The organism is Mesorhizobium sp. P2_C5_2 (genome assembly GCF_056404535.1).
Genome location: NZ_JBFUDV010000005.1, coordinates 792,877 through 847,401, shown reverse-complemented (window position 1 = coordinate 847,401; position 54,525 = coordinate 792,877). Strand labels below are relative to the sequence as shown.

Here is a 54,525-nt window from a genome sequence, read left to right as displayed (position 1 = left end):
GCGCGCTTCGGCACATTCGGCGAAGTGCTTGGCGCGCCGGTGGCGCTGCTGCAGGAGGTGAAGGGCATCGGCCCTGCCGTGGCGGTCGACCTGAAGGTGATTGCAGCGGCTGCGCAGCGCATGGCGCGCGCGGAAGTCCGCGACCGCGAAGTGCTGTCCAACTGGACGCAGCTTCTTGCCTACTGCCGCTCGGCCATGGCGTTCGAGAACCGCGAACAGTTCCGTATCCTGTTCCTCGACAAGAAGAACGTCTTGATCGCCGACGAGGTGCAGCAGGTCGGCACCGTCGACCACACACCGGTCTATCCGCGCGAAGTGATCAAGCGCGCGCTGGAACTCTCGGCCAGCGCCGTCATCCTGGTCCACAACCACCCCTCGGGCGACCCGACGCCGTCGCGCGCCGACATCGAGATGACCAAGCAGATCATCGACAGCGCCAAGCCGCTCGGCATCGCCGTCCATGACCACATCATCATCGGCAAGAAGGGCAATGCCTCGATGAAGGGCTTGCTGCTGATCTGAGCCAAATCCAAAGGTGCGCGGACGGAGCCCTGAGGCGGCTGATTTCCATGCCGCCCCAGATCCGGCCAATCTCTTTAGCTGAGCGACCCGGCTGCTTGCGAGATGAGCCCGGCGATCTCGTGCGGGTGAGAGATCAACGACAGATGGCTTGCCTTCACTTCGATGATCTTTGCGTTCATGCGCTTTGCCATGAAGCGTTCGAGATCCGGATTGATCGTGCGATCCTCGGTCGAGACAGCATACCAGCTTGGCTTCGAGCGCCAAGCCGCTTGCGTTGTCTTTCCGGTGAAAAGCTTGTCCGAGATCGGCCCCTGGACGGCGTAGAGGATGCGTGCCTTCTCGCGAGGAATATCGCCGGCGAAATCGCGCAGGAAAGCCTCCTCGCCGAGCTTGCCATAGCCATCGGACCAGACGAGCCCGGCGGAGGCGGGCGGCGCCGCAAAAGTCTTGGCGAGCGCCGTGTAATCTTCGCCCGCATCCGGCGCGCGCGCCGCGACATAGACGAGCGAGGAAACCTTTGGATCCATTCCTGCCTCGGTGACGATCATCCCGGCAAAAGAGTGTCCGACAAGGACCGTCGGTCCATCCTGGAGTGCGATCGCACGCCGCGTTGCCTCGACACCAGCCTCCAGCGTGGTCAGCGGATGCTGGACGACGGTTGCGTTGAGGCCCGCTTGTTGCAGCAGGCCAACCACCTCTGACCAGCACGAGCCATCGGCGTAGGCGCCATGGACCAGAACGACATTGCGAACCTTGGGGGCGATCTGCGCTCGCGTCTTGTGGGAGCCGGCCAATATGCTCGTCGCCACCCCAGCGACGAGCGCGGTGGAGAAAGTACGCCGATTTATCATGATCGTGAATTCCTTTGAGAGGTTGGCGGATCGCGCCCAAACTTCGGCCGGGACGCGCCGGAAATGCTTCGCCCGGCGCCTATATCCAGCCTTCGCAGCCTGCCGAGCCTTCGTTACGGCCGTCACCACTTCGTGATCGCATGCCTCGGGCTCTCGCCGAGCTCGGAGGCTTTTTGTGGGGCTGAACCCGAGCGCACACGCTTCAGCTGGCATCCCTCTCGAGCACGCCGCCGCCGAGCCTGCCTTCCAGCAGATCGCGCCGCTGCTGCAATTCGCCGGAGACGAATTTGGTGAAGGCGTGGACGCGCGCCGTGCGGCGCAAATCGTCATGCACAAGCACCCACAGCGCCGAGCCGATCTCCTCGATCAGCCCTCCGACCCGCACAAGCCCGGGCAGACCGTCGCCGAGATAGCAGGGCAATGCGGCGATCCCTATCCCTGCGCCGGCGGCGTGAGACATCGTCACCAGGGAATCGGCGCGGAAAGCTATTTCGGCGTCGGGCAGTGACGACCGCATCCAGCGGGCGACGCCGGTGTTGGCCAGGCTGTCGTCGGGCGCGATCCAGCGCAGAGCGCCAAATCTCGGCTCTGGCTGCAGCGTCTCGGCATAAGAGCGCGCCGCGTAGGCGGCGAAGGCAACGCCCGAAATGCGCCTGCCGACCAGAATTTCCTGCGGCTGCGACACCGGCCTGATCGCCACGTCGGCATCCCTGTGCGTCAGATTGGCGATCGAATTCTGCGTCATCGCCTCGACCCGTATGCCGGGATGCAGCCCATGAAACGCAGCCAGGATCGGCGGCAGCACCGACACCATCAGCGTGTCGGTGGTGGTGACCCGCAACGTGCCTTCGAACCTCAGATCCTGCCCCGACAGTTTGCGCGTCAGTTCATTGACCGTCTCGGCCATTGCGCGCGCAGCACCCAGCAGTTCCTCGCCGCCGGCGGTAAGCGCATAGCCCGTCGGCAGCCTGTCGAAAAGACGGATGCCCAGCCGCGCTTCGAAAGCGTTGACGCGCCTCAGCACAGTGGTGTGGTTCACGCCCAGTATCCGCGCCGCGGCCGCCAGCGAAGCGCCCTCGGCGACGGCCAGCACCATGCGCAAATCTTCCCAGTCGATATGATCGCGTGAGCTGTGCATTCTTGCAGAAGGATAGGGGAAATCTATGCCACTGGCGAGCCAAATGCAGTGCTACCTGTGCATGAATGCAGAGTAAGTAGGCAAATCGGCAGATCGATCTGCACAGGCGCGCAGGCCATATACGCCCAACAGTCGCGCCACCCAAATCTAGGGAATACAATCGTGGAAATCCTCTTCATCCCTCTGGCGCTTGTCGCCGGCGGCCTGCTCGCGGTGCAGGCCGGCGCCAACGCACAACTGTCAAAGGCAGTCGGCTCGCCCTTTGCGGCAACAACGCTTCAGCTCGCGGTCGGCGCGGTCGTGCTGCTGTCGATCACAGCCCTTACAGGAACGACGCCGGCGCTGCTGGCCGTTCGCAAGGCCGAATGGTGGCACGCGATTGGCGGCATGGCCTCGGCCTTCTACGTCGTCTCAACCATTCTTCTGTTCCCTCGCCTTGGAGCCGTCGTGTCCGTCGGCCTGTTCATCGCCGGGCAGATGCTGGCATCCTTCGCCCTCGACACGTTCGGCTGGCTCGGGATTCCAGAAGCCGGACTGCGAGCCGGGCCAGCCTTTGGCATGCTCATCGTGCTTGTCGGTGCTGCCCTCATCGTTCTCGGACAGAAGGGTGCGGCGGATAATCTGTCGCCTTCGAAACTGGGCTGGATCGGGCTGGCGCTGCTGGCAGGCGCGGTGCTGCCAGTGCAAGGCGCGGTGAACGCCTTGCTCCGGCACGACCTTGGCGGCGCACCGTTCGCCGTTGGCACCATCTCGTTCCTGGTGGCGATGCTGGCGATGGCCGCGGTGCTTGTGGCCACGCTTGCCCTGACGAAGGCGCCCCGCCCTCGCCTCGCAGGCCTGTCATCGATGCCCTGGTGGGGCTGGCTCGGCGGCTTCGCGGGCGCCACCTATGTCACGACCGTGTTCACCGCTATCCCCGTGATTGGCGCGGCGGCAGCCGTCAGCCTGACAGTGGCAGGCCAGCAGGTTGCCAGCATCTTCGTCGACACGTTCAGCTGGTTTCGGCTGCCGCAGCGGCTGGTGTCGGGCATGCGGCTCGCCGGCGTCGTCCTGCTTCTGGCCGGCTGCATCGTCATAAAGGCGCTTTGATCCCGCTGGCGCGACACATGTGGCGGGCCCCAGCCGAAATCGATCACCAGTTCCTGTCCCTCCCTGATTTGGGGGTCGAGGTGTCGCTGCGATGTCACCAACGAAGCAAGGTCCGCCGCCGCAAAAGCAATTTTTCGCCCCTTCCACAGCCGGCTCTAGAATTTCGATCGCAAATCACGCATGATGCATTTGGTATTTTCCCGGGACGGCTTCGCGCCCCCTGAAATACCGGGAGGAACGGGACATGCCCATAGTGGTTGTACTCGTTTTGATCGTCTTGGGCTCGGTGTTGTTCCACTTCCTGAGCCCATGGTGGTGGACTCCGATTGCCTCGAACTGGGACTATATCGACAACACCATCATCATCACCTTTTGGATCACCGGCGTCGTCTTCGCCGCCGTGGTCCTGTTCATGGCCTATTGCGTCTTCCGCTTTCGTCATCGCGAAGGCAGCCGGGCTGCCTACGAACCGGAGAACAAGCGGCTCGAATCGTGGCTGACGATCGTCACCGGAGTAGGCGTCACGGCGTTGCTGGTTCCCGGCCTGTTTGTCTGGAGCCAATTCGTCAACGTTCCAAGCGACGCAACCGTGGTCGAAGTCGTCGGCCAGCAATGGCAGTGGAGTTTCCGCTTGCCGGGCAAGGACGGCAAGCTCGGCACATCCGACACCCGCGACGTCACGGCCGACAACCCGCTGGGCGTCATCGCCAAGGATCCCAACGGCCAGGACGATGTCGTGGTCGAAGCGGCCGACCTGCATCTGCCGGTCGGCAAGCCGGTCAAAATGCTGCTCCGCTCGATCGATGTGCTGCATGATTTCTATGTCCCGGAATTCCGCGCCAAGATGGACATGATCCCGGGCTCGGTCACTTATTTCTGGTTTACCCCGACCAAGATCGGAACCTTCCAGGTTCTGTGCGCCGAGCTTTGCGGCCAGGGCCATCCGATGATGCATGGCATCGTCATGGTCGACACCGAGCAGGACTATGTGGCCTGGCTCGGCCAGCAGCAGACGTTCGCGCAATTGTCGACGCCCCAGCAGACGGGCTCGGCGGAACAGGCGCCGAACAACGCGACGGCGTCAGCTTTGAAAGTTGCGGTAAAACTCGAAACTGTCGGGTCCCGCTGAAAAGGGCACGGAGGTGCTCCGCCTATGGTCGATGTCACGCCTGCAGATGCCGTCCCGCCCGCCGAAGTCGCGGAAATGGAACTCTACCATCCGCACAGCTGGTGGACGAAGTATGTCTTCTCGCAGGACGCCAAGGTCATCGCGATCCAGTATGCGGGGACCGCAACGGCCATCGGCCTGGTCGCCCTGGTCTTGTCCTGGCTGATGCGCCTGCAACTCGGCTTCCCCGGCACGTTCGACTTCATCACCCCGGAAGCCTACTACCAGTTCATCACCATGCACGGCATGATCATGGTGATCTACCTGCTCACGGCACTCTTCCTCGGCGGCTTCGGCAACTACCTAATCCCGCTGATGGTCGGTGCCCGCGACATGGTCTTTCCCTATGTCAACATGCTGAGCTACTGGATCTACCTGCTTGCCGTGCTGGTTCTGGTGTCGAGTTTCTTTGCGCCCGGCGGACCGACGGGCGCCGGCTGGACGCTCTACCCGCCACAAGCCATCACCAGCGGCACGCCAGGCGGCCAGGACTGGGGCATCATCCTGATGCTCGTCTCGCTGATCCTGTTCATCATCGGCTTCACCATGGGCGGCCTGAACTATGTCGTGACGGTGCTGCAGGCCCGCACGCGCGGCATGACAATGATGCGCCTGCCGTTGACCGTCTGGGGCATTTTCACCGCGACCGTCATGGCGCTGCTCGCCTTTCCGGCGCTGTTCGTCGCCTGCGTAATGATGCTGCTTGACCGGGTGCTCGGCACCTCCTTCTTCATGCCGGCAATCGCCGAGATGGGCGAGCAACTGCCGCACAATGGCGGCAGCCCGATCCTGTTCCAGCACCTGTTCTGGTTCTTCGGCCATCCCGAAGTCTACATCGTGGCGCTACCGGCCTTCGGCATCGTGTCCGACCTGATCAGCACCCATGCGCGCAAGAATATCTTCGGCTATCGGATGATGGTCTGGGCCATCGTTGGCATCGGCGCGCTCAGCTTCGTGGTCTGGGCACATCATATGTATGTCAGCGGCATGGATCCCTATTTCGGCTTCTTCTTCGCCACCACGACATTGATCATCGCCGTTCCGACCGCCATCAAGGTTTATAATTGGGTGCTGACCTTATGGCGTGGCGACATCCATCTCACCATACCGATGCTGTTTGCCCTGGCCTTCATCGTCACCTTCGTCAATGGCGGGCTGACCGGCTTGTTTCTCGGCAACGTCGTCGTCGACGTTCCGCTGTCGGACACGATGTTCGTCGTCGCCCACTTCCATATGGTCATGGGTGTCGCCCCGATCGTCGTTGTTTTCGGCGCGATCTACCATTGGTACCCGAAGGTCACCGGCCGGATGCTCAACGAGACGCTGGGCCGGTTCCATTTCTGGGTCACGTTCCTCGGCGCCTACCTGATCTTCTTCCCCATGCACTACCTCGGTCTGATGGGCGTGCCGCGGCGTTACGCCGAACTGACCGACATGACTGTGATGACGGAGTCGGCCCACCACCTGAACTCGTTTATCAGCATCATGGCGTTCATCGTCGGCTTTGCCCAGATGGTGTTCCTGTTCAATCTGATCTGGAGCATCCGCCACGGCCGCGAGGCCGGTGGCAATCCATGGCGGGCCACCACGCTCGAATGGCAGACGCCGCAGACACCACCGGCGCACGGCAATTTCGGCAAGGACCTGCCGATCGTCTATCGCTGGGCCTATGACTACAGCGTGCCGGGCGCCAAGGAGGACTTCATTCCGCAAAACATGCCGGGCACCTTTGGCCCCTCCAGGGAGCCGGCATGAGCGTCATCCTGGTCTTCCTGCTCGTGATCGCCGGCTTTGCCGGCTGGTGGCTGTCCCATCAGCGGCTGATGGCCAAGCCATGGCTCGAGCAAGGTGCGGCGGGAGATTTTGTTGCCTTCGACCGGTCGGGCCTGCCGACCGCCAAGATCGGCCTCGGTGTCTTCCTCGCCGTCGTCGGCTGCCTGTTCGCGCTGTTCACCAGCGCCTACTTCATGCGTATGGCGCTGTCGGACTGGCAGCCGCTGCCAATGCCCCGCCTGCTCTGGCTCAACACCGGCATGCTGGTGTTGAGCAGCATCGCGCTGCAATGCGCCTCCGTCGCGGCGCGCAAGCGCCAGATGGACACGGTCAGGCTCGGCCTTGCCGCGGCTGGGCTCACCGCGATCGCCTTCCTCATCGGGCAGCTCATGGCATGGCGGGACCTGACCGCCGATGGTTATTTTCTGGCCTCCAATCCGGCCAACAGTTTTTTCTACCTGATAACCGGCATGCACGGCCTGCACATAGTCGGAGGGCTGGTGGGCCTGAGCAGGACAACCGCCGGCGCCTGGAACGGCGCACGGCCGGAACGGCTTCGCCTCGGCGTCGAATTGTGCGCCATGTACTGGCATTTCCTGCTTTTCGTCTGGCTCGCCATCTTCGCCCTTTTGGCTGGCTGGGCCGCGACGTTCATCGATATTTGCCGGCAGTTGCTGACCTAGGAGCTCGAGGAGCATGGCAGAAACGACACTGACGCATACCGGCCAAACGGAGTCGCGGCCCGCAGGCTGGCAAGGCATCGCCGCCGACTGGTCCTCGGATCAGCGCGCGTTCAAGAACGTGTCCTGGGGCAAGGCCATGATGTGGATCTTCCTGCTCAGCGACACCTTCATCTTTGGCTGCTTCCTGCTCTCCTATATGACCGCGCGCGTCTCCACGCGCGTGCCGTGGCCCAATCCGAGCGAGGTCTTTGCGCTTCGCATCGGCGGTTCGGATATTCCACTGATCCTGATCGCCATCATGACCTTCGTGCTAATATCGAGCAGCGGAACGATGGCGATGGCCGTCAATTTCGGCTATCGCCGCGACCGCCGCAAAACGGCAATCCTCATGCTTCTGACGGCAGCGCTAGGCGCCACCTTCGTCGGCATGCAGGCCTTCGAATGGACCAAGCTGATCACCGAAGGGGTACGGCCGTGGGGCAATCCCTGGGGCGCGGCACAATTCGGTTCGACTTTCTTCATGATCACCGGCTTCCACGGCACGCATGTGACGATCGGGGTGATCTTCCTCATCATCGTGGCGCGAAAGGTCTGGCGTGGAGACTACGACGTCGGACGTCCCGGCTTCTTCACCAGCCGCAGGGGTCGCTACGAGAACGTCGAAATCATGGGACTCTACTGGCATTTCGTCGATCTGGTCTGGGTGTTCATTTTCGCATTTTTCTATCTTTGGTGAGAGGCTGACATGGCTGAAGCAACCGCAAACGGGCTTGGGCAACACGCACTTCACGCTGCCCATGCGCATGACGCGCCAGCGACCGGCGTCGCCCAGGCGGAGGTTCATCAGGAACACCCGATCAAGCTCTATATGGTGGTCTGGGCATGGCTGTTCATACTCAGCACCTGCTCCTATCTGGTCGATTACTTCGGCCTCCACGGCTATCTCAGATGGTCGCTGATCCTGATCTTCATGATCCTCAAGGCGGGGCTGATCGTCGCCGTGTTCATGCACATGGCCTGGGAGCGGCTGGCGCTGGCCTATGCGATCATCCTGCCGCCGGTTCTGATACTGGTGTTCGTGGCGATGATGCTGTTCGAAGCGGATTACACGCTTCTCACCCGGATGTCGTTTTTCGGGCCCGGGCCCTGACGCACAGTCCGGATTTGAGGCTTCGCCCGCGGCATTTCCAGTCAGGAACCGCAGGATCCTGACTGCGGTCCGGGTCGAGTTGCTGCTGCCTTGAAACAAGCGGCGGCTGATCCATCTTGCTATTATCGGAAACGATCGGAGGAGAATGATTGCCTTCGTTTCCAATGCGCCGCGAACTCCAGCAGGGAGGCCGAAGATGACGATCGCAAACAGACTGAAGGACTACATTGACGGGAGAGGAATCTCCTACGACACCGTCGCCCATCATCGCACATCGACGAGCAGGCAGTCCGCCATTGCCGCGCATGTGCCCGGCAGCATGATGGCCAAATCGGTGGTCGTTCACCACGAACTCGGTTATGCGCTGGCCGTGGTCCCAAGCACGCACAGAATCGAGCTCGGTACACTGCAGGACGTCATGGACAGGCGTCTTGGACTCGCCTCCGAAGACGAGGTGGTCTCACTCTTCGGCGATTGTGACACCGGCGCCATTCCACCGATCGGCGCGGCCTACGATGTCCCGGTGATCCTCGACGACAGCCTCGGCGAAGCCGCCGACATCTATTTCGAGGGCGGCGACCACAGGACGCTGGTGCATGTGAGCGGCAAGGATTTCCGCAACCTGACCATGGACGCACGTCACGCCCGCTTCAGCCACGCTGCCTACTGAAAAAATCAACCGTCTGCACCGGCACTCTCGCCGGTGCAGCCCAGCCGGATATCGTCAACTCGTCGGCCTGACCGGCGGTTCCACAACCTTGCGGTAGACATGCCAGGTGGCGTGACCGAGGATCGGCAGCACCACCGCCAGCCCGGCAAACACCGGCAGCGAGCCGATGATCAGGGCGACGGCGACAATCAGTCCCCAGACGGCCATGGGGATCGGGTTTGCCAGCACCGCTCGCACCGAGGTGTGGATGGCTTCGTAGGCGCCGACATCGCGGTCGAGCAACAATGGGAAGGCGACGACCGTCGTGCACAACACCACCACGGCGAAGACGAAGCCGATGGCGTGCCCCAGGATAATCAGAGACCAACCGCGTCCGGTGGCAAATATTTCATTGATGAAGCCGGATATCGATTCCGGCGGAGCCGGGCCGAAGAGATATTGGTAGAACACCTGCGCCGTCAAAAGCCAAGCGATGAAGATTGCAACCAGCATGATCCCGACCGCCGCGATGGCTGGCAGGGCCGGAGAGTTCCTGACCTCGAAAGCGTGTCGCCAGGAGGTGTCGAGCCCGGCTTCTCGTCTGCGGCTGATCTCATAAAGGCCGATCGCTGCGAATGGACCGATCAGCGCAAAGCCGGACACCAGCGGAAACAACAACGGCAGCGCATTGGCGCCCGAAGTCCAGGCAGCGAGCACGACGCCGACAAGCGGATAGATCAGGCAGAGAAAAACGATGTGCGACGGTTTGACCATGAAATCGTCAACACCGCCCTTGAGCGCATCGAAAAGATCGGAAACACCGATTTTTCGAATTTTGGTGTGTTCCAGCGTTTCGCTGGCGCCTGCAATCACGTGAAAACTTGTCATGCCGTTCCTCCAGACCAGGTCCGGTAAGGTCGCGGTTTCACGGTGCTGCCGTTCTGCATGACTGGCCACGCAAAACCGCGACCTGCACCGCAATCAACATACTCCATTGCCTGGAACTTGTCGCCCTTTTGTCACAAGGGCTCGGAAGGCCATACGCTGGCTCTTGAGGCCTTTCTTCGATATCCTCTCCAATCGAAGGTGAGGTCATGGACGGAAAAACAATTCTGCTGCTCGGCCTCGGCGTCGTCGCTCTACTGATCCTGGGATTCTGTGCTCTACCATCGTGAGCCGATCCTGGCGTGCAAGGTTTTCGGTGCAGCGATCACCGACCTGCCGTCTCGACCGGCGAGGGTTCCGAGAACAGCGGTAAAGCTGTCAACCTCCGGCTGACATGAACGCGCGCATCGCGATGGTGTCGGCAAGCAGTACGGCAAAGATCGCGAAAAGATAGAAAATCGAATAGGCAAACAGCGCCTTTGCCGGCTTCATCTCCTTGTCGGGGACGACCAGAGCCTTCCAGGCGTGCCAGATGAAGCCCACGCCCAATGCAGCCGAAACGATCCCATAGACCCCGCTCGTGAATCCGAACGCCCAGGGCAGCACGCCGATTGGTGCCAGGAGCAGTGAATAGGCGAAGATCTGCCTTCTGGTCGAGGCCTGGCCGGCCACGTTCGGCATCATCGGGACGCCGGCAGCAGCGTAGTCGCCAGCCTTGAACAGCGCGAGCGCCCAGAAATGCGGCGGCGTCCACAGGAAAATGATCAGGAACAGGATGAGGCTTTCAATGCCGATGGCGCCAGTGGCCGCCGCCCAGCCAATCATCGGAGGAAGGGCACCCGCCGCGCCGCCGATGACGATGTTCTGCGGCGTCGAGCGCTTCAGCCACATCGTATAGATGACGACGTAGAAAAAGATGGTGAAGGCCAGCAGAGACGCAGCAAGCCAGCCCACCAGCACGCCGAGCGTCATGACCGAAAGCGCGGAAAGCACCAGGCCGAAGCCGAGAGCTTCGCCGGGAGCGACGCGGCCTGACGGAACCGGCCGCTTTGACGTGCGCGACATTAGCGCGTCGATGTCCGCGTCGTACCACATGTTGAGCGCTCCGGCCGCTCCCGCTCCAACCGCAATCGCGCCTATTGCGATCACGGCAATGACCGGGTTCATCGCGCCGGGCGCCACCATCAGACCGACGAAAGCGGTAAAGACTGCAAGCGCCATGACCCGCGGTTTCAAGAGCGCAAAGAAATCACCGGTCGTCGCTTCCGAGAGGCGGACGCTGGTATCCTTGAGGCTTTCCTTGACCGACATTTGAGACGACCATCGATGGAAAACGGGTAGCCTAGCCGGCCGAAGAGCCAGGCTACTGGGAAAATTGCTTCAGATAGGCAATGACGTTGGCGACGTCCTCGTCCTTCTTGAGGCCGGGAAACGTCATTTTCGTCCCTTTCACCATGGCCTTGGGATCGTGAAGGTACGTCGTCAGCGTCGGTTCATCCCATTTGACGCCGGATGCGCCGGCGGCGATCATGGCCTCGGAGTATTTGAAATCCGGATGCGTGCCGGCCGTCCGGCCGATAACGCCGTGCAACGAAGGACCGATCTTGTTCGTGTCTACGTCTGCGACGTGGCAGACCTTGCATTTGGTGAAGACCTTCTCGCCCGCCGCAGCATCCTGTGCCCGCGATGGATTGGCGATGAAGGTTGCAACAGACACGACGGCGAAAAACGCAACCAAGCGCATGGCATTTCCTCCCTGATCGTCAAATTTGCCTGAGACGATTTGCGCATGCCGATACCGTCAGCATGCGCCTTGCACGGCAGAACAGAGTCTCCGCTTTCTCCCCCAAATTGAATTGCGGCACCTGTCTACCACAGAATCTGGCCGGCAGGTAGAACAGGTCGACCGTACAAAGGTTTAGAGCAATTCCAGGAAAAGTGTGAAGCGGTTTTCCCGGGAAAAGCGCGTAGCGCTTTCCCTTGGGAATTGCGTAAGAACAAATACATAGAGCGGTTCGCCGTTTCCATGAAACGGTGAAACGCTCTAGGTGGTCCGCGGTGGCTCAAGGCACATCCGCCACAACGAAAAAGGCCGCCTCAAGGGTGGCCTTTTCTGATCTTGTCTTCAGGCGCTTATTCGGCGTCCTTGGCGGCCTTCTTCTTCGGCGCGGCCTTCTTCTTGGACTCTTCCGCGTCGTCGGCCTTTTCAGCCTTGTCGGCCTTCTTGGCAGCAGCCTTCTTCGCCGGCTTGGCCTTGGCCGTATCGGCCTCTTCGTCGTCAGCCATCAGCTCTTCCTTGCTGACCTTGACGTCGGTGACCGAGATCTGGCTGAGCAGATGGTCGACGACCTTCTCCTCGAACATCGGCGCGCGCAACGTGTTCAACGCTTCCGGATTGCTGCGGTAGAACTCGAAGGCTTCCTGCTGCTGGTTGGCCGGGTAGCGGCGCACCTGCTCGAACAGGCCGCGCTGCAATTCCTCGTCCGAAACGGTGACGCCGGCCTTCTCGCCGATCTCGGCCAGAACCAGGCCGAGACGCACGCGGCGCTCGGCAAGGCGCAGATATTCGGCGCGTGCCTCTTCTTCCGTCGTCTCTTCATCGGCGAAGGTACGGCCGGCGGCTTCGAGATCGCGGTTGACCTGGGTCCAGATGTTGTTGAACTCGGCGTCTACGAGCTTCGACGGCGCTTCGAACGAATAGGCCGCGTCAAGCTGGTCGAGCAGCTGGCGCTTGACCTTCTGGCGCGTCATCGAACCGAACTGGTTCTCGATCTGGCCACGCACCACGTCGCGCAGGCGCTCCAGCGATTCCAGCCCGAGATTCTTGGCCATCTCGTCATTGATGTCCAGCGCGCCGGGCTTGGACACTTCCTTGACGGTGACGTCGAAGGTGGCTTCCTTGCCGGCCAGATGTGCTGCCTGGTAGTTTTCCGGGAAGGTGACCGTGACCTGCTTTTCGTCGCCGGCCTTGGAGCCGACGAGCTGGTCCTCAAAACCCGGGATGAATTCCTTGGAACCCAGAACCAGCGGCTGGTCGGTGCCGGCGCCGCCAGAGAAGGCCTCGCCGTCGATCTTGCCGAGATAGTCGATCGAAACGCGGTCGCCTTCGGCGGCCTTGCCGGTCTTCGGCTCGAAGCTGCGCGCCGATTCGGCGACGCGCTGGACCTGCTCGTCGATCTCGCTGTCCGGCACTTCGAACACCTGGCGCGTCACCTTGATGTCGGAGAAATCCTTGATCTCGATCGCCGGGATGATCTCGTAGTTGAGGCGGAATTCGAAGTCGGCGCCGCCGGCCAGGATCTTCTCGGCCTCTTTCTCGTCCTCGGTCATGATCACTTCGGGCTGCATGGCGGCTTTTTCGCCGCGGCCGGTGATGATCGAACGGGTCGAATCGTTGAGGATCTCGTTGACCACTTCGGCCATGAACGACTTGCCATAAACCTTGCGGAGGTGCTGGACCGGCACCTTGCCCGGACGGAAGCCGTTGATGCGGACCTTGTCGCGGGCATCGGACAGCCGCGCCATAAGCTTGGCTTCCATATCACCGGCCGGCACGGTGATCTTGATCTCGCGCTTGAGACCGGAGTTGAGCGTTTCGGTGACCTGCATCGTAAAACCTTTATCTTCACCAAAGAGACTGCCACGGCGCTTTGCCGTTCACAGCCTGCCGGTACAATCTTGCCGGGAATGGCTTTTGGTACGGAACCTGGCGATTTGACCGAAATTACGGCCCAAACTCTTCCAAACTGCGTTCCAAGATGTGAATAAGTTCTTGTTTTTCCTACTTCTTATCACATTCTGCAGAAGCGGATCGGCGCGTCCCGTCACATTTGACACGCCTTTTGTCACAGGCGAGGCTAATTTTCAACCATCTTCGCGTTGCAGCGAATTGATGCCATTTTCGCCCCGACATTGACAGAATGATGGCTACATGGGATTGCCGGGCCACGCGGGTATGGCGGAATTGGTAGACGCACCAGATTTAGGTTCTGGCGTGAAAGCGTGGGGGTTCGAGTCCCTCTACCCGCACCACCCTTCGCTCTTTCGAGCTTCGGGTGGCGGGCCACCCTGAAGCTTGAGAGACTGAAGGGTGTCCTCCGAAGCCTTGGCGAAGGAGGACTGGCGCGACGCCCTACACTTCAAACACCTGGCCGGTGAACCACTCGCTCAATTTTGCCAGCTCCGGTCCCAGCACCCGGTCGGCATCGACCGGCGGGACGATCTTCCTGATATCGGCCACGAACGACTGCAGCGCCGGCGGCGCGGCGCGTTCAGTCACGTGCAGCGCCTGCGAGGCGATCATGGCCAGCATCGCCATTGCCGCGTCGAGGCAGCGGCCGGCGGTTGCTTCCTTGGTCCAGGCGAAGAATGCCGTGGTGGCGACATCATCCTGGCCCGCACCAGCCGATTCCGTTCCCGGAATGAAGGTGCGTTGCGCCGCAAGCTTGGCCTGTTCGAGATAGCCGGTGATTGCCATCGGGACATAGCCGACATTGCCGTGGCCGTCGCTGTCGGCCCAATGCCGCCCGGTCATCAACAGGTCCGGCAGCAGCGACACCTTGCCGTTCAGCAGCTTGGACGCATGGCGGTCGCAGAGCAGGCAGAGATCGGCCCAGATCGCCGCCAGATCATCAAGCGCCGGCGTCGCCATGGCATTATGATAGCCGCCGGTGGAGATGCAGCGTCCCAGCGGGTGCGCATCGTCGGGCGGGATATAGACCGGATTGTCGGAGATCGAAGCCAGCGAAACAGTCGCAGCCTGCTCCGCATTCGCCAGCGCGCGATGCGCGTGGCCGAGCACGCGCGGCACGATGCGGTAGCTGACCGGCGCCTGATAGTTGCGCCGCCCGTCGCCTGCGCCGACCAGAAACTGCCGCAACCCGCGCAAGGCCGTCGCTTCGTGTTCGTCGCCCCAGAGCCCGTCGAGCGCGGCATCATAATGTTCGAGCGGCGCACGAAACGCCTCGATCGACAGCGCAAACACCTTGTGCGCCATGTCGACGCGTCGGCGCGCCGCCAGAGCCGCGTCGGCGACCAGGGCTGCCGCACAAGGCGAGCCGTTGATCAGCGAACCCCGCTCCTTCACTTCGAGATCGAAGCCAGCGGTAAGCTCGGCAAACAGCGGATAGAGCGCCAGTATCTCGCCGGCGCCGCCCTGCCCCTGCGACGGCACCACCGGCATCGAGCCGCCGTCGAGCATCGCGGCAACCGCCCGCGCGATACGCGGCGTGGTGGCGGCATTGCCTTCGATGAAATTGGTGAGACGGGCCAGCACGATTGCCCTGACCACGCGCTCGGGCAGCGGCTCGCCGAAGGATGTGGCGGCGGCATATGCCTTGATGCGCGCATGGCGGTCGCGCTCGTCACGTTCGAGCTTTCGGCTCGCCAGCTCGCCCATGGCGGTGGTGACGCCATAGATGACGGGCGGCGGATCGGATTCGATGAGTTTGAGGAATGAAGCGCGGCATTCGGCAATGCGTTGCAAGGCCTTGTCGCCGATTTCGATCGTGTCGTTTTTCCAGGCGACACAAAACACAGAGTCGAGATTGATGTCTTCGCGCGTCGTCAGCGTAATCGTCATGGTTCTTCGCCCGGACCTTGTTGCATGCGGGCGAAGCGATCGATCTTTGCCGAAACCCATGCCCTGAAATGAATTCCAGTCGTCAATTCTAGTAGAGCGGTTCCTCGAACATTGTCTTGTCGCCGTCCATCAGCGCCTTGATCTGCGCCTCGCCATTGGCGGTGAGCGCAATGCGCACCCCGAATGGCCGCACCCGCATGTCGTTCTGGATCGCCATGCCCTGGCCCTCCGGCAGGTAGAAGCGGTCGATGCCGTATTGCGGCGCGATCGTGGATTCGGGGTCAAGCGTCCAGCCCGGCGCGACCTGGCCGACAATATCGGCTTCGTCGGCGGCTGCCGGCGTCGGCGCCTTGCCGAACCAGGCCGTGGTCGCATGCCAGTAGCCGTCGGCGCCCGGCTTCAGCCGAACCACGATCGGCATGTTGTCGCTGGTGGTCTGGCCGGCCGCAATGTTGGCGATCAGTTTCACCGGCAAGCGCGATATCTCGTAGCCGAGGATGATATAATCGCCGCGCAGCAGATCACGCGGGTCGACCGGCTCGATCTTCAGCAAGACTTCCTTGCCGTTTTGCAGGATTGCGGCGCGGCCGGCGATGATCCAGCTCAGGAAGCCGATCTGGACGAGCGCCAGGACCAGCGCCGAGATGACAAGTTTCTTTCCCGATATCATGCTGCCGCTCCTTCCGGGGCCTTCATGCGCTTTTCCACGCGGATGATGACAAGGGCCAGAATGCCGAACAGCACCGCTGCGGCGAGGAAGAAGCCGGCCGTGTCGAGCATCGACTGCAAGGTCACCACGTAGATGATGGCGAGTTCGAAGGCAAAGCCGGCATAGGCGACCCAGCGCAGCCCCCTGCTCTCGCGCCCGCCCAGCATGATAGCCGCGACAATGCCGGCCAGTGCCACGACCGAAGCGATGGCAAAGCCGCCATTGAAGGTGCTATGATCGCCAAGCTCGAGCTGGATCATGGCCAGGCCGGTCAGAAAGCCGATCAAAGCGTGCAAGGGCAGCCGCCCGCCGAGCTGCAAAATCCTGTCGACCGGCTCGGCGGCGAAGATCGCGACCGCAAACAGCAACGCCGACACCACGACCAGCGGGATGGCCAGCAGCAGCGTGTTGTGATCCATGCCGCGCACCGCGATATAGAAAATGACCGAGAGCAGGATCAGGTGGCGGGCCGGCTGGCTACGCGTCCAGAACGAGACGACAAACAGCGCCGGCGCCATGATGACGAAGAAATTCGGGAATTCGGTGCGGTTGTAGAAGTCGAACTCGCGCACGAACAGCCAGGCAATCGATATGCCGACCGCAGCGACGGTCAGCGGGTTCGAGCGCAACGCCACCGCGGCAAGCGCCGTGCCGATGCCCCAGGTGACGATGGCCGAGGCCTCGTCGCCCGTGAGATGGTACATCTGGCCGATCAGGGCGATCGACCCGCCGAAGGCCGCGGCGGCCACGATCCACAGCGCCTCGCCGATCGCCGCCTGGTCGCGCATCTTCAAGAGTGCGCCGCCGACATAGCCAGCAAGAATGACGGCAAACAGCGCCGCGACGCGCACCAGCCGCGGGATGGCGTCCCAGTTGGAAGCGACGAACAACAGGATCGCGGCGCCAAACAGCAGCGCCGCCATCATCGCCAGGATGGTGCCGAAGCTCAGCGATTTACGTTCGTTTGCCTCGATGTCGCGCGTCAGCGCACCGGCCGTCGGCGCATCGATCAGGCCGGCCTGCAGCCACCGCCCGATATCGGCCCTCGCCCGTGACGAATAGCTCGCCATGCCGCGTCTCCCCCAGTTTGGTCTTTCTGACAGCCGATCGGGTCAAATTATTGACGCTACGGCATTTTCCGATTCGGGTTTCTTTATGCCCAAGCCGTGAACGGGCGTTAATGTTGCATTGCACAATTTGCATTGCTGCCATGCGTCAATGGCACTTTTAAATCGATATAGTCCCACCTATTTTCCATTCGTACACAAACGGAATGATCCGAAGAAAGACGAAACGAGTACTACCATGAACCTGATCCGCAACTACCGCAACTGGCGCCGCTACCGGGACACCGTCTCCGAGCTGAGCCGCCTGTCGACCCGTGAACTGACCGACCTCGGCATCAGCCGCAGCGACATCCACTACGTCGCCCGCAAGGCGGTCTAATCCCCTTCGGATCGCAAATGGTCCGAACCTGTTTTGAAAAAGAGAACGACAATGAACCTGATCCGCAACTATCGTAACTGGCGCGTTTATCGCGACACGGTTACCGAGCTGGGTCGCCTTTCAAACCGCCAGCTCCATGATCTCGGTATCGTCCGCGACGAGATCAAGATCATCGCCCGCAAGGCGACGATCTAAGTAAGAATTTCGCCAGGGTCGACCTCCTCCCCGACCCTGGCGGATACGGTCAGCCTTCACCTCCTCCCGAGGGTTGACCACCAAAACGGCGCCCGCCGCACCTCCTCCCGCGGCGGGCGTTGTTTCCGAAGCGAACGTAGTTCGTCTTCCAGGGATTTCGCCTCCCTAGATCCGGCGAAAGGAATTTCGTCAAAGCCGACCTCCTCCCCGGCGATGACGAATACGGCCGATCCCCACCTCCTCCCGAGGATCGGCCCCCAAAACGACACCCGCCGCACCTCCTCCCGCGGCGGGTGTTGTTGTTTCTAGGGCAGGTTTTCAGCTGAGTACGCCGTCGACCAAGGCGCCTAGGCCGCCATGAGAGCATCGTCGCGGACAGACTGGACAAGAAAGTCGAGCACCGTCGTCACGCGCAACGGCATGTTCTTGCGCGACGGGTAGACGACGTTGATCGGCAGCCGCGTCGGCGGAAAATCCGGCATCACCTTGACCAGCCTGCCTTTCTCGATGTCCGGCCCGGCCAGGATATGGGACAGCACCGCAAGCCCTGCTCCCGCCAGCGTTGCCCGATGGACGGCCATTGAATTGTTGGCGACCAGGCGAGGCTCAACCCGCAGAACAACATCATCCGCCCCGTCGGAGAACGACCATGACCGGCCATCGCCGGCACGGCTGTAACAAATGCAGCGATGATCCCTGATGTCTTGCGGTGCTCGCGGTGTATCCCGCCCTTCGAGATAGCATGGCGAGGCCACCAGAAAGGCCGTCGTCCAGCCGATCCGGCGGCACATCAGGCTGCTGTCGCCGACCGGCCCGAGGCGTACCTCGAGATCGATGGCATCAGCGACGAGATCTGACGGTTCCTCCCGCAAGATCAGGTCGACGGCGAGAGATGGATGGCTCTCCAGCAGCCTTGCAAGGCGGTCGCCGATAAACAACCCGAGCGGCGTGGGCAGGCTAAGCCGCACTTTTCCCGACACGGTTGCGCCTTCGGCTCCACTCACTTCGCCCAGCGCGTCCACCGCCTCCACCACGCGCAGCGCCATCGGTAGCATCTGTTCGCCCTCCACCGTCAAGGCAAGCGCGCTCGTCGTGCGATGCAAAAGGCGCGTCTTCAGATGCGCTTCCAGCGCCGAGACCTGCCGGGATACGGCCGGCTGCGTCAGGTTGAGGTCGATCGCGGCCGCGGAGAAGGACCTTGTCTGCGCCACCCGCAGGAACGTTCGCAACGCCGATACGACGTCCATCCTCAACCTCATTACCTTTCGACATATGCCTTATGTCCGCATCCTAGGCGGTAGGCGCTTTACTGTCCAGCTATTATGGATATTAATTGTCCTTAAGGACACAACATATCCTCAAATCCGTCAGAAGGACAAGCCATGACATCGCGCCTGAACGCCGCCCAACAATCGCCCGAGCTGTTCAAGAAGCTTTCCGACCTCAGCATGGCCGAGGCGCACAGCGCTATCGAAGAGAAGATCCGCGATCTCGTCCACATCAGGGCATCGCAGATCAATGGCTGCGCCTTCTGCCTCGACATGCATGTCAAGGAAGCAAAGATCCATGGCGAGAGCGAACTGCGGCTCTACCATGTCGCTGTCTGGCGGGAATCGACCCTGTTCATTCCGCGTGAGCGCGCCGCCCTTGCCTGGACGGAAGCCGTCACCAAACTCCCCGAAGGCGGCATTCCCGACGACCTCTATGAGCGTGTGCGCGGGCAGCTTTCGGAAAAGGAAATCTCCGACCTGACCTTCTCGATCATGGCCATCAACGCCTGGAACCGCGTCAGTGTTGCCTTCAAGGCCGTGCCCGGCTCCGCGGACAAGTTCTACGGCCTCGACAAGGCCGGCCTGAACTAACGCGTTCCCAGAGGCAACCCATCCCGCAAACGGAGAGCATCATGAAAATCGTCATCATCGGTGGCACCGGCCTCATCGGCACCAAAACCACCGAACGCCTGCGCAAGCAAAGCCACGAGGTGATCGCCGCCGCCCCGAATACCGGCGTCAACACCATCACCGGTGAGGGCCTGATAGAGGCGCTGGCCGGCGCCAAGGTCGTGATCGATCTCGCCAACTCACCCTCCTTCGAGGACAAGGCCGCCATGGATTTCTTCACGATTTCCGGCCGCAATCTGCTCGCGGCAGGCAAGGCTGCCGGGGTCAAGCACCATATCGCGCTCTCGGTTGTCGGAACCGAACGCCTGCAGGACTGCGGCTATTTCCGCGCCAAACTCGTCCAGGAACAGCTGATCAAGGCGTCCGGCATTCCCTACACAATCGTTCATTCCACGCAGTTCATGGAATTCCTCGCCGGCATCGCCAAGTCGGGCACAGTCGGCGAAGCCGTGCATCTGTCGCCGGCCTATGTGCAGCCTATCGCATCCGACGACGTCGCCGACTTCATGGCCGGTGTCGCGCTCGCCGCGCCGATCAACGGCATGATCGAGATTTCGGGTCCGGAGCGCGTGCGGATGAGCGAACTCGTCACCCGCTACCTCAAGGCTGTCGGCGATCCCCGCAAGGTCGTGGCCGATCCCGAGGCGCTCTATTTCGGCGCGCGGCTGAACGACAATTCGCTCGTCTCCGACAACAATCCTCGCCTTGGCCACGTCACCTTCGAGCAGTGGTTCGCCACCGCGGCGCGGAAATGACCGTCGCGCTGCGCCTCAGCCCAGGCGCAGCACACTGCTCACCCCCAAAAGGAGTTTCGAAATGATCAAATCAATCGTCGCTGCCCTCATCGTGACGGCCGCTGTGGCTGGCCCGGCCGGAGCCACAGATACCCATCCCGCTGGCGAAAAAGCTGCCAAGGTCACCCTCGTCTATGAGCATGAACTGCCGAATGCGCCGGGCAAGAGCATCAAGGGCATCCTCGTCGAATACGGCCCCGGCGGCTACTCGGAGGCCCACACCCATCCGAGCTCGGCCTTCATCTATGCGACGGTTCTGGAAGGCTCCATCCGCAGCCAGGTCAATGACGATCCGGCCAAGATCTACAAGGCCGGCGAGAGCTTTTCGGAGATGCCGGGCGATCGCCACAGCGTGAGCGAGAACGGCAGCAAGACGAAGCCCGCAAAACTGCTGGCCGTCTTCGTCGTCGATACCGCTCAGAAGGAATTGACCTATCCGGTCACGAAATAGGCCGAAGAGGCCGGGCGCCTCCAGACGCCCGGCCTTGCTCGTGAGCTTGCATCATTTCGGGGACCCATGTTCGGCGATCATCACTCCCTTGCCCTGGTCTTGATCAATCTGCTGGGGCTTGCCGGCATTGTCGTCTGGTGTTTCCAGGGCCGTGGGCGTCCGATGGCACGCCTGATCGTCCAGATCCTGTTCTTCGCCGGCATGACCGCGGTGCTCGGCTTCAGCGGTATCCTGCCGCATTGGGTGGCTGAGACAGATCTCACAGATATCCAAGGCGCGGGCGCGTATCTGGCGAAGTCGGCGCGCGTCCTCTGGTGGATACACCTTGCCTGGACGCTTGTCGGCTTTGTGCGCCTCTACATCGTCGTCGAACACCGGCCGCGAGAAGCGCGCCTGCTCCAGGAACTGGCCGTCGCTGTTATCTATCTCGGCGTGGCGCTGTCGATAACGGGTTTCGTCTTCGGAGTTCCCGTCGCAACGTTGGCGGCGACATCGGGCGTGGTTGCCATCATTGTCGGGCTTGCGCTGCAGAACACGCTTGGTGACGTCTTTTCCGGTATCGCGCTGACGCTGGGCCGGCCCTACACGCTCGGTGACTGGATCATGCTGAGCGACGGTACGGAAGGACGCATCGTCGAAACAACCTGGCGCTCCACCCACCTGCTCACCGGCGCCAACATCATCGTCGTTCTGCCCAACAGCGTGTTGGCGAAAGTCAGCCTGACCAATCTCAGCCGTCCCGATGAGAGGCAGCTGATCAGCGTGAACGTGCGGATTGCGGCGACGCACGCGCCGCACATCATCGAGGAGGCCATGCACGCGGCTCTCCAGAAATGCCAACGGATCGTCAAGGAGCCGGCACCACTCGTCGCGCTCAAGGAGATCGACGCGGTGGCAATCGGGATCGACCTGCTCTTTTGCGTGGCCGGTCCGGGCGACCGGTTGCTCGCCAGGAATGAGGTGATCGACCTTGTCCATCGCCACTGCGAGGCGAATGGTCTGTTCCTTGCGATGTCGCCCCAGAGCTATGCCGTCGTATTGCCGGCGACGGCTGACCAGCCGCCCGCAACGGTCATGCGTTCACGTTCATCCGGCGCGCTCTAGCACCCATTCGAAGCTGTCCTTCCAAAGCTCTGGCGGGATCTCCTGCGCCAGCGCTTCGGTGAGGTCGGAAAGCCTGACGCTGCGCAGTTTTGCCCGCCAGGCCTCGTCGGCTTCCCACATGATGCGCGACACCGCGCAGGGGCCGCTTTCGCAATAGCCCTGCGGACGGCACGGATTGTTTTCGCGGATGTTGGTGCACACAAATGTCCGCGCCTTGCCCTCCACCGCTTCCACGATCTCAAGGAAGGTCAGCTCTGCCGGCGGCCGCGCCAACCGGTATCCGCCCGATGGGCCGAGCGTGGTATCCACCAGACCCGCTTGCGACAGACTTTGCAGCGCCTTGGAGAGATACTCCTTGGGAAGGCCGTGAAACTCGGCGAGCGCTTTTGTGGAGAGATACCGCCCTGCAGGCAGGCCCGCGAGAATGGCGCAGCAGTGCAGCGCCCATTCGACTTGGCTTTTCAGGATCATCAATGGATTCCGGGTCGTACCGATCGAGACTATTAAGGATATGAAATATCCCTATTTTCCTGCTGTGTAAACAGACGGTCTGGCGGAGTGGTTAGGGCGACGGCAACAACACAGGCTCGCAGCCGGCCAATTGCAAACGGCGCGCCAAGCGATTATTCCGGCGCTCATGAGCAAAAATCCAATCCACATCGTCGGTGGCGGCCTCGCCGGCTCCGAAGCCGCATGGCAGGCAGCGCAAGCCGGCGTTCCCGTCATTTTGCATGAGATGCGCCCGGTGCGCGGCACCGATGCCCACAAGACCGACGGTCTGGCCGAGCTCGTCTGCTCCAACTCCTTCCGCTCCGACGATGCCGAGAACAACGCCGTCGGCCTGCTGCATGCCGAAATGCGGCTGGCCGGTTCGCTGATCATGAGCGCCGGCGACGCCAACCAGGTGCCGGCCGGCGGGGCACTGGCCGTCGACCGCGACGGCTTCTCCGACGCCGTGACGAAAAAACTCGAAGCCCACCCGCTGATCACCATCCAGCGCGAGGAAGTGCCGGGCCTGCCGCCGGCGGAGTGGGACCAGGCGATCATCGCCACCGGCCCGCTGACGGCGCCTTCGCTCGCCCAATCGATCGCCGAGGCAACCGGCGCCGACGCGCTTGCCTTCTTCGACGCCATCGCCCCGATCATCCATTTCGACACGATCGACCTGGACACCTGCTGGTTCCAGTCACGTTACGACAAGATCGGCCCCGGCGGCACCGGCAAGGACTACATCAACTGTCCGATGGACAAGGATCAGTATCTCACCTTCGTGCAGGCGCTGGTCGACGGCCAGAAAACCGAATTCAAGCAGTGGGAAGGCACGCCCTATTTCGACGGCTGCCTGCCGATCGAGATCATGGCCGAGCGCGGCGTCGAGACGCTGCGCTACGGGCCGATGAAGCCGATGGGGCTGACCAATGCCCATAATCCGACGGTCAAAGCCTATGCCGTGGTGCAGCTGCGTCAGGACAATGCGCTGGGCACGCTCTACAACATGGTCGGTTTCCAGACCAAGCTGAAGCATGCCGAGCAGGTGCGCGTCTTCCGCACCATTCCGGGTTTGGAAAACGCCGACTTCGCCCGGCTGGGCGGCCTGCATCGCAACACCTACATCAACTCGCCGACCTTGCTCGACGCTTCGCTGCAGCTGAAGTCGCGGCCCGGCCTGCGCTTTGCCGGCCAGATCACCGGTTGCGAGGGCTATGTCGAGAGTGCAGCCATCGGCCTGCTTGCTGGCCGCTTCGCCGCCGCCGAGCGTCTCGGCTATGAGCTGTCGCTGCCGCCGCTCACCACCGCCTTCGGCGCGCTGCTGAACCACATCACCGGCGGCCACATCGTCTCCGACGATGAGCCCGGAAAACGCTCCTTCCAGCCGATGAACGTCAATTTCGGCCTGTTCCCGCCGGTCGAAGCGCCGAAGACCGAAGGCAAACGCCTGCGCGGCAAGGACAAGACGGTGGCCAAGCGCCACGCCATCACCTCGCGCGCCCAGGCCGATTGCCGGCAATGGCTGGGGCTGCCGGCACAAGCGCAAGCTGCCGAGTAACGAGCCTTTCGGATGGACTCACGGCAAGGAGTAGGATACTATCCTACTTTCTGCCCGATGGGAGCCGTTCCATGGAATCCGCCGAGAAACTGTCCGTCACCGTTACCCCCGCAATGGCGCGCATGATCCGCGAAAAGGTCGAGGATGGCTCCTTCGGATCAGCGAGCGAAGTCATTCGCGCAGCCCTTCGCGCCTTCCAGCGCGAGGAAGAAGAGCACGCCGAACGCTTGGCCTCGATACGAGCGCGAGTAAAGGCGTCGATCGAGGATACGCGGCCAAGCCATTCGGGGGAAAAGGTTCGCGACCATCTTCGGGAGCTCGCCGCTCAATATTCGAGCCGTAGCGATGATACAGCGCCTTGATGTTGAATACGGCGAAAGCGCCAGGAACGATCTGGCCGATATTTTCAGACATATCGTCGACGCCGGCGGAAGTCCTGACGCCGCGCTGAAGTTCACCTTGCGCATTGAAGACCGCTGCCAGAGTATCGGCAATGCACCGCGCGGCGGTCGCTCCCGCGACGATATCTCGCCCGGGTTGCGAATGGTCCCTTTCGAGCACTCGGCCGTCATTGTCTATGTCATCGCCGACGATCTCGTCCGCATCGTCAACATCTTCTACGGCGGTCGCGATTATGAGACGCTGATGCGCGACGGCGGCTCGAGCGAACCCTCTTAGCGCTACTCCGCCGGCTCAGCACCCGCCATCGGCAGCCCCGGCTTACCCGCCTCCCCCGGATTGCGCCTGACATACGCCGCCTTCAGCGTCTCCGAAGTCTCGCGCGAACCGTCATGGCTCCAGCCCGGCGGCTTGATCAGGTAGTTGATGCGATCACGCATCGTCAGCCCCGGCGCAAAGGCATCCCTAAACATGCCGATCCATTCGTGAAACGCCACTTTCAGCGGATTGAACGTGCCGAGATTTTTCACGATGCCGTAGCGCGGCCGGTCCTCCTCCAACTCCGCGACAAAGGTGCCGAACATGCGGTCCCAGATGATCAGCGTGCCGGCATAGTTGGCGTCGAGATAGCGCGGATTGGTGGCATGATGGACGCGGTGATGCGAAGGCGTGTTGAAGATGAATTCGAACCAGCCCCACATCTTGCCGATCGCCTCGGTGTGGATCCAGAACTGCCAGACGAGATTGAAGCCGAAGGTGAAGGCGATGACCGCCGGATGGAAGCCGAGCAGCACCAAAGGCGCCTGCAGCACGAACATGAAGGTGAACAGCCCGGTCCAGCTTTGCCGGAGCGCCGTCGAGAGATTGTAGTGCTGGCTGGAATGGTGGTTGACGTGCTCGGCCCACACCCAGCGCACCCGGTGCGCAATGCGGTGATAGACATAGTAGCGCAGATCATCGAGCAGGAAGGCGGCCAGGAACACCCACACCGACAGGCCGAGATTGAAGAAACGAAACTGCCACAGCCACAGCAGTGCCCAATAGGAGACGACGCCGAGCAGCAGGCCAGCAACGACATTGCCGGTGCCCATCATCAGGCTGGTCAGCGTGTCGCGCGTTTCGAACGACCCCTTGGCACGGCCGGTCCGCACCAGCCACAGCTCGATCAGGATGGCGGCGACGAAGAACGGGATGGCAAGCTGGGTCACCTGCGGGAAATTGAAGTCGTCCATCACGCGGCTTCCTTCGCCTGGCTCGGATTGTGCGGCCCAAGCGCCGCCGCGACAGCCCTGGCGTCAGCCTTGTCGGCGAAGGCGAAGCGTCCGCCTTTCCAGGTAAAGTCGGCCAACTTCAGCGAAATCGCGCCGTCTTCATCGAGGTCAATGGCCTTGATGTCATGCGGCGTGACGATGCGGGTCAAAAAGCAGTCGCCGACGCTGTGGACGATGCCGCTGCGGGCTGGACCGAGGTCGAGGAACGCCGTCCGGCCATCAGCCGTCAGGCGCAAGGCAGAAGCCTTCTCGTCAGGAAAATCATCGGCGAAACGGCTAAGCGCCTGATCCGCGCCGGCAAGCGTCGCGATCCTGCTGCCGCCGGTGAAGTGCACGGCCAGGACCGACAGCGCAATGCCGACAGTGACGAGTGCAACCAGCACAGGCAGGTTCATGAACAGAAATCTCCTCCAGACCGGTCGCGTCTTTTGGCGACGATTTCGGGCCGACGGAGTCCTAGCACGATTGACGTTTACGTCAAATGGCTGGCCAGCCCCGCGTCGCGCGCCTGAGCAGCAGCCAATGCCGGCGCAAGGCCGAAAGCCGCACCGCTCCGGCCAGAGGCGACTGGCGACCGTCCTTCATCTTGTCGAGATAGGCGCGGGTCAAGGCGAGCGGCAGAAATGCAAGGCGCAGCGTCCCCGGAAGCGCGGATGCCCCTTGCTCGAACGCGCCGAGATGCTCCTGAGCCAGCGCGACCATTGCAGCCACCGCCCGCGCCGCGCCGAGACCGCCATCGCCGCTGACAAACTCCTCCGGCGACGAGCCCGCCGCCGCCAGGATATCGGCCGGCACGAAGCATTGCCCGCGCCGGCGATGCAGCGGCAACAACAGCAACAAGCCGGTCATCGCTTGGGCGCAGCCGGCCCTGCCCGCCAGTTCCGCAAATCGCGGCGCTGCAATGGGATCGAGAACCATCGCCGCCAGCTGGATCAGCGCCGCCGCCGTCTCGCCGCAATAGCCTTCGAGATCGGTGCGCGACGGCATCGGATCGTCATAGAGGTCGAAGATGCGGGCTTCGAGCATGTTGTCGAAAGCAGCTTTCGGCAGACCGTGGGCGGCAATCGTCGCCTTCAGCGCATCGGCGAGCGGGTTGCCGGTGGCTGCGGCCTCGGCAGCGATGACATCGCGCCACCATTGCAGCCTCACCTCGCCCGGCAATGCCTCATGGATGCGGTCGCGGACAGACGCGATCTCGGCATTGAAGGCGTAAAGCGAAAACAGCGCCTCGCGCTTGTCGGCGGGTGCGTAGAGTGCACTAACATAGCGATCATGGTCGCCGGCGCGCACCGCCTCCATGACGATGTTGGCGGTATCGGTCACGTCAGTCGACGGCGATCAGCGCCGCGGCCACGGCGCGGTCTTCGGCGAGCAGCACATTGTAGGTGCGCACCGCCGCTCCGGTCGACATCGGGTCGGAGGCAATGCCCGCCGCTTTCAGCGCCGCCCGAAGTGCCGCCGGCAAGGGCCGCAAATCCTTGCCCATGCCTACCAGCAGGATCTCGACCTTGCCGGCCTCGGCCAGCAGCAAGCCGAAATCGGCCGCCGTCAGCGCCAGAGGATCGGCCGGCTCCCAGCCATGGATACCGGAGGGCAGGCACAGCAGCGAGCCGCGATGCGACATGTCGGCGAAGCGAAAGCCGCCATTGCCGTAGGCCTCGATCGGCGCGCGCCCGGGGAAATGCGCTTCGCGAATGACGATGCCTTTTGCCACCGGGGTGGCCGTCAGGTCGCCACGGCCTTGCCGCCACCAACCGGCTTCTCCTCGTCGGCCGTCGCCTGCGGCCTGAGCCTGAACAGGATCAGCAAGGGTGCTGCGATAAAGATCGACGAATAGGTGCCAAAGACGACACCGAACAGCATCGCCATGGTGAACGAGCGGATCACCTCGCCGCCGAACAGCACCAGCGCCAGCAGCGCCAGGATGGTCGTCACCGAGGTTAGCGTCGTTCTCGACAGCGTCTCGTTGATGGCATTGTTCAGCAATTGCGGCAGCGGCATCCGCTTGTATTTTCGCAGATCTTCTCGAACGCGGTCATAGACGACGATGGTGTCGTTGAGCGAATAGCCGATAATGGTCAGGATCGCCGCCAGCGACGATTGGTTGAACTCGAGCCCGGTGATGACGAAGAAGCCCAGCGTCATCACCACATCGTGCACCGTCGCCACAATGGCGCCGACCGCGAACTGCCATTCGAACCGGAACCAGACATAGACCAGGATGCCGATCAGCGCGACCAGCATGGCGATGGTGCCTTGCTTCGCCAATTCGCCCGAAACCGTCGGTCCCACCACTTCGACGCGGCGGAAATCATAAGTATCCTGCAGTTCGCCGCGCACCTTGTCGATGACGGTCTGCTCGGCGTTCTCGCCACCATCCTGGGTGCCGACGCGGATCAACACGTCATTCGGCGCGCCGAATTGCTGGACCTGCACTTCACCGATGTTGAGTTCCGACAGCCGGCTTCTGATATCGCCAATATCGGCGTCGCCTTGCTTGGACTGCACCTCGATGATCGAGCCGCCCTTGAAGTCGATGCCGTAATTGATGTCGACCGTAAAGAACAGCACCACCGACAGGATCGACAGCAGGCTGGACAGCGCGAAGGTCCAGCGGCGAATGCCCATGAACGGGATCTTGGTGCCGGGCGGGACGAAGGTCACCGGCGCGCGCGGCAGTTCCTTCGGACGTGCGCGGCGCAGCCAGATCGACACCAGCAGGCGTGTGAAGGTGAAGGCGGTGAACACCGTGGTCAGGATACCGATGGCATAGGTGATGGCGAAGCCCTTGACCGGGCCGGTGCCGAGATAAAACAGCACCACCGTGGCGATCAACGACGTCACGTTGGAATCGACGATGGTCGCCAACGCCTTGGTGAAACCGGTGTCGATCGACTGGATCACCGAACGGCCGGCGCGTCGCTCCTCGCGGATACGCTCGTAAATCAGCACGTTGGAATCGACCGCCATGCCGATGGTCAGCACGATACCGGCAATACCGGGCAAGGTCAGCGTTGCGCCAAGCAGCGACAAAAGCCCGACGATCATCGCCACGTGCACGGCCAGCGCGATGTTGGCGAGGAAGCCGAGAAGGCCGTAGGCGACGAACATGAAGGCGACGACGAGAATGGATCCGATGATGCCGGCGACCTTGCCTGCATGGATCGAATCCTGGCCGAGGCCTGGGCCAACGGTGCGCTCTTCGATCACCGTCAGCTTTGCCGGCAGCGCGCCGGCGCGCAGCAGCACGGCGAGATCATTGGCGCTTTCAGCGGTGAAATTGCCCGAAATCTGGCCGCTGCCGCCAAGGATCGGTTCGCGAATGACCGGCGCCGAGATCACCTGATTGTCGAGGATGATGGCGAACGGCTTGCCGACATTCTGCTGCGTCGCCTGGCCGAACCGGGTCGCGCCGCGCGAATTGAAGGTGAACGAAACCACCGGCTCGTTGTTCTGCGAGTTGTAGGTTGCCGTCGCCTTGGCGAGATCTTCGCCCGAAACAATGACGCGATTCTCGACCAGATAAGGAACCGGCGGATCGTCCTGTGAATAAAGCACCGAGGAGCCCGCCGGCGGGCGGCCATTGAGGGCGTCCTGCACCGACATCGAGGTGTCGACCATCTGGAACGTCATCTTGGCGGTCTGGCCGATGATTTCCTTCAGCCTTTGCGGATCCTGCAGGCCCGGCACCTGGACCAGCACACGATCGTCGCCCTGCCGCTGGACGATCGGCTCTGTGGTGCCGAGTTCATTGACGCGACGCTCGACGACTTCGATCGACTGCGCCAACGCAGCCGAGGTGCGGTATTTGATGCCGGCGTCGGTGACGGTGAATTTCAACAGGCCGGCTTCGGAATCATCCAGCGACATTTCCTGGATGGAGCCGCCGGTGAACAGGCCGGCGGCGACCGGATCGGTCAGTGGCTTCAGCGCCGTCTTGGCCGCATCGATCTGGGTTGGGTCGGTAATGCGCACCTGCACGGTACTGCCGGTGCCGCCAAGGCCGGTATAGGCTATCTTCGCGTCGCGCAGCAGCGTGCGGATTTCGTCGCGCGTCGTCTCCAGCTGCGCCTTGACCAGATCGTTCTGGTCCATCTGCAAGAGGATGTGCGAGCCGCCCTGCAGATCGAGACCGAGCGTCATCTGCCGCTTCGGCACCCAGCTGGGCAACTGCGCCAATGTGCTGGCCGGGAAGAGATTGGGCGCGGCAAGGATGAACGTGGCGGCGACAGCCAGCCAGATCAGGATCATCTTCAGGCGCGAAAAATACAGCATATGGCGTTGTCCGTCAGGGCGTGCTGGCGGATCGTTCCGCCGACAATTCGGTTATTTCTTGGCGTTGTTATTTGCCACCGGCTCGCCCTTACCCCGCACATCGTCGATTGTCGAGCGCGCTAAGGTCAATTTGGCGCCGCCGCCGGGATCGCGCTGGGCGTCGATAGCCTCCGCCGGTCGCTATTCTAATTCTGAACGCCGCCGGGCGCTATCGTGCGTACGTCGACTATTTTCAGTGTTGCCGCCATCGGGCCGGAACGCAGGATCAAGGCAAGATCATCGGCGCTTTCCTTGGTGAAGTTGCCCGATATCTGGCCGGTGCCACCAAGGATCGGCTCGCGGATGACGGGAGCCGAAAGCACCTGGCCGTCCAGAATGATGGCGAAGGGCTTGCCGACATTCTGCGAGGTCGCCTCTCCGAACCGCGCCGCGCCCTTGGCGTCGAACCGGAACGAAACGGCAGGCTCATTCATGGCCATGTTGTATACCGCCTGGGCATCGACGATGTTGTCGCCGGAAACAATGACGCGATCTTCGACCAGATAGGGAACCGGCGGTTCGTCTTGAGAAAATAGCACCGAAGAGCCTCGCGGCGGCCGGTTCTTGAGGGCATCCTCGACCGGCCAGGAGGTATCGATCACCTGAAATGTCAGCCTGCCGGTCCGGCCGAGAATTTCTTTGAGCCTTTGCGGGTCTTGTAGGCCCGGTACCTGAACGAGGATACGGTCATCGCCTTGCTGCCGCACGATCGGTTCGGGAGCGCCTGCGCTTGCCCGGAGCCGGACGGTTTCCATCGAGGGCACCATCGCCATCGACGTCCGCAGCTTCACGCCTTCATCGGTCAGCGCAAGCCTTAGCAGTCCCGGTTCCGGCTCATCGAGCGCGAATTCCTTGACGGGACTATTCCCGGCGATCGGGTCGGTGAATATTTTCAGGGCTGTCTTGGCGGCATCGATCTCAGCCGGATCGGAGATGTGAACCTTGAACTCGCGACCCGATACGAAAAGGCCCCGATAGCCGATCTTGGCATCGCGCAGCGTTGAGCGGACATCATCAAGCACCGCCTGGAGACGGAACTTGATCAAATCGTCCTTGTCCACCTCGAGCAGGAATTGCGAACCGCCCTGCTTCTCGAAACTCGTCTGACGCTTCGGCAGCCAGGCAAGAAGCTTATCGAACGTGCCGTCGGGCTCAACGGAGCGCGCGCCAACGAACACGCCAAACACCACCACGACGGCAACAACCAGCCAGGTCAGGCCCTTCGTGAGGCGCGAAAACCGCATATGGCGTTGCCTGTTGCTGGCGGACCGCGCCGCCCGAAGACCCGTTATCGCCTGTGGAGATTACTTCTTGGCGTTCTGGTTGGCCACCGGCTCGCCCTTGACCCTCACATCGGCGATCGTCGAGCGCAGCGCCGTCACCTTGGTGCCGCCGCCGAGGTCGATCTCGAGCTCATTGTCGTCGATCACCTTGGTCACCTTGCCGACGAAGCCGCCGCCGGTGATGACCGTATCACCGCGACGCACCGCCGAGATCATCTCCTGGCGCTTCTTCAGCTGCGCGCGCTGCGGCCGGATGATGAGAAAATACATAATCACGAAGATCAGCACGAACGGGAGTATCATGCCGATATCCCCGAACGGACCAAGCGGAGTTCCCGTGGCTTGGGCGTATGCCGGTGTGACGAACATCAAGAACTCCTGGTTACGAAGAAGGCCATGAGGCGGCCTCGCCAAATTTGGCCGGAATATAGTGGGTAAAGTTGCCAATGCAACTGCGCGGCCCGGCTTTCGGCTGCTTTTCCGGCCGGTTGACCCGTGTTAGAGCATGCTCCCGGATGGCGAGCGTGATTTTCGCAAAAGATCATGCTCAAACAAAAGCTTGGAACCCGTTTCTATCTCGCCCGGACCAGCACGATTTCCCCCTGCGCACGTTCGTGCAGAAACAAACAAAGACCGAGACATGACCGACAGCACCATCGAGGCCCTGAACCAGAAGCTCGACCGCCTGATCGAGGCGGTCATCCGCCTCGCCCCGCCGCCGGTGCCGCAAACGGATCTTGCCGTGGCTGACTGCTTTGTCTGGCAGGCCGATCCCGGCTATCTCGAGCCGGTCCGCAAGGTCAACCGCGTCGGCATCGACCTGATCCGCGGCGTCGATCGCGTTCGCGACATTCTGGTCGAAAACACCGAGCGCTTCGCCGCCGGCCACGCTGCCAACAATGTGTTGTTGTGGGGCGCGCGCGGCATGGGCAAATCCTCGCTGGTCAAGGCCGTGCATGCCGAGATCAACGCCAAAGCCAAATCCGATCTGCCGCTCAAGCTGATCGAGATCCACCGCGAGGACATCGACACGCTGCCCAGGCTGATGAGCCAGTTGAAGGCAGCGCCCTTTCGCTTCATCCTGTTTTGCGACGACCTGTCTTTCGACCATGACGACACCTCCTACAAGTCGCTGAAGGCAGCCCTTGAAGGCGGCGTCGAGGGCCGCCCGGCCAATGTCATCTTCTACGCCACCTCGAACCGCCGGCACCTGTTGCCGCGCGACATGATCGACAATGAGCGCTCGACCGCCATCAATCCATCCGAAGCAGTCGAGGAAAAGGTTTCGCTGTCCGACCGTTTCGGCCTGTGGCTTGGTTTCCACAAATGTTCGCAGGACGAATATCTCGACATGATCAACGGCTATGCCAGCCATCACAAGCTGGAGATCGACCCGGAGCAGCTGCGCGCCGAAGCGCTGGAATGGGCGACAACGCGCGGCAGCCGCTCGGGCCGTGTCGCCTGGCAGTTCACCCAGGATCTGGCGGGCCGCCTCGGCAAGCCGCTCAACGATTGATATCCAGACCATGATCCCGAAAAGTCGAAGCCGGTTTTCGGATAAGATCATGGTCAACAAAAACGACTGAAAAAGCCCGCCCCTTGCGGAGCGGGCTGAGCCGGCGGGCCGGACTGGAGGTCAGACGGCCTGCAAAACGTTTATTGTTCTATTCGAGATAGCGCGACTATTCGAGATAGCCCGACGGATCGACCGGGGCCGAGTTCTTGCGCACTTCGAAGTGCAGTTTCGGCGAGTCGGTGGTGCCGCTCATGCCCGACAGCGCGATTTCCTGGCCGCGCTTGACCTTCTGGCCGCGCTGCACCTCGATCGAACTGGCATGGCCGTAGACGGTGACCAGACCGTTTTCGTGGCGCACCAGCACCGTGTTGCCGAATTCCTTGAGGCCGTCGCCGGCATAGATGACGACGCCATTCTCGGCCGCCTTGACCGGCGTCCCTTCCGGCACGGCGATGTCGACACCATCCTTGCCGCCACCAAAGCTGGAGATCACGCGGCCACGCACCGGCCAGCGCATCTTGCCGATGCCGGTGGCGTCCGGCGCCACAGCGTCGTCGTCCTCGGCCTGCTGGATGACCTTGGTGTCCTTCTTCGGCGGCGTGTAGGTGGCGAGCGTCTCCGTCGGCTTCGCCGCCGGCTGGGTGGCGGCCGTCGTCACCGGATCGACTTTTGCCGGCTTGGCGCTGGCGACCGTTGCCGTGCCGCCGGCCGGAACCTTCAGCGTCTGGCCGATCTTGAGCAGTCCGTCCTGCATGCCGTTGGCCTGCTTCAGCGCAACGACGCCAACGCCGGTCTTGCGTGCAATCGAGGACAGGCTATCGCCCTGCTGGACCGTATAGGTGCCCGCGCCGGCCTTGGGTGCGGCCGCAGCCATCTGCTGCGCCGGCTTGTCGGCCTTCGGCTTGTTCGCGGCGGAGGCATCGACCTGCGCAGCGGATTTGCCGTCCTTGAGTTTCGGCTGCTGCGGCAGCACGGCGACCTTCTCCGGCGCCGGTGCCTTGGGGCTGTTCGCCGGCTTGCCATTGGCAAGTTTCGGTTCGGTCCCCTTGCTCGAATAGGCATAGGCCGGGATGACCAGCTTCTGGCCGGTCTTCAATCCCTTGGTGGCGCTCAGGCCGTTGACCTTCATGATCACGTCGGCCGGCACATGATAATGCTGGGCAATGCCGGAAATGGTCTCACCGTCCCTGACCACGATCTCTGTGGCATGCGGCGTACCGCCAGCGGCGGGCTTTGGCGCATCGGGCTCACCAGCATTCTTGAATGGCCTTGCCGGCTGCACGGTGCCGGTCGTCATCGTCCTGTCGACATGCGGTGCAGGCGCAAGTGCAGGCGCCGAGGCGGTGCGCATCGGAGCAGCCTTGGGCTGGCTTGGCGGCGGCAACTGCTGGACGGTGACCGGCTCCAGGCTGGAGCGGCTGACCGACTGGCTATGGCTGCCATCGACCGGTGCTGCAGCGATCGGCTCGGCTGCCACATCGCCCGGATAGGGCTGCGCGTTGCTCTGCTTGTCGATGATGGCGCGTTGATTGTTGGTCGAGGAGGTGAAGACGTCGTCGACACCGTTGAACCGTGAGGCCTGGGAGCTACATCCCGCTGCCACTCCGGCTAGCATGAGGACAGCGCAACCCCGCGACAGAGTACGCCCGTTTGCCTTCAAAACACTGAATTGCATCGCACTAACCCGCACAGACCCGGTACACACTGGTCATGATTAAAGCGCGTTAATGTTACTGGCGGGTTAACCCCATAGAATCAGACGCAAATTTTCTTAAAACATTTTCGAGCCGCCGAAGGTGCGTTGAGATTCAGGTCATCGTCAACTTCGTCATCCTAGGGCGTAGCAGGAGCGAAGCTCCGTCGCGCAGACCCTAGGATCCATTCCGTGACATTTGCCGAAGAACGTAGCGGAGCAAAATTTCTGTGCCGTAGCAATGCCTTGCCGGCGCGGCATGGATCCTAGGGTCTGCGCCGCGTCGCTTCGCTCCTTGCTCCGCCCTAGGATGACGAAACGACGGGATTCTGCATTATCTTCGAAGCACGCGATACCCGTTCTCAAATCACCGCCGCGACGCTGCGCAGGATCGGCTGCAGGCGCACGGTTCCGATATCCTCACGCTCGAAACGGCTGCCGACCTTGGTCAGCTTGGCAAGAACCTGCTCGCCCTCCTCCGGCCCGATCGGCGCAATGACGATGCCGCCGCTCGACAGCTGCTCGAGCAGGAAGCGCGGCAGGGTGTCGAAAGCCGCCCAGGCGACGATGCGGTCGAACGGCCCTTCATTGGCGAGCCCGTTGGAGCCGTCGGCCTGGCGCACGATGACATTGCCGATGCCGAGCGCCTCGAAGCGTTGCCTCGCCTGTTCGGCCAGCGTCTTGTAGCGATCGACGCTGACGATGCGCGCCGCCAGTCGCGACATCACCGCCGCCGTATAGCCCGAGCCGGTACCGATCTCGAGTACCCGGTTGCCGGGCTCTATTGCCAACGATGCGATCACCGTCGCCTGCAGATCGGCGCCCTCGATCGCCTCGCCGCATTCGATCGGCAGCATGCCGTCCGACCAGGCGATCGAATGGTATTGTCCGTTGAGAAAGCCGCGCCGCGGCGTCGCCTCGAAGGCGGCGATCAGCGCCTTGGGCACCGCGCCGCGGCCACGCAGGCGCAGCAGGAAAGCGGCAAAACCCTCACGGTCGTCGAGCGGCAAGTTCATGCAAAAACCTTGTTCATGCCAAACCTTATTCGGACAGAGCCTTGGTCAGTTGGTCGCGGATCTCATGGGCGGTGAGGTCAAGCTGCAGCGGCGTCACCGACACCAGCCGGTTGCGAAGTGCGTGGAGATCAGTGCCTTGCTTGCCTTCCACAGGCTCGCGGCCGAAGCGCAGCCAGTAGTAAGGCAGGCCGCGCCCGTCGCGGCGCTCGTCGACCCACAGGCTGTGCACCAGCTTGCCTTGCGAGGTGACCACGGTGCCGGCGACTTCTTCGGGCAGGCAGTTGGGGAAATTGACGTTGAGCAGCACGCCGTCCGGCAGCGGCATGGCAACGAGCTTCTTCAGCAGCGCCGGCGCCAGCGTCTCGGTGGTCTCGTAGGGAACGACGCGGTCCTCGCCGACATAGGAATAGCCCTGGCTGAGCGCGATCGAGCGGATGCCGAGCAACGCGCCTTCCATGGCGCCGGCGACCGTGCCGGAATAGGTGACGTCGTCGGCGATGTTGGCGCCCGAATTGACGCCCGACAGGATCAGGTCGGGTGGCTCAGGCAGGATCTTCTTGACGCCCATGATGACGCAGTCGGTCGGCGTGCCGCGCACGGCATAATGCTTCTCGCCGATCTTGCGCAGCCGGAGCGGCTCCGAGATCGACAGCGAATGCGCGTAGCCGGACTGGTCCTGCTCCGGCGCCACCACCCAGACATCGTCCGAAAGCGTGCGGGCGATGCGTTCGAGCGACGCCAGGCCCTCGGCATGGATGCCGTCATCATTGGTCAGAAGAATGCGCATTATTTCGATTCGATCTTCGCCAGACCGCCCATATAAGGCCGCAGCACTTCAGGAATGGTTACGCTGCCATCTTCATTCTGGTAGTTTTCGATGACAGCTATGAGAGCGCGGCCGACGGCGGTGCCCGAGCCGTTCAGCGTATGGACGAAGCGGTTGCCCTTGCCATCCTTGTCCTTGTAGCGGGCATCCATGCGCCGGGCCTGGAAATCGCCGCAGACCGAGCAGGACGAGATCTCACGATAGGCGTTCTGGCCGGGCAGCCAGACCTCGATGTCATAGGTCTTGCGCGCGCCAAAACCCATGTCACCAGTGCACAGCACCATGGTGCGGAAGGGCAGTTCCAGCCGCTTCAGCACCTCTTCGGCGCATTGCGTCATCCGCTCATGCTCGGCGATCGAGGACTCCTGGTCGGTGATCGAGACCAGCTCGACCTTGTAGAACTGGTGCTGGCGCAGCATGCCGCGCGTGTCGCGCCCGGCGGAGCCCGCTTCCGAGCGGAAGCACGGCGTCAGCGCGGTGTAGCGCAGCGGCAACTTTTCATGCGCGGTGATTTCTTCGCGCACAAGGTTGGTTAGCGGGACCTCGGCGGTAGGGATCAGCCCGAGCCGACCCTCGCCATGCTGGACGAAAAACAGATCGTCCTCGAATTTCGGCAACTGATTGGTGCCGAACAAAACTTCGTCGCGCACCATTAGCGGCGGGATGATTTCCTCATAGCCGTGCTCGGTCGTGTGCAAATCGAGCATGAACTGGCCAATGGCGCGTTCCATCCGCGCCAGCCCGCTCTTCAGCACGGTGAAGCGCGACCCCGAGAGCTTTGCCGCCCGCTCGAAATCCATCATGCCGAGCGCTTCACCTACTTCGAAATGCTCCTTCACCCAGTTCGGCCGCGTCGGCACCTTGCCGACGGTGCGTTTGACGACATTGTCATGCTCGTCCTTGCCCACCGGCACGTCGTCGAGCGGCACGTTGGGCAGCACCGCCAGCGCGTCGTTCAGCGCCTTGTCGAGTTCGCGCTCCCGCGCCTCGCCATTCTGGATGAAGGTCTTGATGTCGCCGACTTCGGCCTTGAGCTTTTCGGCCAAAGCCGCATCGCCCGAACGCATGGCGTTGCCGATCTCCTTGGAGGCAGCGTTACGGCGCTCCTGCTTGGTCTGCAATTCGGTGACGTGCTCGCGCCGCGCCTCATCCTTCTTGATCAGCTCATCAACCGTGGACTGCGCCTCGTCAGCCGACCAAGAGCGCTTGGCCAGCGCCTCGACAAGGGCCTTCGGGTTGTCGCGAATCCATTTGATATCAAGCATGGTTGGTTCGTCCTCAGGATAAGGCCTGAGGGGGTAAACCGCATCCTTGATCGATGCAAGACGAGCGTTCAGCGACTGCCGCGTTTTTCGGCCGGCGCAGCCGCCCGAGGCCTGCCGTCTAGGAAGGAGTCTGCGTTGAGGACGCTTTCGCTGCCTTTTCCGCCACGGCTTCGGCAGCTTCCTGCTTTTCGCGCGCCAGCTTCTGCTTGACCTGATCGCGCTCGATCAGCCGGGCCGCCCAGATCGAGACCTCGTAGAGCAGGATCGTCGGGATGGCCAAGCCGATCTGGCTCATCGGATCGGGCGGCGTCAGCACGGCTGCGACGACGAAGGCGATAACGATCGCCCATTTGCGCTTCTCGGCCAGCGCCTTGGACGACAGCATGCCGACGCGCGTCATCAGGCTGGTCACCACCGGCAGCTGGAACACCAGGCCGAAGGAGAAGATCAGCGTCATGATCAGGCTGAGATATTCCGACACTTTCGGCAGCAGCGAGATCTGCACCTGGTCATCGGTGCCGGCCTGCTGCATGGCGAGGAAGAACCACATCACCATCGGCGTGAAGAAGAAATAGACCAGCGACGCGCCCATCAGGAACAGGATCGGCGAGGCGATCAGGAACGGCAGGAAGGCGTTGCGTTCGTTCTTGTAGAGGCCGGGCGCGATGAATTTGTAGATCTGCGTGGCGATCAGCGGAAATGCGATGACCATGCCGCCGAACATGGCGAGCTTGACCTGCGTGAAGAAGAATTCCTGCGGCGCCGTATAGATCAGCTCGACCTTGTGCGGATCGAGGCCTGCCCATTGCGTCGCCCATTTGAACGGGACAACCAAAAGGTTGAACAGCTTCTTGGCGAAGAAGAAGCAGACGAGGAAGGCGACGAAGAAGCCGCCGATCGACCAGATCAGCCGCCGCCGCAGTTCGATCAGATGCTCCATGAGCGGAGCCGACGATTTCTCGATCTCGTCCTTTTCGGTGTCCGAAACGCTCACTTGGCGGCTCCCGCCGTCTTCTTGGCTGCCGGCTTCTTGCCCGGCGCAGATTTCGGGTCAGCCTTTGCGGCAGTCTTTGGTGCAACAGCTGATTTGGCGGCTTTTGCCGGCGCCACCTTGGCGGCCGCGGCTGACGGCTTGGCCGAAGCTTTAGCCGCAGGTGTAGCCTTTGCCGGTGCTGCCTTGGTTACCGCCGTCCTGGTTGCCGGCGCGTTGGCTTGCTTCGGTGCCGCTGCCTTCTTTGCAGGCGCCTTCCGCGGCGCTGGCGTTGCAGCAGCCGGCGTCACTACGGACTCGTCGGTCATGGCCGGAAAGATCGGCGCTGGCGGGACGGCGTCCGGCGCGCTCACGCCGGGCATCACCGTCGCGCCGTTCTTGAGCGGCTCGGCTGCCTGCGGCGTCTCGGCCGCCGGCGTTGAGGGATCAACCGCAGGCTTCGGCTTCATCACCGCATCGACGCCGGAGCGCACATCGGCAGCCGCCTGTTCGAACGGATTGAGCTGCTTGCGGATCTCGGCTGCCGGATTGAGGCTTCTGAGCGTATCGACCGACTTCTTGACGTCGTCGAGTTCGGCTTCTTTCAGCGCCTCATTGAACTGCTTCTGGAAGTCGGAAGCCATGGCGCGCAGCTTCGCCGTCGTGCGGCCGAAGGTGCGCAGCATATTGGGCAAATCCTTGGGCCCGACGACCACGATCATGACGATCGCGATCACCAGCATTTCGGTCCAGCCGACTTCAAACATGGCAATCTGTTCCGACTAGAAACCTTGGGCTCAGCTCTTGCTGGCCTTTTCCTTCACTGCCGAAACGGTCTCGTCCGGGCGATGCTCGACGGTGCGCTTGTCATCGGCGGTGTCGTCGTCGGCCATGCCCTTCTTGAAGCTCTTGATGCCCTTGGCCATGTCGCCCATCAGCTCGGGAATCTTGCCGCGGCCGAACACCAACAGCACGATCACCAGCACGATCATCCAGTGCCAAATCGAAAATGAACCCATTGTAACTCTCTCTCGAATGTTTTCCCTGGCGATGATCTATGCGTTTTCGCGTTGGGATTCAAACACAACCGCGACAAAGTTTATGAAGGCGCGGCTTATGTCACGCATTTTCGGCAAAGCGGTCCGCTACCAATCGGCGCATGTACAGCAGCAATGCAGCTTTTTGACAGCGGCTTGCGGTCAATCTTCCGTGACGCGTGGCGTCAACAGGCCGAGTTCCTCGAGGTCGATGTCGGTCAGCGCATCCTCGTCCTCGGTCAGCGCATCCGGATCGGCAGGCGGCAGCGGAATGGCGAAATTCGACGGAATGCGGCCGGAAAGCAGCCCTGCGCCCTTCAGTTCGTCCATGCCGGGAAGATCGCGGATCTCCTCGAGCGCAAAATGGTCGAGGAAAGTGTCCGTCGTGCCGTAGGTGACCGGGCGGCCCGGCGTGCGGCGGCGGCCGCGCATCCGCACCCATTCCGTCTCAAGCAGCGTATCGAGCGTGCCCTTCGAGGTCTCGACGCCTCTGATGTCTTCGATCTCGGCGCGCGTCACCGGCTGGTGGTAGGCGATGATCGCCAGCACTTCGAGGGCCGCGCGGGAAAGCTTGCGCTGCTGGACCGTATCGCGGCTCATCAGGAAGGCGAGATCGCCGGCGGTGCGGAACGCCCAGGCATCGCCGACCCGCACCAGATTGACGCCGCGCCTGGCATAGATCTGCTGCAACTCGGCCATGGCAGCGGCAATGTTGATGCCGTCGGGCAGCCTGGCTGCGAGCTGCTTTTCGCTGACCGGCTCGGCGCTGGCGAACACGATCGCCTCGGCCATGCGCACAGCTTCCGCCATATGCAGCCGCTCGCCAGGATTCATGGGCGAGTTCTGGGACGAATTGTGGGTCTCGGTCGGGTCCTGGGCGATAATGCCCTCCTCCGTCTCTTCTTCGACCTTGAACGGAATGACCGAAGCGTTGGCGCGTTCGCTCATGATGCCACCTCGACTGCCTTGATTGGCTGCGCGCGGCCGCGCAGATAGAGCGGCGCGAACACCTGGTCCTGCCGCATCTCGATGCTGCCTTCGCGCACCATCTCCAGCGACGCCGCAAACGAGCTGGCAATCGCCGTGCGCCGCTCTTCCGGGCTGGTCAGATAATCGATCAGGAAGCCGTCCAGCGCCGTCCAGTCGCGCAGCGAGCCGATCAGCCGGGCCAGGATGTCGCGCGCGTCCTTGAGCGACCACACGCCGCGCCGTGCGATCGTCACATTGGTGATCGCATGTTTCTGGCGCTGCTGGGCGTAGGCGGTAAGCAGGTCGTAGAGCGAGGCCGAATAGGCGTTGCGCTTCTCGACGATGACCATTTCCGGCATGCCGCGCGCGAACACGTCGCGGCCGAGCCGGTTGCGGTTGACCAGCCTTGCCGAGGCGTCGCGCATGGCTTCCAGCCGCTTCAGCCGGAACTGCAGCACCGCCGCCAACTCCTCGCCGCTTTCGCCTTCCTCGCCGGGCTGCTTGGGGATCAAAAGCTTCGACTTGAGGAAGGCTAGCCACGCCGCCATCACCAGATAGTCGGCGGCAAGCTCTAGCCGCAGCGCCCTCGCCGTCTCGACAAAGGTCAGATATTGCTCGACCAGCGCCAGGATCGAAATGCGCGCCAGATCGACCTTCTGGGTGCGGGCAAGGTGCAACAAAAGGTCGAGCGGACCTTCGAAGCCGGCGACGTCGACAACCAGCGACGGATCGCCCGTGACGCGTGAATCGTCGTTCTCGGCCCACAGACGGTCCATCGGTGCGGCCTTCGCAGCCTTGCTGTCCAATGTTTCCGCCACTTGCCCCTTTGTCTCCTGTCTAGGCCACCGCGTCGAAATAGGTGGCAAACTCGGCGCGTATCTCGGTTTCGTCGGCCCGGTCGTGGTCCTGTATATAGGTCAGCGCCCGCTTTGCCCGCTCCAGCGACGTGCCTTCAAGTCCTGTGGTTCGCGATGCGATGCCCGCCATCTCCTCGAAAACGCCATTGCAGTGAAGGACCAGATCGCAGCCCGCCGCAAGGATCGAGGCCGCCTTTGTCGGGAAATCCCCAGAAAGTGCCTTCATCGAGGTGTCGTCGCTCATCAACAGCCCGTCGAAGCCGATCTCGCGGCGGATGATCTCGTCGATGACCTTGCCCGACGTGGTCGCCGGGTTGTTCGGATCGATGGCGCTGTAGACGACATGCGCCGTCATCGCCATCGGCAGATGGCTAAGCTCCCGGAACGGGGCGAAATCATGCCGTTGCAGGTCGCTCAGCGAGGCGTTGACAACAGGCAGTTCGAAATGCGTGTCGGCAAAGGCGCGCCCATGGCCCGGAATGTGCTTCATGACGGGCAGCACGCCGCCCGACATCAACCCTTCCGCCGCCGCGCGGCCAAGCTCGATAACCGGGCGCGGCTCCTTGCCGTAGGCCCGCGCGCCGATGACGTCGCTGGCGCCCTCGATCGGCACGTCCAGCACCGGCAGGCAATCGGCCGAGATGCCGTAGCGCAAAAGGTCGAAGGCGTGCAGCCGCGCCATCAGCCAGGCGGCGCGGTTGCCGGCGTCATGGTCTTTACGCCACAATGCGCCGAGAGCGCCGCCGGCCGGATAGTTCGGCGCCAGCGGCGGCCGTAGGCGCTGGACCCTTCCGCCCTCCTGGTCGATGAACACCAGCGCATCGGGGCGCCCGATGCAGTCGCGCATTTCGGCGACCAGATCGCGGATCTGCTCGGTCTCGCCGATGTTGCGCGCAAACAGGATGAAGCCCCACGGGCATTCATTGCGATAGAAACGTATTTCGTCGCGAGTGAGCGATTTCCCGGCACAGCCGAGGATCATGGATTTTGATTCGGTCATCCCAGGAGTTTAGGGCTTCGCGCCGTCAAAGGGAATCACCCCGGGCCACAAGCGCCTGAACCCCTCGCCCATCCACATGAAAAAGCCGGCGCGACCCCTTGGGAACGCGCCGGCTTTGATGATTGGTCAGGTTCTAGCGCGACACGAAGCAGTTGCCGCCAGCAGCCTTGTAGCTGGTGCACAGGTTGATCGCATCGTTGCGCGACTGCGCCGGGACGCGGACGCGGTAGAAAGTGCCCTTGCCGGCGATCTCGGCCTTGACGATGTTGGCGGTGCGGCCCGCCAGCACGCTGCCATAGCGGCGCTGCAGGTCTGCATAGTTGGCCTGGGCGCTTTCGACCGTCGGCTGCGAAGCAATCTGCATCGACCACGAACCGCCGCCTGATGTCGAAGCCGTCGCCGGAATGGAGGCAACCTGGTCGGGCTTGACCTCGCCGACCACATCGACCGGCTGGTCGGACGGGCGCTGCGGCGCCACGGCAACCGTCTGCGGCGTATTGGCGGACTGCGCCTCAGCCTTCGGTGCAGCCGCCGGCTTCACCGGCTTGACCGGCTTGGCGGGCTCAGTGCTAGCCTGGTCGCCGCTTGCCTGATCGGCGGTAGGCGCCACGGTGCCGGTCGGCTCGGCATCGGCTGACGGAGCGACGTGCTGCGGCGCCGGGTCAAGCGGCTCGGCAGCCGCAACCTGCGGCGCGGCCGGCGCCGGATCCTCGCGCGCCACCAGCGAGCCGTCAGGCTTGACCACCATGGTCCGCACCTTGCGCGGGGCAACGGCGACTGTATCGGGGTTCTTGTCGGCTTCCTGCAGCACCTGCGCGATGCGGTCTTCGGATTTTGGCGCCGGCGCGACAGCCGCGTCGGGATTGACTGCAGCATCGGGATTGCCGGCAGCGTCGGTGCCCGGGGCAGCATCGGTATCGTCCGGCGACAGGTCGACGACGCGGCTTTCCGGCTCCTTCGCCTTCACATCAACCGGCTCTTCGGTGTTGGTGACCAGCTTTTCCTGCACCGGCTCGGCCGGCTTGGTGCCCTTGGCCACCGCGTCATAGACCTTGTTGTCCTGGTTCGGCACCACGGCGCCGCCCGGATTTTCCGGCTTGACCTTGATCGGGGTGTTGTCGGCCTTGACGATCACGGGAGCGTCGCTGCCGCCCTTGCCGCCAAAGGACAAGGCGAAGGCGCCAAGACCGCCCGCAATTGCCACCGCGCCGACGACAGCTGCAATAAACAGCCCGCTCCTGCGCGGCCGTGCAGCTTCCTGCTCGGACAGGCCCGGCACCGCCATCGCCTCGTCCAGATCCGGATCGTAGTCGAGTTCGTCGACCGCAAAATCGTCAGCCTGCGAAACCGGCTGGCTGCCCGGCAGATCGTCCGTGTCGAAGCCACCGGCGGCATAGGTATTTTGCGCCGCGGCGGCGGGCGCTTCTGCCGGCCGCGCCGCATAGGCGCGCTGGTCGAGCTCATGGCCAGAAGTGAAGCCGGAGCTGTAGGAATCGTCGTCATAAGCGGCGCTGCGCGTGGCCGCAGGCGGCTGCTGCGCCACTTCCAGCGCGTTCATGTCGGTGAGCAGGCCGGCGAATTCAGCGTCGATATCGTCGTAGGCCGCCGGCTCGTCTTCCTGGAAGTTGAGCTCGGGAATATCGAGGTCATCGGCAATCGCCACGACGCGCTCCGGCACATCGACCGTCTCGACATCCGGCATCTCGTCATAAGCCTGAGACGGCGCTTGGCGCGATGGCGCCGGTGCCACATAGGCAGCAGCGACCGGCTGGTCGCGATAGGTTGGCGCTGCCGCCGGCGGCATCGAAGGCTTTTCTGCAAAAGAAGCTTGCGGCTGTGCTGTAAAAGAAGGCTGTGCTGCAAAGGAAGGCTGCGCGGGGGTCGGGGTCACGCGGCTCCACGAACGCGCCGGCTCCGGCGGCGTCGAGCGCCAATCATCAGCGGAGCGTTCGGACGTGCCGTCATCACCGAGATCGATGCCCTTGGCCAAGGCCGCATCGAAGGCATGATCGTCGAACTCGATCTCGGGCTCATGACCCTCGAGTTCACCCGCAAGCAGATCCTCGAAATCGGTATCGTTCTGGGCCGCGGCGGCTTGAGGAGCCTGCGCAGGCGCGTGTTCGTCCAGGTCCCAGTCGAGATTGTCGGCAGGAGCCGCCGGCGCCGCAGCGGGCCGCTGCACCGGCACGACAGGCTCATAGGCCCTTGTGGGCTCGATGATTGGCGCCGGCCGTGGTGTGGTCATCGCGCCAAGCAGCGCGTTGAGTTCATCTTCCAAAGTCCGTTCGTCAGCGGCCGGCGCGGCCGGGGTCGCCACAGCGGTGGGCGCCACAATAGCGGGCGCGACATAGGCGGGTTCGACCGGGGCTGGCTGCACCGGAGCGGCGTCGATCTCAGCAACCGGCTCGTGGTCGGCAACCGCGTCGTCGATGCTCAGGTCGAAATCGTCAAATGCTTCGTGCGCAGTCTCATGGGGAGCCTCCGCAGTGGGAGCCTCCGCAGTCCAGGCCAGCAGCTCATCGCCTTCCGGCGCATCGATCTCAACCGGCGCGCTGGCCTCCAGATCGCTGACATCCAGATCGCGCTCTTCCGGATCCTCGGCTTCAACAGGCTGAGCTTCGAAAGCCTGAGGCTCGAAATCCTGCGCGGCGAAATCCATGTCGACATCGGCCATCGCGTCGTCGAAATGACCGGTAAAATCCTCGTCGGCAACAGCGTGGTCGCCGGCGTCGACGACCGGCGCCTCGGCTGCCGGAGCGGCATACTGGTCCTGCGCCGGCACATGACTGTCCAGCGTCAGCTCGTCTTCCAGCGACATCGAGACGGCATTGTCGAAATCATCGTCGAATGCAATGTCATCGGCAGGCGCAGCAGCAACCTCGGCGACATCGACGCTATGGGCGACGTCATCGGTCGCATCGTCATCGAGCAGCAATCCCTGCTCGAGCGACGCGGCAAGCTCGTCGTCCATCGGCAGATCGTCTTCGAGCGGCGACACGTTCTCCAGCGAGCTGGCGACGGCAGTGTCGAAATCGTCGTCGAATGCAGGTTCGTTAAATGCGGGCTGAGCAAACGAAGGTTCGACGGCAGAAGCCGCGGCCTGCGGGGGAGTGCCAAAATGATGATCGGCGGCATCTTCGAAGACGAAATCATGGTCCAGAGAAGCGGCAAGCGCGTCGTCCATCGCAGCGTCGGCAATTTCGAAAGCCGGCTCGTGAATCTCGGCGGCAGGCTGATTGGGCTCGACAGAAGCAACGTCGTCGCCGAATTCGCCCATCAACTCCTTCTCGAGGTCGATGTCGAAGTCGCCCTCGTCCGCAACCTTCTCGACGGCTGGCGCCTGTGGCTTGACCGGCTGGCGCGGATCGAAACCCATGATCCTGGTCAGTTCCGCGAACGGATCATCCTCGGCGATGTCGTTGTTGTCGGCTACTCTCAGCTGGGTTCTGTCTGCCATTATTGTTCCCGAACTCGCACTCATTCGGACGCCATGGACGTCGCGTAGGGTTGGCCCTTACCAGCGCAATGTGGGCAAATGGTGACAGGTGTTTTAGTCAAACCTAACGCATTTCAGTGGGCGCATCAGCCCCAATCAGCGTCAGGCCGGAGGTCAAAACATCCGAAACAGCCTGCACCAGCCCTAGTCTGGCATGCGTCAATTGTCGGTCGTTAACCTTAACAAAACGTAAGTCGGGATTCTCGGTGCCCCGATTCCAGTGCCCATGAAAGCTGGAGGCCAGATCGTAGAGATAGAATGCCAGCCTATGCGGCTCCAGCGCAAGGGCCGCGGATTCGATCAGCCGGGGATATTCAGCCAGCTTCCGGATCAGGCCGATCTCGCCCTCATCGACGAGCGACGCCGAGGCGGCGGCCAGGCTCTTGCGGTCGAAATTCGCCTCGCCCAGCTGCTCGCTCGCCTGCCGGAACACCGAATGGCAACGCGCCGAGGCGTATTGCACGTAGAACACCGGGTTATCCTTGGATTGTTCGGTGACCTTGGCGAAGTCGAAGTCGAGCGGCGCGTCGCTCTTGCGGTAGAGCATCATGAAGCGGATCGCATCGCGGCCGACCTCCTCCACCACTTCGCGCAGCGTCACGAAGTCGCCCGACCGCTTCGACATCCGGACCGGTTCACCGTCGCGAAACAGCTTCACCAGATTGCACAACAGCACGGTCAGCTGGAGCTTCAGATCATCACCGGCAATCGCCCGCGCCAGCGCTTCCAGCCGCTTGACGTAGCCGCCATGGTCGGCGCCCAGCACATAGATCAGGTCGACGAAGCCGCGATCGACCTTGTCCTTGAGATAGGCGACGTCGGCGGCGAAATAGGTGAACGAGCCGTCGGACTTGACCAGCGCCCGGTCCATGTCGTCGCCGACCGCGGTCGAGCGGAACAAGGTCTGCTCGCGGTCTTCCCAGTCGTCCGGCTTCTCGCCCTTGGGCGGCGGCAGTTTGCCCTTGTAGATATGGCCCTTCAGCGTCAGGTCGTTGATCGCCGAGCGGATCTTCTTGGCATTGTCGGCATGCAGCGTGCGCTCGGAGAAGAACACGTCGTGATGGACGTTGAGCAGCGCCAGATCCGAGCGGATCATCGCCATCATGGCGTCGATCGTGCGGTCCTTGACGATGGCCAGCGCCTCGTCATCGGGCATTTGCAGCAGCTTGCGACCGAACTCGGCAACCAGCGCCTCGCCGACAGGCACAAGGTAATCGCCGGGGTAGAGACCGGCCGGTATCTCGCCAATGTCGTCGCCCAGCGCTTCGCGGTAGCGCAGGAAGGCCGAACGCCCGAGCACGTCGATCTGCGAGCCGGCGTCGTTGATGATGTATTCCTTGGTGACGTCGTAGCCGGCGAAGGCCATCAGATTGGCCAGCGTGTCGCCGACCACCGCGCCCCGGCAATGGCCGACATGCATAGGCCCGGTCGGGTTGGCCGAGACATATTCGACATTGGTCTTGCGGCCGCCACCGATGGTCGAGCGGCCATAGTTGCTGCCCTCGCCCAGCAGCGCGGTCAAATGCGCCTGCCAGAAGGCGTCCTTGAGCCTGAGATTGACGAAGCCGGGGCCGGCGACGTCGGCCATGGCGACATCGGCGTCGGTGCGCAGCACTTCCACCAGCCGTTCGGCCAGCGCGCGCGGGTTCTGTCCAGTCGGCTTGGCCAGCACCATCGCCGCATTGGTGGCGAGATCGCCATGGCTGGCATCGCGCGGCGGCTCGACGGCGATGCGCGACAGGTCGGGCGCAACGCCATTACTGTCTTTCAAATCAAGCGCTTCGACGGCTTTTGTGATTCGCGCGCTGAAATCGGCGAAGATGTTCATGGGTCTGACTCTGGCGGACTGTGCAGGGTGACCGGCTCGTTGGCCGGCAAATCGCGCCCGCCCTAGCTTAAATCGGGCGTATGGTCAAACAAGCGGCGGTGTTCCTTCAAGGCGTAGGTGTCGGTCATCCCCGCCAGGAAATCGGCGACACTGCGCGCCTTGATGCGATCCTCGGCCCTGTCGAGCCCTTCGCGCCAGCCATCAGGCATGGCGCGCGGATCGGCGAAATAGACATCGAACAGGTCGCGCACGATCTGCTCGGCATCGCCACGCACGCGCATCACCTCGTCATGCCGGTAGAGGTGCTTGTAGAGAAAGGTCTTCAATTCCTTCTCGGTCGCCGCCATCCCAGCGGAAAACGTCACCATCGTCTCGCCCGCCGCCCGCACCGCTTCGGCGCTGTCAGGTTTTATACGCGCCAGGTTTGCGGTGGTCGAAACAATGACATCCTCGACCATCATCGTGATCTGCCGGCGCATCAGCTCATGGCCGGTGCGGACGTCGTCAAGGCCAGGATAGCGGGCGCGCACGCCTGCGAGGATCGATCCCGGCAGCGCAACCTTCTCCAGCATGTCGAGTGTCAGGAAGCCGGAGCGCAGGCCGTCATCTATGTCATGGGTGTTGTAAGCGATGTCGTCGGCGATCGCCGCGCATTGCGCCTCTATGCCGGCGAAACGGTCGAGTTCGAGGTCGTGCAGCTCGGAATAGTCGCGGATCGCCTGCGGCACCGGGCCTTTGAGGCCTTTTCCCTTGGCATCGGTCAGCGGGCCATTGTGCTTGACCAGGCCTTCCAGCGTTTCCCAGGTCAGGTTCAGCCCGTCGAACTCGGCATAGCGCCGCTCCAGCCGCGTCACCACGCGCAGCGACTGCGCATTGTGGTCGAAGCCGCCCCAGGCGGCCATCCGCTCGTTCAGCGCGTCCTCGCCGGTATGGCCGAACGGCGTGTGGCCGAAATCGTGCACCAGGGCGACTGCCTCGGCCAGATCTTCGTCACCGCGCAGCGCCCGCGCCAAAGCCCGCGCGATCTGCGCCACCTCGATCGAATGAGTCAGCCTTGTGCGATAATGGTCGCCCTCATGGGCGACGAACACCTGCGTCTTGTGCTTCAGCCGGCGAAACGCGGTGGAATGGATGATGCGGTCGCGGTCTCGCTGGAACGGCGTGCGGGTCGGGCTCTCAGCCTCGTCATAGAGCCGCCCGCGCGACTTGGCCGGATCGCTGGCATAGGCCGCGCGCGGCCGATAGCCGAACCCAATGTCGCCAAGCTCATTTGTCATGGCTGATGCCGCCGCAGTTGACTTGCCCCTTCCCGCTTCATACCTATCATGTGAAACCGAAAGCAAGGTGACGCCCATGGGCGCTGATGCCAAGACTGCCATGAAAGTCGAGATGACCGACTCCGCCGCCAGGCGGATCGCGAAAATCGTCTCTGGCGAAGCCGGCAAGACGGCGCTGCGCGTTTCCGTCGAAGGCGGCGGCTGCTCCGGCTTTTCCTACAAGTTCGACCTGGTCGACACGCGCAATGACGACGACGTCGCCATCGAAAAGGACGGCGCCACCGTGCTGATCGACGATTTGTCGCTTGTCTATATGGGCGGCTCGGTCATCGACTTCGTCGACGATCTGATGGGTCAGTCGTTCCAGATCCGCAACCCGAATGCAGTAGCCTCCTGCGGCTGCGGCACCAGTTTCTCCATCTAGCAGATGTTTGCCATCGGCGCGGTCCGCCAGGTCGCGCTGTCGGCCGGGCGCGATCTCGACGTCACATTGGCGTTCTGGCGTGACGTGCTCGGCCTGGGCGTGCACGCCCGCTACGATCCGCCGGGCATGGCCTTCATCATGGCCGGTGATATCAGGCTGCTGTTCACCGATGGCGTGCCGGCCGGCACCGTCTATCTCGACATAACAGGCCTCGAAGCCTTCCACGCCGAGGCCAAAGCATCCGGCGTTCCCTTCACCGCGCCGCCTGCGCTCGTCCACAAAGACACCGAAGGCACGTTCGGTCCAGCGGGGGAAAGCGAGTGGATGGCCTTTCTAAAGGACCCGGCAGGCAATACGATCGGGCTTGTCGAACGTCTCCCGCCTGAACATCCCTGAGGCCGCCCATGAAAATCGTCACCTGGAACATCAACGGCGTTCGCGCTCGCATTGGCAATCTCACCCATTGGCTGACCGAGAGCCAGCCCGACATCGTCTGCCTGCAGGAGATCAAGACGGTCGACGAGCAGTTCCCGCGCGCCGAGATCGAGGCGCTTGGCTACAACGTCGAAACCCATGGCCAGAAAGGCTTCAACGGCGTCGCTCTGCTGTCGAAGCTTCCCTTCGACGAGGTTGTCAGGGGCCTGCCCGGCGACGACACGGATGAGCAGGCACGTTTTATCGAAGGCGTATTCTCGACCGACCAGGGCGCGCTGCGCGTCGCCTCGCTCTATCTGCCCAACGGCAACCCGATCGATGACGAGAAGAAGTTCCCCTACAAGCTGGCCTGGATGGAGCGGCTGTATCGCTGGGCAGAGCAGCGGCTGCTTCTGGAAGAAGCGCTGGTGCTGGCCGGCGACTACAATGTCATCCCCGAACCGATCGATGCGCGCTTCCCCGAGAACTGGCTGGGCGACGCGCTGTTCCAGCCGCAGACGCGGCAAGCGTTCCGCCGGCTGAAGAATCTCGGCTTCACCGAGGCTGTGCGCGCCGTCACCGACGCAACCGACGTCTACACTTTCTGGGATTACCAGGCCGGCGCCTGGCAGAAGAACAACGGCATTCGTATCGACCATCTACTGTTGTCGCCCGAAGCCGCCAACCGCTTTTCCTCGGCCTCGATCGAAAAGCATGTGCGCGCCTGGGAAAAACCTTCCGACCATGTGCCGGCGGCGATCGATCTGGCGCTGCAGCCGGCCTGACAATTCCTAGGAACCCTGATATCGCCACAATCGCGCAGTTGATTGAAATCAGCATGGCGGCTGGGGTTCCATGACCATACGATTCCTTCTTTGTCCGATCGGCTTGGCTTTTGCCTTGGGCGCACCTGCGACGGCCTTCGCCGACCAGCAGTGCCTGGCCAATGGCAAGTCGTACCAGGTCGGCCAGGTCGCTTGCCTGACGGTTTCCGACCAGAGCCATATGGCCCGCTGCGACCTGGTGCTCAACAACACCTCATGGACGAAGATCGACGACACCTGCCCCGACAACACGATGAAGCCGCACCTGCACGTCACGCCGATCTCGATGCCGGCGCAAAACGCGGTGCCGACGGAACCGACTGCGAACTGACAGGTCGCTTCGTCGACGCCTTTAAGGCTCGGCTGGGCTTGAAAGGTTGGCGCCGCCCCTCATTACCCTGCCGGGCATTTCTCCCCGTGAACGGGGAGAAAGAGGCTGGCCGCAACGCCGGCGCTTTCTCCTGCAAACGCTGAAAGTTGGCGAAAGCATTGACGACAGCGACCTTTCTCCCCGTCACTATACGGGGAGAAATGCCCGGCAGGGCAATGAGGGGCAGCGCAGACTTTGGAAGCTTAATTCTTCAGTTGAAGAGCTCGGCGATCATCCCGCCGAGCAACCCTTACTGGTCGCCGCCGCCCTTGGTTAGGATGTCGTCGGCCAGCGAAATGGCGGTGCGGCGGTCGGCTTCGCCGGCGGCGGCGAACGCCTCTTCCTGCATGCCGCGGATCCATGGCTGGTCGGCCGGCGAGGCGCGTTCGAGCGCAGCCGTCATCATCGCCAGCCCGCGCACGATCTTGCCGCTCTGGAAAAGCAGGTTGCCCAGTGTCGCCTGGGCGCCGGCATGGCCCTTTTCGGCGGCGAGTTGGAACCAGCGACCGGCCTGCTTGACGCTGGCCTTGACGCCGCCCTCGCCCTTCAGGAACATCTGGCCCATCTCGAACTGAGCGTTCGGATTGCGGTAATTGGCGGCTGCGCGCATGTAATATTCCTGCGCCGCGACCTCGTTTTCCTCGACCGGGCTGCCGGGAATGCCGGTCCTGAGATAGTCGCCCAGCGCCACCAGCGCGTCGGAGACATAGCTTTCCTCCGGCGATCCCGGCTCGACGTCCTGATCGACGATCTCGGAGAAGAACTTGAAGGCCGCATAGTCGTCGCGCGTCACGCCGTCGCCTTCGGCATACATACGTGCGAGCTTCCAGGTGGCGCCGATCTGGCCGTTCTCGGCGGCGTATTTATAAGCCTCGACCGCCTGTTCCTTGTGGCCGCTCTTGTAGGCGGAGAAGCCGAACTGGAACACGGCCCATGGGCTCGATTGCGGCTTCACGCCGGTCTTGTCGTCGAACACCTTGTCGTCGAAGGCCATGGCCTGGCCCACGGCGCCAAAGATCGCGATAGCGACCAGTGCCGGAAGGACAGACGACCTCAACAACTCAGATATCCGCATAGCAATGTGTTTCTTTGGCACCGCCGGGATGGGTGACCGCGCCGTCGCGGGCAGGCCCTACCGTCTGTGCGTATTTCCAGATCGCGCCCGACTGATAGTCGGTTGTGCGCGCCTTCCAAGTCTTCGCCCTCGTTGCCAGTTCGGCTTCGGACAGGTCGACCTCGATCGTGCCTTTGGTTGCATCGATCGAGATCAAATCGCCGTCTTTCAAGAGCCCGATCGGTCCGCCAACGGCTGCTTCGGGGCCGACATGGCCGATGCAGAACCCGCGCGTCGCGCCCGAAAAACGGCCGTCGGTGATGAGGGCGACCTTGCCGCCCATGCCCTGGCCGTAGAGAGCGGCCGTTGTCGACAGCATCTCGCGCATGCCGGGGCCGCCGCGCGGACCCTCGTAACGGATGACGAGAACCTCGCCTTCCCGGTAGTTGCGGTGCGTGACCGCCTCGAAACATTCCTCTTCCGAATCGAAACAGCGTGCCGGGCCTGAGAATTTCAGCTCCGTCATACCCGCGACCTTCACGATCGCACCTTCGGGGGCAAGGTTGCCCTTCAAGCCCACGACACCGCCGGTTTGGGTGATTGGTCGGTTGGCGGGACGGACCACATCCTGGCTATCATTCCAGGCAACGTGCTCCATGTTTTCGGCCAAAGTACGGCCAGTCACAGTGAGACAGTCGCCATGCAAATAGCCGTGGTCGAGCAACGTCTTCATCAACAGCGGAATGCCGCCGGCCTCGAACATGTCCTTGGCGACATATTTGCCGCCCGGCTTGAGGTCGGCGATGTAGGGCGTCTTCTCGAAAATCGCGGCGACATCGAAGAGGTCGAACTTGATCCCGGCCTCGTGCGCGATGGCCGGCAGATGCAGCGCGGCATTGGTCGAGCCGCCGGTGGCCGAGACCACGGTCGCCGCATTCTCCAGCGCCTTCAGCGTGACGATGTCGCGCGGCCGGATGTTTTTGGCGATCAGCTCCATGATCTTTTCGCCGGAGGCGAAGTTGAAGCGGTCGCGCATTTCGTAAGGCGCCGGCGCGCCGCAGGAATAGGGCAGCGCCAGGCCGATCGCCTCGGCGACGGTGGCCATGGTGTTGGCGGTGAACTGGGCGCCGCAGGAGCCGGCCGACGGACAGGCGACCTGCTCGATTTCGAGCAGTTCAGCGTCACTGATCGTGCCGACCGAATGCTGGCCGACCGCCTCGAACACATCCTGTACGGTGATCTGCCGGCCGCGATAGCTGCCAGGCAGGATCGAGCCGCCATAGATGAAGATCGACGGCACGTTGAGCCGCACCATGGCCATCATCATGCCGGGCAGCGACTTGTCGCAGCCGGCAAGCCCGACCAGCGCATCATAGCAATGGCCGCGCATGGTGAGTTCGACTGAGTCCGCAATGACATCGCGCGACACCAGCGACGACTTCATGCCCTGGTGGCCCATGGCGATGCCGTCGGTGACGGTGATGGTGCAGAATTCGCGCGGCGTGCCGTTGGCGGCGGCCACGCCCTTCTTGACCACTTGCGCCTGGCGCATCAGCGAGATGTTGCAAGGTGCCGCTTCGTTCCAGCAGGAGGCGACACCGACCAGCGGTTGCGCGATCTCGGCTGCCGACAGGCCCATGGCATAGAGATATGAGCGGTGCGGCGCACGCGCCGGACCGACGGTCACATGGCGGCTAGGCAGCTTGGCCTTGGAGATGACTCTGGCGTCCATACTCTTCCTTGCCGCGGGCGGTGCGGCCTGCCTCATCGCCGAGCCTTCTGGCGCGTGTCCCGAGACAAATTCGAGGTGCGCCGGGTTTATGGCGGGAAATAGGCAATTTCCTCTGGCGGAACTGTAGCGCGGGGGTTGTTCAGAAACTGTTGCCAAAACGTCACAATCGCGAGAGGCGACGCCTGTGCGGCGTATCTGCAACGCCAGCCCTTGCCGGCACGGCCTAATGCTGTTGCTGCAAAACGAAAAAGGCCGGGCGATGCCCGGCCTTTTTTTGAATTTCCAAAGACTTAGAACTTGACCTTGACGCCGCCAGAAATGGCCGTGACCAGATCGTTGCCGAAATCGTAGCTGACGTCGGTGCCGGCCACATAGCCGTTCTCGTCGGTCAGGGTCCCGGAATGGCCGCTGGTCAAGACGCCGACGGCGCCGGCCAGACGCACTTCGATATTGGGCGAGGGTGTGTAGGCGACGCCGCCACCCAGGGTCCAGGTATCGCTCTGCGAACCGTAGCCGTGCGAGGTGCCGCGATCCCAAGCAATCTGGACCGCACC

General features: G+C 62.6%; 56 protein-coding genes and 1 tRNA gene (2 of these 57 cut by a window edge). 23 read left to right on the top strand and 34 right to left on the bottom strand.

All coding sequences use genetic code 11. The annotated features are described in order from the left end of the window. A protein-coding gene (gene radC, locus AC1D1B_RS22580; RefSeq protein ID WP_477334593.1) for a RadC family protein crosses the window boundary here: on the top strand, window positions 1-522 show its 3' portion. It extends 246 nt beyond the left edge of the window; the window shows 522 of its 768 coding nt (coding positions 247-768); its start codon lies beyond the left edge, outside the window; the stop codon is at window positions 520-522. Window positions 523-596: 74 nt separating this feature from the next. Here radC and AC1D1B_RS22575 read toward each other — a convergent pair whose 3' ends face one another. Next, window positions 597-1,376, bottom strand: coding sequence for an alpha/beta hydrolase (locus AC1D1B_RS22575; RefSeq protein ID WP_477334894.1), 780 nt, complete (start codon window positions 1,374-1,376; stop codon window positions 597-599). Between the two features lie 199 nt (window positions 1,377-1,575). Then, on the bottom strand, window positions 1,576-2,511 hold the full coding sequence (locus AC1D1B_RS22570) for a LysR family transcriptional regulator (RefSeq protein ID WP_477334592.1): 936 nt from the start codon (window positions 2,509-2,511) through the stop codon (window positions 1,576-1,578). Window positions 2,512-2,673: 162 nt separating this feature from the next. Between AC1D1B_RS22570 and AC1D1B_RS22565 the strand changes: the two genes are divergently transcribed. The 7 genes from AC1D1B_RS22565 to AC1D1B_RS22535 all read left to right on the top strand — a co-directional run bounded on the left by AC1D1B_RS22565 (window position 2,674) and on the right by AC1D1B_RS22535 (window position 9,044). Further along, entirely contained in the window at window positions 2,674-3,600 is a 927-nt protein-coding gene (locus AC1D1B_RS22565) for a DMT family transporter (protein ID WP_477334591.1), read from the top strand. A gap of 244 nt (window positions 3,601-3,844) precedes the next feature. Further along, the gene (locus AC1D1B_RS22560) at window positions 3,845-4,729 is read left to right on the top strand and encodes a cytochrome c oxidase subunit II (RefSeq protein ID WP_477334590.1); all 885 of its coding nucleotides are present in this window, start codon (window positions 3,845-3,847) and stop codon (window positions 4,727-4,729) included. Window positions 4,730-4,753: 24 nt separating this feature from the next. After that, complete coding sequence (gene ctaD / locus AC1D1B_RS22555) at window positions 4,754-6,523, top strand: cytochrome c oxidase subunit I (protein WP_477265418.1); 1,770 nt, start codon at window positions 4,754-4,756, stop codon at window positions 6,521-6,523. Then, complete coding sequence (locus AC1D1B_RS22550) at window positions 6,520-7,224, top strand: cytochrome c oxidase subunit 3 (protein WP_477334589.1); 705 nt, start codon at window positions 6,520-6,522, stop codon at window positions 7,222-7,224. Before ctaD ends, AC1D1B_RS22550 begins: the two co-directional genes overlap by 4 nt. 13 nt (window positions 7,225-7,237) lie before the next feature. Continuing rightward, window positions 7,238-7,960, top strand: coding sequence for a heme-copper oxidase subunit III family protein (locus tag AC1D1B_RS22545; RefSeq protein WP_181056108.1), 723 nt, complete (start codon window positions 7,238-7,240; stop codon window positions 7,958-7,960). A 9-nt stretch (window positions 7,961-7,969) separates the two neighbouring features. Continuing rightward, window positions 7,970-8,374 (top strand): cytochrome C oxidase subunit IV family protein, encoded by a 405-nt coding sequence (locus AC1D1B_RS22540; RefSeq protein WP_477265424.1) that lies wholly within the window; start codon window positions 7,970-7,972, stop codon window positions 8,372-8,374. Between the two features lie 196 nt (window positions 8,375-8,570). After that, window positions 8,571-9,044 carry an aminoacyl-tRNA deacylase gene (locus AC1D1B_RS22535; RefSeq protein WP_436260332.1) on the top strand — a complete coding sequence of 158 codons (474 nt, stop codon included), beginning with the start codon at window positions 8,571-8,573 and terminating at the stop codon, window positions 9,042-9,044. Between the two features lie 54 nt (window positions 9,045-9,098). Here AC1D1B_RS22535 and AC1D1B_RS22530 read toward each other — a convergent pair whose 3' ends face one another. The 4 genes from AC1D1B_RS22530 to tig all read right to left on the bottom strand — a co-directional run bounded on the left by AC1D1B_RS22530 (window position 9,099) and on the right by tig (window position 13,517). Beyond that, window positions 9,099-9,911, bottom strand: coding sequence for a DUF2189 domain-containing protein (locus tag AC1D1B_RS22530; protein WP_477334588.1), 813 nt, complete (start codon window positions 9,909-9,911; stop codon window positions 9,099-9,101). Window positions 9,912-10,286: 375 nt separating this feature from the next. Next, window positions 10,287-11,219: a heme o synthase gene (locus AC1D1B_RS22525; protein ID WP_477334587.1), complete on the bottom strand. Its 933-nt coding sequence runs from the start codon at window positions 11,217-11,219 to the stop codon at window positions 10,287-10,289. 52 nt (window positions 11,220-11,271) lie between these two features. After that, window positions 11,272-11,652 carry a c-type cytochrome gene (locus AC1D1B_RS22520; RefSeq protein WP_477334586.1) on the bottom strand — a complete coding sequence of 127 codons (381 nt, stop codon included), beginning with the start codon at window positions 11,650-11,652 and terminating at the stop codon, window positions 11,272-11,274. A gap of 389 nt (window positions 11,653-12,041) precedes the next feature. Beyond that, window positions 12,042-13,517, bottom strand: coding sequence for a trigger factor (tig, locus tag AC1D1B_RS22515; RefSeq protein WP_477334585.1), 1,476 nt, complete (start codon window positions 13,515-13,517; stop codon window positions 12,042-12,044). Window positions 13,518-13,857: 340 nt separating this feature from the next. Between tig and AC1D1B_RS22510 the strand changes: the two genes are divergently transcribed. Next, window positions 13,858-13,940 (top strand) — tRNA-Leu (locus AC1D1B_RS22510). A 100-nt stretch (window positions 13,941-14,040) separates the two neighbouring features. Here AC1D1B_RS22510 and AC1D1B_RS22505 read toward each other — a convergent pair. From AC1D1B_RS22505 to AC1D1B_RS22495, 3 genes are all read right to left on the bottom strand, one after another. After that, window positions 14,041-15,489 (bottom strand): aromatic amino acid lyase, encoded by a 1,449-nt coding sequence (locus tag AC1D1B_RS22505; RefSeq protein ID WP_477334584.1) that lies wholly within the window; start codon window positions 15,487-15,489, stop codon window positions 14,041-14,043. Window positions 15,490-15,577: 88 nt separating this feature from the next. Next, on the bottom strand, window positions 15,578-16,159 hold the full coding sequence (locus AC1D1B_RS22500; RefSeq protein ID WP_477334583.1) for a GDYXXLXY domain-containing protein: 582 nt from the start codon (window positions 16,157-16,159) through the stop codon (window positions 15,578-15,580). Then, on the bottom strand, window positions 16,156-17,268 hold the full coding sequence (locus AC1D1B_RS22495) for a DUF2157 domain-containing protein (protein ID WP_477334582.1): 1,113 nt from the start codon (window positions 17,266-17,268) through the stop codon (window positions 16,156-16,158). The genes AC1D1B_RS22500 and AC1D1B_RS22495 overlap by 4 nt, the downstream gene beginning before the upstream one ends. Before the next feature lie 235 nt (window positions 17,269-17,503). On the opposite strand from AC1D1B_RS22495, the gene AC1D1B_RS22490 reads away from it, so the two are divergent. Together AC1D1B_RS22490 and AC1D1B_RS22485 are read left to right on the top strand one after the other, a co-directional pair. After that, window positions 17,504-17,644 carry a DUF1127 domain-containing protein gene (locus AC1D1B_RS22490; protein WP_091596947.1) on the top strand — a complete coding sequence of 47 codons (141 nt, stop codon included), beginning with the start codon at window positions 17,504-17,506 and terminating at the stop codon, window positions 17,642-17,644. Between the two features lie 51 nt (window positions 17,645-17,695). Beyond that, the gene (locus AC1D1B_RS22485; RefSeq protein WP_142865062.1) at window positions 17,696-17,839 is read left to right on the top strand and encodes a DUF1127 domain-containing protein; all 144 of its coding nucleotides are present in this window, start codon (window positions 17,696-17,698) and stop codon (window positions 17,837-17,839) included. 347 nt (window positions 17,840-18,186) lie between these two features. Here the strand turns inward: AC1D1B_RS22485 and AC1D1B_RS22480 are convergent, their stop codons facing one another. Next, a complete protein-coding gene (locus AC1D1B_RS22480; protein WP_477334581.1) occupies window positions 18,187-19,086 on the bottom strand; it encodes a LysR family transcriptional regulator in 900 nt (299 codons plus the stop codon). A 135-nt stretch (window positions 19,087-19,221) separates the two neighbouring features. On the opposite strand from AC1D1B_RS22480, the gene AC1D1B_RS22475 reads away from it, so the two are divergent. The 4 genes from AC1D1B_RS22475 to AC1D1B_RS22460 all read left to right on the top strand — a co-directional run bounded on the left by AC1D1B_RS22475 (window position 19,222) and on the right by AC1D1B_RS22460 (window position 22,089). Further along, window positions 19,222-19,701, top strand: coding sequence for a carboxymuconolactone decarboxylase family protein (locus AC1D1B_RS22475; protein ID WP_477334580.1), 480 nt, complete (start codon window positions 19,222-19,224; stop codon window positions 19,699-19,701). 41 nt (window positions 19,702-19,742) lie between these two features. Next, entirely contained in the window at window positions 19,743-20,495 is a 753-nt protein-coding gene (locus tag AC1D1B_RS22470) for an SDR family oxidoreductase (RefSeq protein ID WP_477334579.1), read from the top strand. A 61-nt stretch (window positions 20,496-20,556) separates the two neighbouring features. Beyond that, window positions 20,557-20,985: a cupin domain-containing protein gene (locus tag AC1D1B_RS22465; protein ID WP_477334578.1), complete on the top strand. Its 429-nt coding sequence runs from the start codon at window positions 20,557-20,559 to the stop codon at window positions 20,983-20,985. Window positions 20,986-21,051: 66 nt separating this feature from the next. After that, the gene (locus AC1D1B_RS22460) at window positions 21,052-22,089 is read left to right on the top strand and encodes a mechanosensitive ion channel family protein (RefSeq protein ID WP_477334577.1); all 1,038 of its coding nucleotides are present in this window, start codon (window positions 21,052-21,054) and stop codon (window positions 22,087-22,089) included. On the opposite strand, the gene AC1D1B_RS22455 is transcribed toward AC1D1B_RS22460, so the two are convergent. After that, window positions 22,072-22,560: an RrF2 family transcriptional regulator gene (locus AC1D1B_RS22455; RefSeq protein WP_477334576.1), complete on the bottom strand. Its 489-nt coding sequence runs from the start codon at window positions 22,558-22,560 to the stop codon at window positions 22,072-22,074. The two genes, AC1D1B_RS22460 and AC1D1B_RS22455, sit on opposite strands and share 18 nt — an antisense overlap. Window positions 22,561-22,726: 166 nt before the next feature. Here AC1D1B_RS22455 and trmFO point away from each other — a divergent pair, with 166 nt between their 5' ends. The 3 genes from trmFO to AC1D1B_RS22440 all read left to right on the top strand — a co-directional run bounded on the left by trmFO (window position 22,727) and on the right by AC1D1B_RS22440 (window position 24,814). Then, entirely contained in the window at window positions 22,727-24,136 is a 1,410-nt protein-coding gene (gene trmFO, locus AC1D1B_RS22450) for a methylenetetrahydrofolate--tRNA-(uracil(54)-C(5))-methyltransferase (FADH(2)-oxidizing) TrmFO (protein ID WP_477334575.1), read from the top strand. A gap of 71 nt (window positions 24,137-24,207) precedes the next feature. Beyond that, a complete protein-coding gene (locus AC1D1B_RS22445) occupies window positions 24,208-24,498 on the top strand; it encodes a type II toxin-antitoxin system ParD family antitoxin (protein ID WP_477334574.1) in 291 nt (96 codons plus the stop codon). Further along, a complete protein-coding gene (locus tag AC1D1B_RS22440; RefSeq protein ID WP_477334573.1) occupies window positions 24,482-24,814 on the top strand; it encodes a type II toxin-antitoxin system RelE/ParE family toxin in 333 nt (110 codons plus the stop codon). The genes AC1D1B_RS22445 and AC1D1B_RS22440 overlap by 17 nt, the downstream gene beginning before the upstream one ends. A gap of 2 nt (window positions 24,815-24,816) precedes the next feature. Here AC1D1B_RS22440 and AC1D1B_RS22435 read toward each other — a convergent pair whose 3' ends face one another. The 7 genes from AC1D1B_RS22435 to yajC all read right to left on the bottom strand — a co-directional run bounded on the left by AC1D1B_RS22435 (window position 24,817) and on the right by yajC (window position 31,772). After that, window positions 24,817-25,767 (bottom strand): sterol desaturase family protein, encoded by a 951-nt coding sequence (locus AC1D1B_RS22435; RefSeq protein WP_477334572.1) that lies wholly within the window; start codon window positions 25,765-25,767, stop codon window positions 24,817-24,819. Further along, window positions 25,767-26,201, bottom strand: a complete 435-nt coding sequence (locus AC1D1B_RS22430) for a hypothetical protein (RefSeq protein ID WP_477334571.1) — start codon at window positions 26,199-26,201, stop codon at window positions 25,767-25,769. The genes AC1D1B_RS22435 and AC1D1B_RS22430 overlap by 1 nt, the downstream gene beginning before the upstream one ends. 82 nt (window positions 26,202-26,283) lie before the next feature. Beyond that, entirely contained in the window at window positions 26,284-27,105 is an 822-nt protein-coding gene (locus AC1D1B_RS22425) for a phytoene/squalene synthase family protein (protein ID WP_477334892.1), read from the bottom strand. A 25-nt stretch (window positions 27,106-27,130) separates the two neighbouring features. Then, window positions 27,131-27,520, bottom strand: coding sequence for an Mth938-like domain-containing protein (locus AC1D1B_RS22420; RefSeq protein ID WP_477334570.1), 390 nt, complete (start codon window positions 27,518-27,520; stop codon window positions 27,131-27,133). An 11-nt stretch (window positions 27,521-27,531) separates the two neighbouring features. Next, window positions 27,532-30,081 carry a protein translocase subunit SecDF gene (gene secDF, locus AC1D1B_RS22415; RefSeq protein ID WP_477334569.1) on the bottom strand — a complete coding sequence of 850 codons (2,550 nt, stop codon included), beginning with the start codon at window positions 30,079-30,081 and terminating at the stop codon, window positions 27,532-27,534. Window positions 30,082-30,266: 185 nt separating this feature from the next. Continuing rightward, window positions 30,267-31,364: a SecDF P1 head subdomain-containing protein gene (locus AC1D1B_RS22410; protein WP_477334568.1), complete on the bottom strand. Its 1,098-nt coding sequence runs from the start codon at window positions 31,362-31,364 to the stop codon at window positions 30,267-30,269. A 60-nt stretch (window positions 31,365-31,424) separates the two neighbouring features. Then, window positions 31,425-31,772: a preprotein translocase subunit YajC gene (gene yajC, locus AC1D1B_RS22405; protein WP_023667680.1), complete on the bottom strand. Its 348-nt coding sequence runs from the start codon at window positions 31,770-31,772 to the stop codon at window positions 31,425-31,427. Window positions 31,773-32,043: 271 nt separating this feature from the next. On the opposite strand from yajC, the gene AC1D1B_RS22400 reads away from it, so the two are divergent. Continuing rightward, complete coding sequence (locus AC1D1B_RS22400; RefSeq protein ID WP_477334567.1) at window positions 32,044-32,919, top strand: ATP-binding protein; 876 nt, start codon at window positions 32,044-32,046, stop codon at window positions 32,917-32,919. 166 nt (window positions 32,920-33,085) lie between these two features. On the opposite strand, the gene AC1D1B_RS22395 is transcribed toward AC1D1B_RS22400, so the two are convergent. From AC1D1B_RS22395 to AC1D1B_RS22335, 13 genes are all read right to left on the bottom strand, one after another. Continuing rightward, a complete protein-coding gene (locus AC1D1B_RS22395) occupies window positions 33,086-34,594 on the bottom strand; it encodes a peptidoglycan DD-metalloendopeptidase family protein (RefSeq protein ID WP_477334566.1) in 1,509 nt (502 codons plus the stop codon). A 380-nt stretch (window positions 34,595-34,974) separates the two neighbouring features. Next, the gene (locus AC1D1B_RS22390; RefSeq protein WP_477334565.1) at window positions 34,975-35,628 is read right to left on the bottom strand and encodes a protein-L-isoaspartate(D-aspartate) O-methyltransferase; all 654 of its coding nucleotides are present in this window, start codon (window positions 35,626-35,628) and stop codon (window positions 34,975-34,977) included. A 25-nt stretch (window positions 35,629-35,653) separates the two neighbouring features. Then, entirely contained in the window at window positions 35,654-36,415 is a 762-nt protein-coding gene (gene surE, locus AC1D1B_RS22385) for a 5'/3'-nucleotidase SurE (RefSeq protein ID WP_477334564.1), read from the bottom strand. Continuing rightward, entirely contained in the window at window positions 36,415-37,719 is a 1,305-nt protein-coding gene (gene serS / locus AC1D1B_RS22380) for a serine--tRNA ligase (protein WP_477334563.1), read from the bottom strand. The genes surE and serS overlap by 1 nt, the downstream gene beginning before the upstream one ends. A 118-nt stretch (window positions 37,720-37,837) precedes the next feature. Then, window positions 37,838-38,713 (bottom strand): twin-arginine translocase subunit TatC, encoded by an 876-nt coding sequence (gene tatC, locus AC1D1B_RS22375; RefSeq protein ID WP_477334562.1) that lies wholly within the window; start codon window positions 38,711-38,713, stop codon window positions 37,838-37,840. After that, window positions 38,710-39,456, bottom strand: coding sequence for a Sec-independent protein translocase protein TatB (gene tatB / locus AC1D1B_RS22370; RefSeq protein ID WP_477334561.1), 747 nt, complete (start codon window positions 39,454-39,456; stop codon window positions 38,710-38,712). The genes tatC and tatB overlap by 4 nt, the downstream gene beginning before the upstream one ends. 30 nt (window positions 39,457-39,486) lie before the next feature. Next, window positions 39,487-39,708, bottom strand: a complete 222-nt coding sequence (locus AC1D1B_RS22365) for a twin-arginine translocase TatA/TatE family subunit (protein ID WP_023667688.1) — start codon at window positions 39,706-39,708, stop codon at window positions 39,487-39,489. A 180-nt stretch (window positions 39,709-39,888) separates the two neighbouring features. Then, complete coding sequence (gene scpB, locus AC1D1B_RS22360) at window positions 39,889-40,674, bottom strand: SMC-Scp complex subunit ScpB (protein ID WP_477334560.1); 786 nt, start codon at window positions 40,672-40,674, stop codon at window positions 39,889-39,891. Further along, entirely contained in the window at window positions 40,671-41,471 is an 801-nt protein-coding gene (locus AC1D1B_RS22355) for a segregation and condensation protein A (protein ID WP_477265667.1), read from the bottom strand. Before AC1D1B_RS22355 ends, scpB begins: the two co-directional genes overlap by 4 nt. Window positions 41,472-41,532: 61 nt before the next feature. Continuing rightward, window positions 41,533-42,552, bottom strand: a complete 1,020-nt coding sequence (nagZ, locus tag AC1D1B_RS22350) for a beta-N-acetylhexosaminidase (protein WP_477334559.1) — start codon at window positions 42,550-42,552, stop codon at window positions 41,533-41,535. Window positions 42,553-42,685: 133 nt separating this feature from the next. Next, a complete protein-coding gene (locus AC1D1B_RS22345; protein ID WP_477334558.1) occupies window positions 42,686-46,009 on the bottom strand; it encodes an SPOR domain-containing protein in 3,324 nt (1,107 codons plus the stop codon). A gap of 103 nt (window positions 46,010-46,112) precedes the next feature. Next, entirely contained in the window at window positions 46,113-47,876 is a 1,764-nt protein-coding gene (gene argS / locus AC1D1B_RS22340) for an arginine--tRNA ligase (RefSeq protein ID WP_477334557.1), read from the bottom strand. 62 nt (window positions 47,877-47,938) lie between these two features. After that, the gene (locus AC1D1B_RS22335) at window positions 47,939-49,153 is read right to left on the bottom strand and encodes a deoxyguanosinetriphosphate triphosphohydrolase (protein ID WP_477334556.1); all 1,215 of its coding nucleotides are present in this window, start codon (window positions 49,151-49,153) and stop codon (window positions 47,939-47,941) included. A 76-nt stretch (window positions 49,154-49,229) separates the two neighbouring features. On the opposite strand from AC1D1B_RS22335, the gene erpA reads away from it, so the two are divergent. The 4 genes from erpA to AC1D1B_RS22315 all read left to right on the top strand — a co-directional run bounded on the left by erpA (window position 49,230) and on the right by AC1D1B_RS22315 (window position 51,146). Beyond that, the gene (gene erpA, locus AC1D1B_RS22330; protein WP_142865088.1) at window positions 49,230-49,577 is read left to right on the top strand and encodes an iron-sulfur cluster insertion protein ErpA; all 348 of its coding nucleotides are present in this window, start codon (window positions 49,230-49,232) and stop codon (window positions 49,575-49,577) included. 3 nt (window positions 49,578-49,580) lie between these two features. Next, a complete protein-coding gene (locus AC1D1B_RS22325; RefSeq protein ID WP_477334555.1) occupies window positions 49,581-49,973 on the top strand; it encodes a VOC family protein in 393 nt (130 codons plus the stop codon). A gap of 8 nt (window positions 49,974-49,981) precedes the next feature. Beyond that, window positions 49,982-50,776 (top strand): exodeoxyribonuclease III, encoded by a 795-nt coding sequence (gene xth, locus AC1D1B_RS22320; RefSeq protein WP_477334554.1) that lies wholly within the window; start codon window positions 49,982-49,984, stop codon window positions 50,774-50,776. Window positions 50,777-50,846: 70 nt separating this feature from the next. Continuing rightward, complete coding sequence (locus tag AC1D1B_RS22315) at window positions 50,847-51,146, top strand: hypothetical protein (protein ID WP_477334553.1); 300 nt, start codon at window positions 50,847-50,849, stop codon at window positions 51,144-51,146. A 289-nt stretch (window positions 51,147-51,435) separates the two neighbouring features. Here AC1D1B_RS22315 and AC1D1B_RS22310 read toward each other — a convergent pair whose 3' ends face one another. The 3 genes from AC1D1B_RS22310 to AC1D1B_RS22300 form a co-directional block, all read right to left on the bottom strand. After that, window positions 51,436-52,260, bottom strand: coding sequence for a tetratricopeptide repeat protein (locus AC1D1B_RS22310; RefSeq protein ID WP_477334552.1), 825 nt, complete (start codon window positions 52,258-52,260; stop codon window positions 51,436-51,438). Beyond that, window positions 52,247-53,971 carry a dihydroxy-acid dehydratase gene (gene ilvD / locus AC1D1B_RS22305; RefSeq protein ID WP_477334551.1) on the bottom strand — a complete coding sequence of 575 codons (1,725 nt, stop codon included), beginning with the start codon at window positions 53,969-53,971 and terminating at the stop codon, window positions 52,247-52,249. Before ilvD ends, AC1D1B_RS22310 begins: the two co-directional genes overlap by 14 nt. Before the next feature lie 290 nt (window positions 53,972-54,261). Further along, a protein-coding gene (locus AC1D1B_RS22300) for an outer membrane protein transport protein (RefSeq protein ID WP_477334550.1) crosses the window boundary here: on the bottom strand, window positions 54,262-54,525 show its end. Its footprint extends 966 nt past the window's final position; the window shows 264 of its 1,230 coding nt (coding positions 967-1,230); the start codon falls outside the window, past its right edge; its stop codon occupies window positions 54,262-54,264.

What these genes read in the sequence shown, in the direction of transcription:
- AC1D1B_RS22570 (WP_477334592.1), bottom strand. Translation starts at nt 2,511, where the DNA reads ATGCACAGCTCACGCGATCATATCGACTGGGAAGATTTGCGCATGGTG.
- AC1D1B_RS22560 (WP_477334590.1), top strand. Translation starts at nt 3,845, where the DNA reads ATGCCCATAGTGGTTGTACTCGTTTTGATCGTCTTGGGCTCGGTGTTG.
- ctaD (WP_477265418.1), top strand. Translation starts at nt 4,754, where the DNA reads ATGGTCGATGTCACGCCTGCAGATGCCGTCCCGCCCGCCGAAGTCGCG.
- AC1D1B_RS22550 (WP_477334589.1), top strand. Translation starts at nt 6,520, where the DNA reads ATGAGCGTCATCCTGGTCTTCCTGCTCGTGATCGCCGGCTTTGCCGGC.
- AC1D1B_RS22545 (WP_181056108.1), top strand. Translation starts at nt 7,238, where the DNA reads ATGGCAGAAACGACACTGACGCATACCGGCCAAACGGAGTCGCGGCCC.
- AC1D1B_RS22540 (WP_477265424.1), top strand. Translation starts at nt 7,970, where the DNA reads ATGGCTGAAGCAACCGCAAACGGGCTTGGGCAACACGCACTTCACGCT.
- AC1D1B_RS22535 (WP_436260332.1), top strand. Translation starts at nt 8,571, where the DNA reads ATGACGATCGCAAACAGACTGAAGGACTACATTGACGGGAGAGGAATC.
- AC1D1B_RS22530 (WP_477334588.1), bottom strand. Translation starts at nt 9,911, where the DNA reads ATGACAAGTTTTCACGTGATTGCAGGCGCCAGCGAAACGCTGGAACAC.
- AC1D1B_RS22525 (WP_477334587.1), bottom strand. Translation starts at nt 11,219, where the DNA reads ATGTCGGTCAAGGAAAGCCTCAAGGATACCAGCGTCCGCCTCTCGGAA.
- AC1D1B_RS22520 (WP_477334586.1), bottom strand. Translation starts at nt 11,652, where the DNA reads ATGCGCTTGGTTGCGTTTTTCGCCGTCGTGTCTGTTGCAACCTTCATC.
- tig (WP_477334585.1), bottom strand. Translation starts at nt 13,517, where the DNA reads ATGCAGGTCACCGAAACGCTCAACTCCGGTCTCAAGCGCGAGATCAAG.
- AC1D1B_RS22505 (WP_477334584.1), bottom strand. Translation starts at nt 15,489, where the DNA reads ATGACGATTACGCTGACGACGCGCGAAGACATCAATCTCGACTCTGTG.
- AC1D1B_RS22500 (WP_477334583.1), bottom strand. Translation starts at nt 16,159, where the DNA reads ATGATATCGGGAAAGAAACTTGTCATCTCGGCGCTGGTCCTGGCGCTC.
- AC1D1B_RS22495 (WP_477334582.1), bottom strand. Translation starts at nt 17,268, where the DNA reads ATGGCGAGCTATTCGTCACGGGCGAGGGCCGATATCGGGCGGTGGCTG.
- AC1D1B_RS22490 (WP_091596947.1), top strand. Translation starts at nt 17,504, where the DNA reads ATGAACCTGATCCGCAACTACCGCAACTGGCGCCGCTACCGGGACACC.
- AC1D1B_RS22485 (WP_142865062.1), top strand. Translation starts at nt 17,696, where the DNA reads ATGAACCTGATCCGCAACTATCGTAACTGGCGCGTTTATCGCGACACG.
- AC1D1B_RS22480 (WP_477334581.1), bottom strand. Translation starts at nt 19,086, where the DNA reads ATGGACGTCGTATCGGCGTTGCGAACGTTCCTGCGGGTGGCGCAGACA.
- AC1D1B_RS22475 (WP_477334580.1), top strand. Translation starts at nt 19,222, where the DNA reads ATGACATCGCGCCTGAACGCCGCCCAACAATCGCCCGAGCTGTTCAAG.
- AC1D1B_RS22470 (WP_477334579.1), top strand. Translation starts at nt 19,743, where the DNA reads ATGAAAATCGTCATCATCGGTGGCACCGGCCTCATCGGCACCAAAACC.
- AC1D1B_RS22465 (WP_477334578.1), top strand. Translation starts at nt 20,557, where the DNA reads ATGATCAAATCAATCGTCGCTGCCCTCATCGTGACGGCCGCTGTGGCT.
- AC1D1B_RS22460 (WP_477334577.1), top strand. Translation starts at nt 21,052, where the DNA reads ATGTTCGGCGATCATCACTCCCTTGCCCTGGTCTTGATCAATCTGCTG.
- AC1D1B_RS22455 (WP_477334576.1), bottom strand. Translation starts at nt 22,560, where the DNA reads ATGATCCTGAAAAGCCAAGTCGAATGGGCGCTGCACTGCTGCGCCATT.
- trmFO (WP_477334575.1), top strand. Translation starts at nt 22,727, where the DNA reads ATGAGCAAAAATCCAATCCACATCGTCGGTGGCGGCCTCGCCGGCTCC.
- AC1D1B_RS22445 (WP_477334574.1), top strand. Translation starts at nt 24,208, where the DNA reads ATGGAATCCGCCGAGAAACTGTCCGTCACCGTTACCCCCGCAATGGCG.
- AC1D1B_RS22440 (WP_477334573.1), top strand. Translation starts at nt 24,482, where the DNA reads ATGATACAGCGCCTTGATGTTGAATACGGCGAAAGCGCCAGGAACGAT.
- AC1D1B_RS22435 (WP_477334572.1), bottom strand. Translation starts at nt 25,767, where the DNA reads ATGGACGACTTCAATTTCCCGCAGGTGACCCAGCTTGCCATCCCGTTC.
- AC1D1B_RS22430 (WP_477334571.1), bottom strand. Translation starts at nt 26,201, where the DNA reads ATGAACCTGCCTGTGCTGGTTGCACTCGTCACTGTCGGCATTGCGCTG.
- AC1D1B_RS22425 (WP_477334892.1), bottom strand. Translation starts at nt 27,105, where the DNA reads ATGGAGGCGGTGCGCGCCGGCGACCATGATCGCTATGTTAGTGCACTC.
- secDF (WP_477334569.1), bottom strand. Translation starts at nt 30,081, where the DNA reads ATGCTGTATTTTTCGCGCCTGAAGATGATCCTGATCTGGCTGGCTGTC.
- AC1D1B_RS22410 (WP_477334568.1), bottom strand. Translation starts at nt 31,364, where the DNA reads ATGCGGTTTTCGCGCCTCACGAAGGGCCTGACCTGGCTGGTTGTTGCC.
- yajC (WP_023667680.1), bottom strand. Translation starts at nt 31,772, where the DNA reads ATGTTCGTCACACCGGCATACGCCCAAGCCACGGGAACTCCGCTTGGT.
- AC1D1B_RS22400 (WP_477334567.1), top strand. Translation starts at nt 32,044, where the DNA reads ATGACCGACAGCACCATCGAGGCCCTGAACCAGAAGCTCGACCGCCTG.
- AC1D1B_RS22395 (WP_477334566.1), bottom strand. Translation starts at nt 34,594, where the DNA reads ATGCAATTCAGTGTTTTGAAGGCAAACGGGCGTACTCTGTCGCGGGGT.
- AC1D1B_RS22390 (WP_477334565.1), bottom strand. Translation starts at nt 35,628, where the DNA reads ATGAACTTGCCGCTCGACGACCGTGAGGGTTTTGCCGCTTTCCTGCTG.
- surE (WP_477334564.1), bottom strand. Translation starts at nt 36,415, where the DNA reads ATGCGCATTCTTCTGACCAATGATGACGGCATCCATGCCGAGGGCCTG.
- serS (WP_477334563.1), bottom strand. Translation starts at nt 37,719, where the DNA reads ATGCTTGATATCAAATGGATTCGCGACAACCCGAAGGCCCTTGTCGAG.
- tatB (WP_477334561.1), bottom strand. Translation starts at nt 39,456, where the DNA reads ATGTTTGAAGTCGGCTGGACCGAAATGCTGGTGATCGCGATCGTCATG.
- AC1D1B_RS22365 (WP_023667688.1), bottom strand. Translation starts at nt 39,708, where the DNA reads ATGGGTTCATTTTCGATTTGGCACTGGATGATCGTGCTGGTGATCGTG.
- scpB (WP_477334560.1), bottom strand. Translation starts at nt 40,674, where the DNA reads ATGAGCGAACGCGCCAACGCTTCGGTCATTCCGTTCAAGGTCGAAGAA.
- AC1D1B_RS22355 (WP_477265667.1), bottom strand. Translation starts at nt 41,471, where the DNA reads ATGGACCGTCTGTGGGCCGAGAACGACGATTCACGCGTCACGGGCGAT.
- nagZ (WP_477334559.1), bottom strand. Translation starts at nt 42,552, where the DNA reads ATGACCGAATCAAAATCCATGATCCTCGGCTGTGCCGGGAAATCGCTC.
- AC1D1B_RS22345 (WP_477334558.1), bottom strand. Translation starts at nt 46,009, where the DNA reads ATGGCAGACAGAACCCAGCTGAGAGTAGCCGACAACAACGACATCGCC.
- argS (WP_477334557.1), bottom strand. Translation starts at nt 47,876, where the DNA reads ATGAACATCTTCGCCGATTTCAGCGCGCGAATCACAAAAGCCGTCGAA.
- AC1D1B_RS22335 (WP_477334556.1), bottom strand. Translation starts at nt 49,153, where the DNA reads ATGACAAATGAGCTTGGCGACATTGGGTTCGGCTATCGGCCGCGCGCG.
- erpA (WP_142865088.1), top strand. Translation starts at nt 49,230, where the DNA reads ATGGGCGCTGATGCCAAGACTGCCATGAAAGTCGAGATGACCGACTCC.
- AC1D1B_RS22325 (WP_477334555.1), top strand. Translation starts at nt 49,581, where the DNA reads ATGTTTGCCATCGGCGCGGTCCGCCAGGTCGCGCTGTCGGCCGGGCGC.
- xth (WP_477334554.1), top strand. Translation starts at nt 49,982, where the DNA reads ATGAAAATCGTCACCTGGAACATCAACGGCGTTCGCGCTCGCATTGGC.
- AC1D1B_RS22315 (WP_477334553.1), top strand. Translation starts at nt 50,847, where the DNA reads ATGACCATACGATTCCTTCTTTGTCCGATCGGCTTGGCTTTTGCCTTG.
- AC1D1B_RS22310 (WP_477334552.1), bottom strand. Translation starts at nt 52,260, where the DNA reads ATGCGGATATCTGAGTTGTTGAGGTCGTCTGTCCTTCCGGCACTGGTC.
- ilvD (WP_477334551.1), bottom strand. Translation starts at nt 53,971, where the DNA reads ATGGACGCCAGAGTCATCTCCAAGGCCAAGCTGCCTAGCCGCCATGTG.